Genomic DNA, 55,174 nt, shown 5'->3' on the forward strand with positions numbered 1-55,174 from the left:
CGGCAATCAATTACTACTACGCTATTACAAAAATATCACCTGTCATTGCCTTTGGTATACCTTCAACATTGCTTGTTATCGGAGCTGTCTCTCTGGAATTGAGTAGAAAAGTTAATGTTTCCAGTCCTCTCATATACATAGGTAATGCATCATATTCTATCTATTTAATGCACGGCTTTGTCATAAATAATATTACAAAATTTGTCTTTAAAATCTACCCAAATCTTACCGAAAATATTTTCATACTAAATATTTTCGGACTGATTGTTGCAGTTATAGCACTTATGTTTGGATGTGCTGTTTATTCTTTTATTGAAAAACCATTGGTTTTAGCTATGAAACCTAAGTTAGCAACAACTTAGCGACTTAATAAAATATATTAAGCTCTCTCCCGTTTTCAGCAGGCAGCCTATTTGCTTTACTTCCTTGTCAAAGCTATTAGCCATACAAGACAAAACAATGACCCAGCAACCCATTGACTCTACCAATGACACCCAACTAAACGCGCGAGGTAAACAACCCTATAGAGTTGTTCTGGTTCATCCCAGTGCTGGGGTCAATTGGAGTGGTGGCTCAGAAATTTTTGCTATAGAACTAGCCAAGCGACTAGGCGCTTATTTTGAAATCGAACTGTTAAGTGGGGCTTCTTGCGGCACCTTTTGCCATCCTGCTGGCGGTCTCCCTCGAATGAATGCCTATCGTATGGTACGTCATCCCCTGATTGCTCCCTTAGTGCATCGCTTTGCGACTCATCCTGAAATCGTTATAGAACATCTGACTAGTTTTATACCTTGTGCCCTTCGCTGCCTCACTTATCCAGCCGATCTGATCTTTCCTTGTAATGATTACGGTGGGTTAGCTATGGCTGCTTTTGTAAGGGCTTTGCTTGGTACTCCCATCCTTTTTACTGAGCACGTTGGGTTAATGGGGGGTGGACGTTCTTTAACACGCAACCTTCGTTTTCGACCTGATCGACTGGTGGTTTTCTCTGAAACAGTAGCCACTTTTGTTCGCGCTCAGCGACCGAACCAATCTGTGAGTGTTATTCCTAACGGTGTAGATCTTGACCAATTTACTCCTAATGGCAGTTGCATGGATCTTGATTTACCTAAACCAATAGTAATATGTGTTGCCTCTCTTAAATGTCATAGTCATAAGCGTGTTGAACTAGCTATGCAAGCAATGACGCGTCTACCTCAGGCAAGTCTTCTGTTGTGCGGAGATGGACCTGACCGTGCTTACTTTCAGGCTCTCGGTGAGCAGTTACTCGGTTCGGAACGCTTCGCTATTTGTACATTTCCCTATGACAAAATGCCTGAAATCTATCGAAGTGCGGATGTCTTTACGCTTCCTTCTATTGATGAGCCGTTTGGGCTTGCTTATGTAGAAGCGATGGCAAGTGGTTTACCTGTCGTTGCTACTGATGATGAGATGCGTCGTTACATCGTTGGTGATGGCGGCATATTGTGTGATGTTACCAATCCGGATATGTACGCTGCTTCAATTGCAGAAGCCCTGAATCATGGAGATTGGAAAATGCGATCGCGACGGAATGCCTCGCGCTTTAGCTGGGAGCAAGTAACGTTGCGTTATCGGGATATGATTTTAGAAACGATTGCACAGTCCAAAAAAGCTGTATCAAATCACCCTGACCAAGCTAGTCAATTTTAGGGTTCCAAATATGCCAAAAGTTTCTGTCATTATTCCCGCCTACAATGCTATGGCTTACCTGCCAGAAACTCTAGATAGTGTTTTGAGGCAGACTTTCACAGACTTGGAAGTGCTAATTATTAATGATGGGAGTTCGGATCATATTCTGGAATGGGCTGCCAATATAGTAGACCCACGAGTCAAACTGATTTCACAAGAAAACCAACGTTTAGCTGCAGCACGCAACACAGGTATTACCCACGCGAAAGGAGAGTACATAGCATTTCTGGATGCTGATGATCTTTGGGAACCAACGAAACTGGAAAAACAAGTCCGTTGTCTGGATGATAATCCCACAGTTGGCTTAGTACACACTTGGACGCTTTTAATTGATCGTGAAGGTAACAAGACAGGTAAAGTAGTGACTACTCAAGTCGAGGGTGATGCATGGCAGCAGATTGTTCAGAAAAATACAATAGTTGTTTCTTCTGTTATAGTTCGCGCCAGTTGTTTGCAAACTGTTGGGAGGTTTGATCGGGATTTACACTATTGTGAAGACTATGATATGTGGATTCGTTTTGCATCTCATTACCCGTTTGCAGTACTTAGAGAACCCTTAACAAATTATCGTCTGCATCCAGGCACTTTGTCCACTCATTGCGAAGAAGTTCTCAAACATTTTCGTATTCTTATCGAAAAAGCATTTCAGTCTGCTCCAACAGAATTACTGTATTTAAGAAATCGAGGCTATGGAAACCAAAATCTCTACTTAGCCTGGAGATCTGTAAACAACAGAGATTTTAAGGCGGCGATTCATTATCGTCAGCAAGCGATCGCTCATTATCCACAATTAGGTTGTTCCTGGGACTGTATTCGCTTGAGCTTTGCGATCGCCCTGGTGCAGTGGCTCAAACCTGATGGCTACAGCAAAGTGCGATCGCTCATCTACACCCTGCGTCGTCGAGTTTTGACATTTCGTCACTTGTCATAAATGAAAAATTTAAATTTATGCACATTATTGTTTTAGCTTGGGAGCCGACTTCTTTGCGCGGTGGGCAGGAGACAGTTCTGTTTGATGTTTGCCGTGGTCTAGCTCAACGGGGATACACGATTAGTCTTCTCTATACCAAAGAAGGTGATTTATTGCAGCGTTATCAAGAGTTTTGTAAACACACAATAAAGGTTCATAGATTTATCATTTCTCTCCCTGGACATATCTTTAATTTTTTAGCTGATATTCGTAATATTAGTGGTAAAATTTCAACATTTGAAAACAGTATTGTCCTTTGTAATCAAGTGACAGATACTCCTTTTGGTTATGCTTTAGCTTTATCCCAGAATATACCCTTGGTTTGTTATCTTCATTACCCTCCCATACGCCCAAGCTGGATAGCTGAAAGTAAGGGAATAAAACGGTTGAAATATTTTCTCTTGGAACCTATTCATAAATTCCAATGGACTACTGCCCTCAAGAAAGTCAAGCGTTTTATTGCAGTTTCCATTCAAATGAAGTTGGATTGGATTAACAGTGGATACAAAGAGGGTTTAGAAGAGATAATTGATGTAGTATACAATGGCATTGACCTGGAATTATACAAACCTGCAAATGATTTGTCAAGAATTAGAAAGGAATGGAATATTCCTACCAATATCAGCGTGATATCCTATGTAGGCAGGATAGATAAACAAAAGGGATTAGAAACACTGATTAAAGCCTTTGCTTTATTGCTAAAAACAGGTGTTCATACTAAGCTGTTGATTGCTGGTCAGCCAGTAGCCCAAGGCGAGGAATACAAAAAATATTTAGAACAGCTAGCAACTGACTTGGGCATAGAAAATCATGTAGACTTTCTTGGTCATATAACTAATACTACTAGTCTTTATCAAGTCAGCGATGTAACAGTCCTACCCAGTCTATGGTCTGAGCCTTTCGGGCGGGTCATTGTTGAATCGATGGCTTGTGGGACTCCTGTAGTAGCTAGCCGAATTGGAGGAATTCCTGAAAGTTTGACAGGAGAGTTCCAAAATGGGCTGTTTGAGCCAGGAAATGAGCGAGATTTATTAGAGAGTCTTCATCGAATAGTGTCTTGGAGAGCTAAAGATCCTTCAATGGGTGAAAGATGCCGTGAACACATCATATCGAAATTCAGTTTAGACAAAATGGTTGATGGTGTTGAAAAGGTATTAGAACATCATTTATCAAATTCTTCGCACAATCCTTTGTTGAAGAGATTAAGTACAGAATCTTACAAAATTAATTGATTTGGAGAAAAAAATGAGCTAATTCAACGAATGAGTAATGAATGATTTTTTTAAAGATTTCAAATTAGCTTATTTTTTCTCAATTGTATTGTGTCTAATTGATATAAAATATAGGTTAAGTAGATGCAAAGCAAAGAACTCATCATCAAGGCAGGTCAAACAGAAAGTCAGTACTGGAAAGACCTGTGGAGATACAGAGAATTATTTTATTTTCTGGCGTGGCGCGATATTTTGGTGCGCTACAAACAAACTGTTATTGGCATGGCTTGGGCATTGATTCGTCCCTTCTTGACGATGATAGTGTTCACCGTTGTGTTTGGCACTTTAGCAAAACTTCCCAGTGAAGGTGATGCACCTTACCCAATTCTCGTCTATGCCGGTATGTTGCCTTGGCAGTTTTTCTCTAGTGCACTAACAGAATGCAGCAATAGTTTAGTTAACAACGCCAACTTACTTGCCAAAGTCTACTTCCCACGTCTGATTGTGCCAACAAGCGCTGTCATTGTCAGCTTTGTAGATTTCATGATATCTGGCATGATTTTGCTAGCACTGATGGCATGGTACAACTTTGTACCCGATTGGCGCATATTGACACTACCGCTGTTTATTCTAATTGCCTTTGCAGCATCGATGGGCGCAGGAATATGGCTCGCAGCTTTGACTGTGGAGTATCGCGATTTTCGCTATATCGTGACTTTTCTAGTACAGTTTGGCTTGTACATTTCTCCTGTAGGTTTTAGTAGCAAAATTGTACCTGAGCAATGGCGGCTCCTATATTCACTCAACCCAATGGTCGGCGTTATCGACGGTTTTCGCTGGGCAATTTTGGGTGGTGATTCACAAATATATTTCCCAGGGTTTGCACTTTCTTTGGTTATTGTAGCTCTACTCTTGTGGAGCGGTATTTGGTACTTCCGCAAGATGGAACGTACTTTTGCTGACGTAATTTAGGTGTGTGGTTGAGGCTGGAGCTTTTGATGTATGAAAGTTTTATACGACATCTCATGGCTTGGAGTCGGACACTATTATCCTCCCTGTCGCACAGGAATTTTTAGAGTTGTTGAGAATCTGGTTTATGGTTTAAAAAATTCACAAGAGTGCGATTTAATTTTTTGCACGCAAGGCTCTTCTACTAGATTAAGCGATGTTCTCGACTACTTAGAATCGAATCCAGAACTAGCGGGAATATTTTTAAGTTACAAGAGCAAAGACGTAGAATTTAGGCGACGTTTGTGCAAAATTTATCGTCAGCTTAACCAAAAGCTCGACCAAATTCCAAATTCCCAAAAATTAGCACCTAAGATATTAATGCTTAAGGTCTTAAGAAAGGTTTTGACTTATGTAACCCAAAGTGCAGAATTGTTTTATAGACCACTTTCACATGATAGCCTTGCAGAAGCAGACATATACCACTCACCTTATGATCCCATTCCTGATGAAATTAGAAAAGCAACAACTCGTATAGAAAAGTTCCTTACAGTACACGATTTGATTCCTATTTTATATCCAGATTTTTTTCAATATAACAAAGATATAGTCGAAAAAGCTATATTGAGTTTAGATCCTGAATCTTGGGTTGTATGCGTTTCCCAATCAACTAAAAATGACTTATGTAATTACTCTAGTATTATTGATCCTTCCAAGGTTTTTATCACATATTTAGCGGCATCAAAGCTTTTCTATAACTGCTCAGATTCTCAACATATTGAATTGACTTGTAGTAAATATAACATACCTAATGCACCCTATATTCTCAGTTTAAGTACCTTAGAACCTCGAAAAAATATTGACCATACCATTCGATGTTTTCTTCAGCTCATTCAACAGGAAAAAATTCAGGATTTAAATCTGGTGTTGGTCGGTGCAAAAGGTTGGAAATACGACAAAGTTTTCGCTCAAATCTCTACTCATCCTATCTTAAAAGACCGTATCATTTTAACAGGCTATGTTGCAGATGAAGATTTAGCTGCCGTCTACAGTGGCGCTCTTGCATTCGTATATCCTTCCTTCTACGAAGGCTTTGGTCTACCACCATTAGAAGCCATGCAATGTGGTGTTCCTGTCATCACTTCCAATACCTCTTCCTTACCTGAAGTGGTTGGTGATGCTGGAATCATGCTTGACCCCAAAGACGCTGATGGGCTTTGTCATAACTTGCTTAAGCTTTACAACCACCCTAGTTTGCAGCAGTCTATGTCACAAAAATCTCTAGAGCAGGCGAAAAAGTTTAGTTGGGAAAAATGTACTCAACAGACGATTAATGCTTATAAAACTGCTTTATACACTTAATGGTTTAATTGTAAAGCTATAACTGAAAACATCTTGAGCGACTAGAATCAATACTGGATTTATTTATGAATAGCAAATCAAAATTTGATGTTCAAATATGTAGAACTAAAATTAACAGTAAGGTCAAATAGTTTATGACTAAGGTGAAAAATGTGTTATCAGACTTTATCCAGCGACCTATCAAAGTGCAAATTATTAGCAGAGAAATCCCTGTTGAGAATACAAGAGGCAATGCTACTTATATTCTAAACTTCTTGCAATACTTACAGCAGATGGGTTATAAAATTGAGTACATACTCCCAAATTCATTACTTAGCAGTAGAACCCCTTGGCACATCATTTCACCTACTTTAGCCAAACTTGCTAATGTGGTGGTTAAGGATAACTTAAAGATAGGTCGTCTTCTGCTTAGATTTAACTCATTATCAGATTGGCTTATTGAGTCATTGCGACTAATTTATGATAGGTTACCAGAAACTCTTAAAAATATTTACCGTTCTGCTAGAGATCAACGACAGTTAACGCCCATGTATGCAGTTCCCTCTTGTGTTTGGGATGCCCCACTCCTATTAGAGGAAACCGCTTTTATAAATTCACAATTCCTTCGATTCAAACCAGATATTGTCATTGCTAATTATGCCTTTTTAGCGAATGTTTTAGACTCTCCTGTTTTAGATAAGAACGTACTAAAAGTCATACTAACTCATGACGTACGTCATCAAAGAGTTGCTCAATTCAAAAAACTAGGGCTTGCTTCTTCTGAACCGTATTGGAGTAAGGAACAGGAAATTATAGAGTTGAGCAAAGCCCAAGTACTGTTAGCGATCCAGGAAGAAGATGCCAACGTCTTTAAGGAAATGGTACCTCAGTGTGAGGTAATTTGTATGCCTATGTCCGTGAACTGTCACTCTCATACTATCAAGCAAATTCCTGGTCGTTGTTTATTTGTTGGTAGTGGCATAAACCACAACTACTATGGTCTACAGTGGTTTCTTGAGAATGTATGGGCAAAGGTCATAGAGTTAAGCCCACATAGCAGCCTTCATGTCTGTGGAACTGTATGTGACTTGATTGAAGGAAGTTTTCCTAATGTTCGTCTTTTAGGTAGGGTGGACGATTTAAAACCTGAATACAGCGCTGCTGAAGTTTGTCTGGTTCCTTTGCTAGCTGGTAGTGGACTTAAAATCAAGCTAGTAGAGGCTATGTCCTATGGTCGCGCTTGTGTTTCAACCAGTGTGGGAGTGCAAGGATTGCGTGAGGTTGCAGGCAAAACAATACTTGTGGCGGACACTGTTGAGGATTTTGCACTGGGAGTGCATACGCTTTTAACCAATCCAGATAAACGCCAATGGATGGAGAAACAAGCTTATAAGTACGTGAGCGAGAAGTTTTCTCCTAAAGCAGCTTATCAACCTTTTGTAGATTATATTTACCAGCACTTACAGCAAGTCTCAAACCAACCTAAGATAGTTCCGTTTGAGGAAACTGTAAGTTTAGACAAGGTTATATCTTCAAAAAAGTAAAAACTATTTGTCTCTAAAAACCTTTACAACCAGATGTATTTGGCGTAAATAATCAACCTCATCCTCATGTTTCAGGCAATAAATAACAGAATAAAACCCTGCAGTCCATAAAAGGAAGAGAGATTATGAACATAGTAGGCAGATTAAAATTTCTGCAAACAGATGATACTGCTGAGTTGTATATTAAAAGTTGATAAATATACTTTTGCTGACATAATTGCTGACATAATTTAGGTGTGTGATTGAGGTAGGAGTTAGGTAGATGTCCGATACTGTCATTCAAGTTGAAAACTTAAGTAAGAAGTATGTCATTGCACATCAAGAACAGGGTAGCAATTACAAGACATTTCGTGAGGCAATGACTAATGCAGTGAAGTTCGTTGCTAGTTCGCTAAACCCTAGTAAGAAAAAGGAAGCAAATCTAAATCGGGAAGAGTTCTGGGCGCTGAAGGATGTGTCGTTTGAGATTAAGCAGGGGGATAGAATTGGTATTATTGGTCGTAATGGAGCAGGAAAGTCAACGTTATTAAAGATTCTTAGCAGGATCACGGAACCAACAGAAGGCTCTATTAGAATTAATGGACGAGTAGCCAGTTTATTGGAAGTTGGGACAGGCTTTCACCCAGAGTTAACAGGAAGGGAAAATATCTTTCTCAATGGTGCAATCCTGGGAATGAGCAAGGTAGAAATTCAACGCAAGTTTGATGAGATTGTGGCGTTTTCAGAGGTAGAAAAGTTTCTAGATACGCCAGTTAAGCGATACTCCTCAGGGATGTATGTACGCTTGGCATTTGCGGTAGCTGCTCATTTGGAGCCAGAGATTTTAATTGTCGATGAAGTTCTCGCGGTAGGAGATGTAGCCTTTCAAAAGAAGTGTTTAGGAAAAATGGAGAACGTAGGCAAAGAAGGAAGAACAATTATATTTGTGAGTCATAACATGGCAGCTATTAGAGCGCTATGTAGTCGGGCGTTAATGATGCAAAAAGGTCAATTATTGATGGACTCAGACATTGAAACTGCTATCACTACTTACTTAGCTGATGAGCGTTCATCAGATGCTCATATAATATGGGATAGAAAAAATGCTCCGCAGTCTTCGGAACTTCGTTTTCTTGAAGCTTACATTTTGAATGAGCAGGGAGATTATGCCTCGACAATTGATTGTCGTAAAGGGTTTTCAATAGCAGTGAAATACGAGGTGTTAAAGCCTATAAACGGTTTAAGAATTGGCTTTTTTATGCAAAATTCAGAAGGAATTCCTATCTGTGGTTCTAATGATCCGGTCGCTTGGCCAAAGTTAGTAAGAACTCCAGGTGAGTATACAAGCCAATGTTTTTTTCCTGGATATGTATTAAATGCAGGTAGATATTCAATCTGTTTTGGATCAGATATGCCTCCATATGATAAATCTCTTGCTACAACTCCATATTGTTTGGGTTTAAGCATTGAGGATGTCGAGGGACACGGTCCTATGAATGAAAGACTACCAGGAGTTGTAAGACCAAAACTAGATTGGAATATTAAGCAAATTGCATACAGATAAAAATTAAAATACTTTGATGGTTAGAAAACAGGAGGCTATTTAAAGATGTCATTAATTGAGGGAATCAAATTAATTAGGAATAAATTTTTATCTCCTATTACTTACAGACTCGGCTGTCTAGAAAAACGTCATAATGCTCTAGAAAAACGTCATAAAGAGATGGAGGATCGTATTGAGCTTATTCAGAGAGCTTTAGGAAGAATTGAAATGAGACAATTAAGACAAAATCCTAGTGATAATTTGTTTGATTATGAGTATCAAGTTTTCTCTCAATGGGGAGAGGATGGAATAATTCAGTTTCTAATAAATAATGTTGAAATTGATAACAAAGTATTTGTTGAATTTGGCGTAGAAGATTACCAGCAAGCAAATACGAGATTTCTCCTAGTAAACAATAACTGGGCTGGTTTAATAATTGATGGTAGTGATGCTAATATCTCTCGAATTAAGAGTGACCATGTTTATTGGAATTATAATTTAAAAGCTATCAAAGCTTTTGTAACAAAAGATAATATTAACAATTTGCTTTTAGAGCAAGGTTTGGCTGGAGAGATTGGCCTACTTTCAATAGACATAGATGGAAATGATTACTGGATTTGGGAAGCTATTAATGTCATTAACCCAGTTATTGTCATTGTTGAATATAACTACAGATTTGGTAGCCACGCTGCTGTAACAATACCATACAGTGAGAATTTTGAGCGAGCAGAAACTCATCATTCAATGATCTATTTTGGTACCTCACTAAAAGCTCTTTGCTTACTGGCAACACGTAAAGGTTATGTGTTTGTTGGATGTTGTAGTAATGGTGTAAATGCTTTTTTCATACGTGCAGATAAAAAACCTTTTACCATAAAAGAGGTAACTATTGAAGAAGGATATAAGTCAGGACAATTTTGTGAGACGCGTAATAGAGATGGGGAGCAGATAAAAACATCCCCGAAAGATGAAGTACTTTTGCTTGAAAGTTTAAATTTACCATTAGTGAATGTTGAAGAGTAAAACTTCAGTTGTATGTGTCTTATGTCTTAGATGAATTGTAGATCGAAAACTTTATTTTTTTGCTCGTTCTTATTAACGACAAGATATTTTAAGGAGAAAAAAATGATTATAACAATATTTATATAATTGACAATGTACAAAAGTTAAACTGATTTTCTATTATTAGCAGCTTAACTTAAGAGCGTATATCGCAATCGAAAAGTACCTACTACGCCAAAAAATGTTTTTTTTGTAAAATTACAGTTAAGTTTTAGAAGTCTAATTCTCTTAATATCTGGTTTCTATGATCAATTTTGATAGATTTGTAGATTTTTAAAATGGCTGTTGTTTAGATAAAGTAGATTGGAGACATGAAAGTCTTATATGATATCTCGCTTCTTGGTAGTGGATACTATGATCCTCTTGCTAGAACCGGAGTTTTCAGAGTGATTGAGAACATTGCTTATGGTTTAGCCAACTCAAAAGAATGTGATCTGTCTTTTTGTACAATTGCTACTCATAACAACATTTCAATTTCAGTTGCTTGTTTAGACTATTTGGAAGCAAACCTAAAGTTTGAAAAAGTACCTTTTGCTCATCCAAAAATCAAGAGACTTCTTCACAATCAGATAAAGCCTATCAACGAAAAAATAGATAACGCATATGGGCTGGAACGTTTGCTACTAAAAAGTATTAGAAAACCCTTGCTTTATAGCAAGGGGTTTGTTGAATACTACACAAACTTAATTGATTCTAAGAGCTTAGCTGCCGCTGATATATTTCACTCTCCTCTTCATCCCATACCTAAAAGGGTAAGACAGAATAGAAAAACTAAAAATTTCCTCACAGTTCATGATTTAATTCCGATACTGTATCCAAAGTTTTTTACAGGAGATGAACACAAATCTTCTCAAGAAATTACTTTAAAGAGTCTGGAGTCTGAAGATTTTGTTATTTGCGTATCACAGTCTACGAAAAATGACTTATGCAATTACTTAAAAATTTTTGATTCCTCAAGAGTATTTGTAACCCCTTTAGCTGCCGCACCAGATTTTTTCTATCCTTGCTTAAGTTTAGAGAAAGTTGCTGCAATACGTAAAAAATACAATATTCCCGATGCCCGTTATATTTTGAGTCTCTGTACATTAGAGCCACGCAAAAATATTGACCATACAATTCGCTGTTTTGCTAAAATGATTCAAGAGCAAAACATTCAAGACTTGTATCTTGTTTTAGTAGGCGCAAAAGGTTGGAGCTACGATAAGGTTTTTGAAGAAATTACTAACTTTGAACTGGCCAAAAATCGCATCATCCTGGTTGGATATGTAGCTGACCAAGATTTAGCTGCGCTCTATAGCGGTGCCCTTGCTTTTGCTTACCTTTCTTTTTATGAAGGATTTGGTCTTCCACCTTTGGAGGCAATGCAGTGCGGTATTCCAGTCATCACCTCAAATACTTCCTCCTTACCCGAAGTAGTGGGTGATGCTGCCATTAGGCTCGAACCCTTAGATGTGGATGGGCTTTGCCAGAGTATGCTTGAAATATATAGTGATTCATCACTCAGAAAGAGTATGTCTTTGAAATCAATAGAGCAGGCAAAAAAGTTTAGTTGGGAAAGATGTACACAAGAGACAATTGCTGCTTACAAAACTGCCTTGTCAGTTTAAGTTTTCAATTACAATGCATATTTGAAATATACAATAATGAAGATTCTCTACGATATTTCATTACTAGGAATAGGTCACTATGATTCTGTTAATCGAACTGGAACCTTTAGAGTAGTTGAAAACATGGCATATGGGCTAGCAGGTTTACAAGATATTGATTTAAAGTTTTGTGTTAGCCAAAATTTGCCAGTGCTAGTTCAATGCCTAGATTATTTGGCATCTAATGAAAAGCTGGAAAAAAAATCTCTTGCCTACTCAAAGCACGAAGCATTTATTGCTAGAAAACTTTACCAATATAATATTAGACTAAATAAAGGTTCCCAATATACGTTACCCCTTAGGGTCTTAAGGAAACTCTACAGAATAGCTAATAGACTTGCTGAAAGACATATGGCACCTTTAGATGCTAAAGTCTTACGGAATATAGATGTCTTTCATTCTCCTTGCTTTGCCTTTACACATATATTAAAAGAAGCAAAGAATATTAAAAAGTTTTTAACTATTCATGATTTAATTCCAGTTTTATATCCACACTTATTTGAACATAATAATGACGAGGGGTTAAAAAGAATTTTAAACAGTATAAGTCCTGAAGACTACGTAATATGTGTATCCAACTCAACTAAGAATGACCTTTGCAACTATTTAAAAAATATTGACCCTCGTAAAGTATTTGTTACCCATTTGGCTGCCGCACCTGATATTTTCTATCCCTGTTCCAATCCAGAAAAAATTGCCGATGTCCGTAAAAAATACTATATACCTAATGCCCCTTACATTCTCAGCCTCTGTACTTTAGAGCCTCGCAAAAATGTTGACCATATCATTCGTTGTTTTGCCAAGCTGATTCAAGAACAGAATATTAAAGATCTATATCTTGTCTTAGTAGGCACAAAAGGTTGGAGTTATAGCAAGATTTTTGAAGAACTTGCTAATTTCGGTTTGGCAAAGGAGCGCGTCATTCTTACCGGATATGTAGCTGACGAAGACTTAGCTGCACTCTACAGCACCGCACTTGCTTTCACTTACCTTTCTTTTTACGAAGGATTTGGTCTACCACCGCTTGAGGCTATGCAATGTGGTGTCCCAGTTATTAGCTCAAATACCTCCTCCCTACCTGAAGTTTTAGGGGACGCAGCAATTAAGCTTGATCCTTTGGATGTAGATGGCCTTTGTCAGAGCATACTAAAACTTTACAGCAATTCATCCTTAAGAGAAAGAATGTCTTTGCAATCAATTGAGCAGGCAAAATATTTTAGTTGGGAGAGGTGTGCTCAAGAAACTGTGAAAGCCTATAAAACAGCTATGTCTAGCTAGATAAGTCAGCCTATTTAGGCAAACAATACTCATTGGATTTGAAGGAGTAAAGATGAAAATTAGAGTAGCTTATGACATAACAAGCTTGCTGGTTGAAGCAAGAAACTCGGAGCGTAAAAGTGGAATTTACAGAGTTACCGAAGAGGTCATGTATGAGCTCAATAAAAGAGATGATATCGAACTGGAATTAGCAAAAATATGTGCTGGAAATTCTTTATTTGATGCGCTTAACTTTTCTTGTTATATAAAGAATGAGCCTTGTTTAGCAACATATAAAATTGTTGAACTTTTAAAGAGTCGGCTAAATGTACGAAGTCTATATGATGAGATTTATCCTATATTCTCGTCAGAAGATTTTCAGAAAATACCGAAATTATTACCAAAAGCAATCATAATAAGAGGGATATTTAAACTTTTAAGACTTTTTGATGCTTACCTTTATTTTGATAACAACAACTTTGACATTTTTCATTCCCCTTATCATAAGTTACCTTCTGAAGAATTTACTAAAGATGTACCTAGGCTCTTAACTGTCCATGACATTATTCCCGTAGCTACACCTGAATTGATAGTGCCAATACTAATTCCTTATTTTAAAGAAATACTTAATAGTATTAACCATCAAAAAGATTGGGTTGTATGTAATTCTGAATACACTAGGCAAGAGTTTTGTGAGTACACAGGAATGCCTCTTGAGCGTACATTCGTGACTCCTCTAGCAGCTGCTAATCACTTTCATTTAGTGACTGACTCTGCTCAGATTGCTACTGCTCGTCAACGATATGGTATTCCTGATGGTAATTACTTCTTAAGTGTTGGAACTCACCTTGAACCACGTAAGAATCTTGCTCATTTAATTCATTGCTTCTTAGAGCTGTTATCTGAGCAACCCAACCTTGACGTTAATCTAGTTTTAGTCGGCTCGAAGCGTCACACAACTGGTGAAACCATTAATCATCCTAACTTTTCTCGGTTCAGTTCTAGAGTGGTGTTCACTGGGTATGTTGATGATGAGGATTTGAGCGCCATCTACAGCGGAGCTACCGCTTTTATTTACCCCTCCATATACGAAGGTTTTGGCTTACCCACTCTAGAAGCTATGCGGTGCGGTACTCCCGTCATTACCTCCAACACCACTTCTTTGCCGGAAGTTGTAGGTGACGCAGGTATCCTAGTTGATCCAAAAGACAAGGATGCTCTTTGTCAGGCTATGCTTAATATCCTGACTGATAGTACCTTAGTTCAGGATTTGCGTCAAAAAGGTTTTGCGCGATCGCAAAGTTTTAGTTGGTCTAAGTGTGCTGCTGATACTGTAGAAGTCTATAAACTAATTGCCAATCATTAATAATTTAATGAGGCGTAATTTAATGAGGCGACTATCAATACTACTTAAGTTTTGCAGTTTGAACTCGGAATTTGACTTGGAGAAAAGGTGAGATCAGTGCTGCAGGATAGTTTTTCGTCGACCTAGGCGACTGGCGTGCCTCCGCCCCTGACGAGCTACGCTTTAGCGCAGCCATGCCCGCAGGGCTATAGGCGCAGCCGCTCCAAAGGAGATACTTGTCCGCCCTTGGCGTACCCTAGCTATAGGGTTAAAGGGAAACGCTTGATATTCTTTATTTTATAGTAGTTCTAAAACCAGTTCTAAAACAAAGATATTATGGAGACATTCTTAGTAACAGTTAATCCGGCCGCATATACTGCTGTGGATAAGGCAGAGTCAGAACCAGAATTGGCAATGGCTGTCAATGGAATTGCACCTGGTGTGATTGCAGAAGAAGCTAAACACTTAGGTGCAGGAATCGTTCATTATTCAACAGATTATGTGTTTAAATTCAGGGAGTTAAAACCTGAAGAAAGAAAACAATCTTCACTCCAGTGTGAAAGTTCCAAACCTCTATTTAGCCTTAAAAAGGGAGAAATCACATGAAATTTGACTGGCTAATTATAGGCGCTGGATACTCTGCGTGTGTCATAGCTGAACGAGTTGCAACTCAACTAGCACAACGAGTACTCATTGTAGAAAAACGGGATCACATCGGTGGTAATGCCTACGATTACTACAATGAGCATGGCATCCTAGTACATAAATACGGACCCCACATTTTTCACACCAAATCCAAAAAAGTTTGGGATTATCTGTCTCAATTTACTGAGTGGAGACATTACTTTCACCATGTCCTTGGAGTCATAGATGGTAAGAAAGTTCCCATACCTTTTAATCTCAATTCTCTCTATGCTCTTTTTCCGCCAAAATATGCAGAGAAGCTGGAGAGTTTACTTTTAGAGAACTTTGGTTTTGGGGTTAAAGTACCCATTTTGAAACTGCGCGAGAGTGCAAGTGGTGACCTCACTTTTCTCGCTGATTATATTTATGAAAAGGTTTTCCTCAACTACACAATTAAGCAGTGGGAACTGAAACCAGAGGAATTGGATCGGGGAGTCACAGGACGTGTACCAGTTTACATTAGTCGGGACAACCGTTACTTCCAAGACCCCTACCAAGCTATGCCCAAGCTTGGCTACACTGAGATGTTCCGCAAAATGCTGGCTCACCCCAATATTAAGGTGCTACTCAATACAGATTACCGCGAGATTATCAACGACGTTAAGTTTAACCGACTACTCTGCACAGGTCCAATTGATGCTTTCTTCGATTATATGTATGGCGAACTGCCTTATCGTAGCATCAACTTTCAGTTCGAGACTTTAGACCAAGAGCAGTATCAAGAAGTCGGTACAGTCAATTACCCCAACGAGTATGATATCACCCGCATCACCGAGCAGAAGTATTTGTCGGGGCAAACTTTACCAAAAACGACTTTGGTGATGGAATATCCTCAAGCTTATGTACCAGGGAAAAACGACCCCTACTATCCAATTCCTCGTGAAGAGAACCGTGAACGCCTAGAGCTTTACCTCAAAGAAGTCGAGAAACTCAACGGTTCAGTACTGTTTGCAGGACGACTTGGAGATTACAAGTACTATGACATGGATCAAGCAGTAGTTCGGGCGCTTGGTGTATTTGAGAAAGACATAGCAGGTAAGTAAATTGACCGCTGGCTTGATAACACTACATCTGAACGGATTGCAACGCAATAACACAAAACAACCAGAAAAGGGAGGAGACAGATGAAAGTATTAAGCCGAGTACAATTGCCGAAAACAGCAGAAACTTTTGAGTTATATATCAAATTAGATCAATCATTTTCTCTAGAGTCTCTAACTAAGAATAGACAGATTAGTTTGCACCAAGGTAGTACTCTATCTTTCAACACTTACTTCAACTCAATTTATGAACAATTCTATACAAAATACACAACTGTTAGCTCACTGTACTACTTACTAAAGCTTGAAGGCGATTTTGAAGTTTCTGCATACCGAGAGACCTATGAGGAGAGTGCTAAAAAACTTATTTATAAGGAAAAAATGTATCAATGTCAAACATCAGATTACATAAAAGTCTTATTGCCAGTTCTTAATCAAAACCAACAAGCTGGTCGTATTTATCTGGAAATAACTTGCCTGAGTGAACAAGGTTTGTTTACAGAAGGGTTAGTTGTCACTGCACAAGAAAAAGTTAGGGATGTTTCATTAGGTATTATCATTTGTACATACAAAAAAGAAGCTTATGTCAAACAAACAGTTACTACTATTTTAAAGGACAATTTGTTACAAGATAAGAAGTTTAAAATATTTGTAGTTGATAATGGCAACACTCTAAATAAAAGTGATTTTGAAGACTCTAGGGTTCAGCTCATCTCTAATCGAAATGTAGGTGGAAGTGGGGGTTTTACTAAAGGACTGATTGAGGCATTGCAGGAAGGCGTTCATACCCATTTCTTGTTTATGGATGACGATGTAGAGTTAGACAGTGAAACTATCTTCAGGCTTTTTCCTTTATATGAATATGCGAAGCAGGATTTTGCGGTAGCTGGCAGTATGCTGGATTTATACAAAAAACACATTTTGTATGAAGCCGGTTCATTATACAACAAATACTTTGATGATGAAGGAAACCTTCAACATCGTCCATTCACACTCACTGGTCTCAAGCAAAATCTTGATCTACGAAACCCTACCTCATTGAACTTACTGTTGTTAGAAGAAAGTATAGATTATGGAGGATTTTGGTTTTTCTCTTATTCTAAAGAAGTTGTGCAAAGTATTGGATTACCGCTACCTTTGTTTATTAAAACAGACGACCTAGAGTTTGGTTTAAGAATCAATCAAACTCTTGATAATGGGATAGTGGCTTTTCCATCTTTAGCTGTGTGGCATGAACCATTTTATGCTAAAAAGCCTGTTTGGGATCTTTACTACGAATATCGCAATCGGCTCATAGTTCATGCAATTCACAGTTCCCTGGGATATTTGGATACAATTAAACTCTTTACACGAACTTTAATTTATCACTTATTAATATTTGATTATAATTCTGCACAAATGATTGTCAAAGGTTTTGAAGATTATATGCAAGGTCCCAGTTTCATTAGAAGTCATGACCCTGAGATTTTGCATTCTTGGATTTTTGAATTTAGTAAAAGTCATAAAAGCCAGACTATACTGACTCATTCTAGCTTGAATAGTGAAGGTTCTCAAATTACTAAAGCAAAAAAATTACAAAGCCTGGTGAGTTTGTTGACACTTAATGGTCATTTCCTCCCGAAATTTTTTATTAAGGATGAGACAGCGGTCATTCGATTTAGCTCAAAAGAAAGAGACCCCTTGTCTAACCCCTTTTGTAAAGGTTTTGCTAAGAAAAGAATTATTTTTACTATGGAAAACAATCCTCAAATATATCAAAATGAGCTAGATAATCAAGCTGGTATTAATATTTTATTTGCCTGGGTTAAATCTGCAATCAGAAGTCGTTTGAGATGGTCAGACGTCCGTGCAGAGTGGAAAAAAGCTGCCAACGATTTGACTTCTATTCAATTTTGGCAGGATTACCTTCAACCTGATAGTGACACCAAGTCTCAACAGCCAAATTATGTCAAGCCAGGAGAAGCTGCATGAAAGTAGATTGGCTGATTGTAGGCGCTGGATATTCCGACTGTGTACTAGAACGCCTATCAAGTAATCATTGAGGGAGAGTGGTTGGTTGCTGTGAGTGGGTTGACGAGAGTAGCAGGATGTGAGCAACTATTGATGATAATTTGCAATAAGTTGAGGCAGAAGAGGACTCTTGTTTATGCGCCCTGTATTGCTTGCCCACTTACTTACAGCCAGGATAATCACCTTCGACACTGACCATTACCAGTGTTGCAGACTTGCGCCGTACAAATTGTTCTTCTGGTGCATGGCGATCGCCTCGTCTATCAAGGTGACAATCACAAATAAGCAGACTTGCGTCGTGCAAAAGCATTAATCACGGTTGTGTCCCTCATTTATTTATTAATAAAGATTATCAATAGGTATCCACTTCTAGTACTCTCGTCAACCCACTCACAGTAGCCAACCACCCTCCTGATCGTGATTAGTTGATAGGCGCTTTAGAACGCCTATCAACTAATCAGAGTGGTTGATGACCAGTATTGAGTAAGTTTTCTGCGGCTAAACGCTGCTCCTTCTAACTTCTGCCTTCCGGCAAAGTCAGTTAGTTTCCAATAGGTGGAGCAAGAGGCGCACGCGGTGTTCCACCACCACCGATGCTTTGTGGTCCATTGTTATCAACAATGTAAAGTGCTTGGAATAGCTTCTCAATGTCTTCATGAAACGTTCCACTTGTGCCCTGAAAATCGTAGCCAAAAGCGTTATAAAACTCCTCAAGAACTCCCTTTTCCACTGCAACGGTGTAAGAGTCCATACCTGTGCTATCTACAATATAACTACCATAATCTTGCAAGGCATGAAACAGTTTTTTAGCAACAGGTGTTTGTAAGTTGAGACTTGCTTCGGTTACGTTTGGAGGAATTGCTAGTAGTGAACCTTGTACAAGCTTAGGATTTGTACCATGATAGTGTTCTGCTGCACGATTATCAGCACGATCTGCAGGCCAGCGATACCCAGGAATATCCTTAGAGTAGTAAAGATATTTCTGCTCCCAAACCAGAACTTTTAATGCATGATGAATTGGTTCGTTGCTGGTAAGCTCGCCTTTACGAATAGAACCACCAATGGAAGACAGACCAGAACCAAAATGCGCTCCACCTATCCCATCTCCGTAAATATCAACATCTGGAAAATACCGCCAACCATAGATCGGACCCCCCTGTTGACAGCGAGCTAAAGGTTCAAGCTGCACTAAGGTTTTGCCATCTGGCATCAGAAATGCTGAAGCATTGTTGGGTGTGCTGTATGGAACAGTTGTAGCGTCTGGAACAATTAAGTCATCTGGAACGGGCAATGAAATATACATAGTTTGTGTACCCGTACAGCGCCCCTCACCCCAAGCACCAGGACCATACACCGGACGCAATGGATCGCCGTCTTTGATCTGGAAAAAGTACTCTTCATCTGACCCTGTATAGTACGCCTTTTCAAGGTTTGCCGGTACGTAAATCGCATCCGAACCGATGGGCATATTCCAAGGCGATGTCGATGCAAACGGCCAAGTCCACTTGTCACGTGTGACACGTTGGGTGACAGATTGCGCGACAGGCTGTTGACTCGGGGTTGCCTGACAGCCGAAAAATAGAGCGGCAATTACACTAGCTACAAATGCAACTACGTGAAACAGCCGCTTGCGGCTTGTCAAAGGTTGAAAAATGGCCATGAAAGCCACTCCAATGTAATCCATCAATCTTTTTGAGACTGTAATCGTACTAATCCCTCGCAGGTATATTGTTTATATACCATGCCAGTGGTCTGTAACGTCCTAAACAACATATTTCCAATATGAAAAATTTATAGTTTTCCAAAGAAAACTTTACAATACTATAAAAATGAGTAATGGTAAACCGTTTGCCACGGTGGCATATTACGAGGCAACATTCTCCACGCACAACCCGCACGTAGAAACTCGTGTTCACCAGTGCTTTCATATCCACCGTTCTTAGTCCTTTGCCCCCAGCAGGAGGAATTAAGGGTTGAAGAATATCCCACTGTGCATTTGTGCATTTGTCAGACTGCTGGGGAACTATAACCTTAGCTTGTTATGAATGGTGAAACATAGGGGTTTGATATGCCGAAAGTTTCTGTCGTTATCCCAGCCTACAATGCTGTAGCTTACCTCCTAGAAGCTGTAGAGAGTGTTCTGAAGCAGACATTTACAGATTTTGAAGTGCTGATTGTTGATGATGGGAGTTCTGATGGAACTGTGGAGTGGGTTTCTCAAATCAAAGACCCGCGAGTTCGACTGATTTCGCAGCAAAATCAAGGTTCATCTGGGGCACGTAATACAGGGATTACTGCGGCTCTTGGAGAGTATATCGCGCTTTTGGATGCTGATGATATTTGGGAGCCAACCAAACTCCAAAAGCAAGTCCGTTACCTAGAAGAAAACCCATTAGTAGGTTTGGTAGATACGTGGACAGTTTTAATTGACCAGCAAGGCAAGTCCACAGGGAAAGTTGTTGTTTCCTATGCAGAGGGAGACGACGTTTGGAAGCAACTTGTCCAGTTTAAAACAGTATGCTGTTGTGACAGTACACCCTTGATTCGTCGCAGTTGTTTTGAAACGGTAGGGTTATTTAACCGAGAATTACCATTTCTTGAAGATTTAGATATGTGGATTCGCCTTGCTTCTCACTATCGCTTTGCTGTCGTTAAAGAACCCTTAGTTCGTTATCGCCAGCATCCAGGTAGTAAGTCCACAAATTGTCAAGCAACTTTGGAAGCTTTCGTACAATCATCGAGAAAGCTTTTGAGTCTGTTCCTACAGAAGTACTGCCTTTAAGACAAAGAGGGTATGGTCGTATTCATCTCTACTTAGCTTGGAGAGCTATCAATAATCAAGATTACGACCGAGCGCTTCATTTTAATCATCAAGCCATTGCTTATCATCCGCAACTGATTTTTTCTTGGGATTTTATACGTCAAACCATAGCTTTGACACTATTGAAAAAATTCGGTCATCAAACATATGACAAAATAAAAATAATTATCCAAGCACTGCGGCGACGCAGGTCAACAACTAATGGACAATGGGGAATAGGGAATAGTTAGTAGTTAGTGGTTAGTCATAAAGACAAGCCAAAAATAGCAACTCTAATTGGCTCAGAAACTTATCTAATTTCTCTTTCTTTGCCTTTTGCGCGTTTCATTCCGAAAAAGTCAGTCTATTGAATTAAAGAGTTCATGACTATGCCCAAAGTGACTGTTATTATTCCGGCATATAATGCCATGAAATATCTCCCAAAAACAGTGGAAAGTGTTTTGAATCAGACCCTAACAGATTTTGAAGTATTAATTATTAATGATGGCAGTTCCGATGGAATTGTTGAATGGGCTTCTCAAATTACAGACTTGCGAGTCAGACTGATTTCACAAGAAAATCAAGGAACAGCAGCGGCACGAAACACGGGTATTGTTGAATCTCAAGGCGAATACATTGCCTTTTTAGATGCTGACGATATTTGGGAACCAACTAAGTTAGAAAAACAAGCCCAATGCTTAGATAATAATCCCTTGGTGGGTCTAGTAGATGCTTGGACAGCTTTTATAGATGAGAATGGCAAGCTCACAGGTTTAGTCATGAAGCACGAGACCGAGGGTGATGTCTATAAGGAAGTTGTGGAAACATGTGACAGTTCTGTATGCTGTGGAAGTTCACCCATGATTCGTCGTTCTTGCTTTGACACCTTGGGTTTGTTTGACCGGGAGAGCTACATTGAAGATGTGGATATGTGGATACGTATTGCCACTCGCTATCACTATGGCGTGGTTAAAGAACCTTTGGTGAAATATCGTATGCACCCAAATAACAAATCAAAAGATTGCGAATCAATGTTAAGAGGTTTTCGCCAGTTAATTGAGAAAATCTATAGTTCTTTGCCCACAGAAATTTTATATCTCAGAGCTCGAAGCTATGGTCGATTGTATATCTTTCTAGCCTGGAGATCTATAGACACACAAGATTATCAACAGGCTTTTCATTACAGTCGGCAAGCATTTGCAATGTACCCTCAACTCATTTTTCGCCCATGCTTTACTCGCCTAAATATAGCGATCGCCGTGCTTTGGTTGCTTGGACCTAATGGATACGACAGAATACGGTCTTTTAATCGTAACCTACGCCGACGCTTGTTCGCTCGTGCTACATAATTCATAAACAACTCAGAATTCAGGATTCCGAATCCAGAATTCTTCTGTAGGGAGATCCTGAATTCTGAATTTTGTGCAAATGTAAAACTTAATTCATTTTTGGAGTAGCCGTGGGATTGCGTAGTAAAGTCATCAAGGGCGGAGCCTTGATGGTCATACGTCAAGCTTTGGGTATATTATTGAGCTTAATTGGTGTATTATTCATCACTAGAGTCATTGGACCGACCGAGTACGGACTTTATGGAGTCGCTTATGGCATTGTAAGCTTCCTCGGCGGGTTGGGTATATGGGGCTTGGATGTCTATTTACTACGTAAAACATCCAATCCAGACCAACAGGATTATGACCAAGTCTTTACCCTGTTGCTATGTATTAGCGGTGTCTTTACACTCAGTCTTGTCTTGGGGCAACATATTATCGCCCAGATGCTTAAGCTTCCAGAAGTAGCACCGCTTATAGCAGTCATGGGTTTAACATTACCCCTTTCTCTGTTAAATCTGCCCCTGACAATTAAACTAGACCGTGACTTAAATTTTCAGCGTGTAGCCTTCATTGAGTTAATCAGCCAAATTAGTTATTATGTGGTAGCGCTACCCCTTGCAAATCGAGGAGCTGGTGCTTGGGCACCTGTTGGTGGTTTGTGGCTGCAGCAAATAACTATGGTTGTATTGACTGTCTATAGTACCAGTCTTCGCCCGCGCTTGTGCTGGAAGCCTAGTTTAATTCGGGAAATGGTGGCGTATGGTTTGAGCTTATCCTTTGCGGGTTGGCTTTGGCAGTTGCGATCGCTAGTCAATCCAGTGATTGTCGGACGTTTCGCTGGGGCTGAAGCTGTTGGATTTGTGGCTTTAGCCATTCGCCTTGTAGAAATGCTTGCCTTTGCTAAGGCTGTCACCTGGCGTTTGGCTATGGCGGCGCTAGCTAAGTTAGAGAATGACAAAACTCGCCTACGCAAGAGTATTGAGGAAGGAATGCGTCTACAAGCGCTAGCCGTTGGTTTACCGATGGCAGGGTTTGCAATAGCAGCTCCTGTGGTATTACCGCTCGTTTTTGGTAAAGATTGGACTCCAGCGCTGCAAATCTTTCCGTTGATTGCAATTGGCTATCTTGCCAATTCCATGTTCAATCTGCATTCGTCAGTCCTCTATCTGTGTGGTAAAAATCTTGAGGTGACTTGGTTTCATGCGGCACACATAGCGCTTTTTGGCGGAGGTGCCTTTTTGCTGGTACCGTACTTGGGGATGATGGGCTATGGCTGGGCTGAGATAGCTGCATTAGCTAGTTATATAGTTATCCATATATACACAGCTAAAGAGATAGGTAGTCCAAATTACACAGTAGCTCTTGGGTGGTTTACTATATCGGTTGCTGTTCTAATTTTAAGTACAGTCAACGAAGTCGTCCGTTACTCATCTTTTGTGTTGCTACTGCTTCCACTGCTTTCAACTAAAGAGAGAAACAGCCTCATTGGCTATTTTCAAATTTTGAGATCATAGAGGGTGTTTATAAAGTCAAAGTTAATGTTGAATGAATATCGGAGTCATTGAGCCTTTCAAAGACGGATTTTTAGAAGTCATCCCTGAAGGTGAGGGGAGCGACTACTGGCAAATTGCCGCAATCCACATTAGTGGAGAAGTCTTTTGTCCAAGCCCCCGTATTTATCCATCCCAACAAGTGGCGATCGCCAGGGCGCGGCGAATCTTTAATTGGATATGCAATCATGAAATGGAAACTCGTAGCTGGGGGTGTTATTGCGAGGAATTGAATATGAGCTTGTGGCGTCAGCCGAAATCATATCCTAGTAACCCATTACCGACAGCGTTTTGAAGATTATGGCTGATTTAGAAGAAACGCCGCCGTACACCTGGAATCCACTCAGTAGATTTTGCGATTTTGCATCAGACTATGCAAAATATCGACCAAGTTACCCAGCAGCAGCAATTGATTTCATCTTAGAGGGAATAGACACGCAGTTGCCCATAGTAGTAGCAGACGTGGGCGCTGGGACAGGAATTTCCTCGCGCCTTCTTGCTGAACGGGGAGTGCGTGTTTTAGCAATTGAACCCAACGCCGACATGAGACAAGCGGCTGCACCCCATCCAAGAGTGGAGTTTCGCGAAGCAACAGCCGAAGCTACAGGCTTAAGCGATGCTTCAGTTGACTTAATAACTTGCTTCCAGTCTTTCCACTGGTTCAACCCGGAACCAACTCTTCTCGAATTTCACCGCATTTTGAAACCGTCGGGAAGACTGGCTGCAGTTTGGAATGAGTGGGATAAAAATGACGAATTTACAGCTAATTATATTGACTTGGTACTGGAAGCGGCAAATTTGCCTTCCAATGAGAAGTATCGTACTACAGTGGAATATCTAGCCAGTTATCACTTAGTTGATATAAAACACTATGTGTTTCCCTATAAACAAGATGTAGATTTAACCGGGCTCATTGGTTTAACACAGAGTCACTCGATTGTACCGCGTTCTGGATCTGTACTCCAACAACTTATCTCTGACTTGCAACAACTGCACGTACAGTTTTGTGATCAGGGTGGCATGGTTAGCTTACTCTACAGCACCGATGTCTTCCTTGCGAAACCAAAACCTTAGCGTTGAGAATTTCCGTGGAAGAATAAACCTGCCATGGTGTTTGTTGCACTCGTCAATTGTATGAAAATGAAACCACAGATGCACACAGATGGACACCGATGAATAAGTAGCGTTTCTCTCGTGTGTGTCTGTGATTGCAAATACCCTGAAAGCAGATTCTTGTAAGAATTCTAATGCTCAATAACTGGCTGTGGCGTAAATGCTAGTATATATAATAACAAAAATTCTGACACGCTTTTTGTTATTATATTATACATTATTTGTATCGATTTACCGTAAAATTTGCAAATTCTTCAAACATTGAGTGAGAAGTTGACTTTAACATTAATGGAGGTATGGGGTGACTCAGGGGCACAAGCAAAAAATTTCGTCCAAGGCAAGTCAGTTTACAGAGTCGGTCATTCGTCAAATGACTAGAGTGGCATTGCAACACAATGCCGTAAATTTGGCGCAAGGGTTTCCCGATTTTCCCTGTCCCCCAGAGTTGAAACAGGCTGCTTATGAAGCGATCGCAGGTGATGTTAACCAGTATGGCATTACTTGGGGCGATCGCGCCTTCCGTCACGCCCTTGCTGAAAAAGTCCGTTGGTATCTGGGCTTAGAAATTGACCCCGAACGGCACATTACTGTAACTTGTGGTTCCACCGAAGCAATGGCAGCAACAATGCTTGCTACGGTAGATCCAGGTGATGAAGTCATTGTGTTTGAGCCGTATTACGAAAACTATGGTCCCGATGCGGTGATAGCGAGTGCAACTCCGCGTTATGTGTCGCTGCATCCTCCCGACTGGACTTTTGATGAAGCCGAACTACGGCAAGCATTCAACAACAACACCAAAGCCATCATTATTAATACTCCCCACAACCCAACTGGAAAGGTGTTCAGCCGTGAGGAACTCACCTTAATTGCCGAACTTTGCCAAAAGTGGGATGTGCTAGTTTTGACAGACGAAATCTACGAACATATTTTGTACGATGGAACTGAGCACATCGCAATGGCAACCCTCCCAGGTATGGAGGAACGCACTGTAACTATCAATAGTCTTTCCAAAACCTACAGTGTGACTGGATGGCGAGTTGGCTACATCTTGGCAAATCCAGAATTAACTGGCGCAATTCGTAGAGTTCATGATTTTCTTACCGTAGGCGCACCTGCACCTTTGCAACGAGCAGGAGTGGCGGCGATGCAACTACCACAAAGTTACTACAAGGAATTGGCAATACTGTATCAGGAGAAGCGAGACAGTCTGCTTCAGATTTTAGATGAAGTCGGGATTCCCTATTCTATTCCTAAGGGAGCTTACTATGTACTCGCTGACATCTCTCGCTTTGGCTACAAGACGGATACAGAGTTCGTCCTCTATCTCATTAAAGAGATTGGAGTTGCAGTGGTTCCTGGTTCCAGCTTTTTCTCTCAACCAGAGAAAGCTAGCAAATTCATTCGATTCTGTTTTAGTAAGAAGCCAGAAACTTTGGCGGCGGCGGGCGATCGCCTACTAAAATTGCAATCCATCCTACAAAGAGCTACCTGAAGTTATAGTTCAAGCACTCAGTAATCAGCGTTTTGTGAACTGCTGATCAGAACCGCCAGACCTTGCAAAGCGTTTGAAGGGCAAGCGCTTTTTGTCAACGAAGTGGGTCAGAAGCTCGTCGGTCTTGATGGCATTAACTCGGTCAGGCAAACAAAGGTATCCGAGTACTTCATGCCTGAAGACCGGGACTATTTCCAGCAGAACATCCTGCCGACAGTCTTCCAAAATGGTCGGTGGGAGGGGGATTTCCACTTCCGGCACTTCAAAAGCTTTGGAGCGATCGCCGTCCACTGCAATTTCTTTACCATTAAGAACAAGCAGACGCAGCCAATCGCCATAGCAACGGTAAGCCGCGACATCACCGAGCGCTTCTTGCGCTTAGAGAAAGAACGACGCTCACAGTTACTAGAGCGTGAGCAGGCAGCTCGTATTCAAGCTGAAACTGCCAACCGCCTTAAAGACGAATTCCTCGCCACCCTCTCTCACGAACTGCGCTCGCCCCTGACAGATTGCTTCAGCACTCGGCTATCAAAATGCGTGTCATTTCTCGCGCCAGTTTCGTCAACACCAGGGATTACCTCCTCAAACTTGGAGAAAAGGGTTGTGTTGCAAAAATTGTTAGTGTTTTAGCTTGACAAAATCCATTTACGCCTAAAGCTAGAGAAGTTACCATCTTGTGCCAAGTGCCACCCTGGAGAACTTAGAATTCCTTGTGAAAACGGTAGGATAACATGGGTAGTCAAGCCGTTCATGGAGTCATTCTAAGGTCATTGCCCTACTGCATGGCAGCGATTAGGTAGTCAAAGTAACCGCCAACAAGGCTTGCGTCTTCTGATGACAACATCGAGCTGGTGACATTCTTCATCGCACGGATGCTTTCAGCAACAGCCTCAATCGGAGTGCCAAGGGACCTATACATTTCCCTCACACCAATGATCCCAATCTCTTGAATCGGTGTCTCCTCACCAGCCACGACGCTGTAGGTGATCAAGCGCAGGTAGTAATCTATGTCCCGCAGGCAAGTCGCACTCATTTCTTCACCGTACGCGTTCCCACCAGGAGAGACAATGTCTGGGCGCTTTTGAAACAGCTGGTTTCCAGATTGCTTAACAATGCGCTCCCGGTTTTCTGTTAAAACCTGAACAAGACGCAGACGGCGCTCACTATTTGTGACAAAGCTCTTAATCTGATCCAGCTCCCCAGGGCTGAGATAGCGAGCCTCAGTGTCCGCGTTCACAATCGACTTTATGATAAGACTCATTAATAGACTCCTTCAAAAAAATGAAATCAAGTTGATCTAAAAGTGTCCCGACTGACTAAAGATGGTGGCATCATTGTTTAGACAAATGATGTGTGGATACCTTGACAACAGATGTTGGCGAAGTATTCACTGTTAACGCAACAAAAAGTGTTCACAACCTTAAAACCTTATGTCATAAAGTTGTGGTCAAGATAATGCTCTTGTCCAAGAATTTGTCACTCAGTACCTAGCTCCAGCAGAAGGGTAATTATTCCTCTCAAATCTGCCTTCCTAAAATTTCTTTCCCCGGCTGCATATCGCCTCAAAACTTTATTGGCAATCCATATTCGCTGCCTCGCAACGAGTAGCGTTGTCGCTGTTTATATATTTTAATTATACTTCACAATTCTTCTGTTTTACCAAATGACAAATAAGAAATCACAAATAGGTAAAGTACAATTTGACTGCCCCAAGATGCGCTTGTATAACCTGGGAATAAGGTTTTTGTCTGAAAACTTTACTGGATAGGAGGATATTCCATAATTTCGTCATATTTTCATTCAAGGTATTGGTTACACTCACATTATCAAAGAAATAAGTAGAAGGCTGCTATGCAGCTATGCTGAACGGAACCGAGTTTTTTAAAAGAATTTTTCTTCACTTACTGACGTTTATTTTTGTCCATTTACTTACAAGCTATATAATTAGATTTCTATGTTTTAACAAGAAAGAACTCAGCAATCTACGTTAGAGATCAGAACCATGGTTCTGTACGACTGGGTGGCAGTCTTGGGGGAAAACACCACACCAAATCAAATATTTGGTGGTCAACACTCTTCTCCTGCAGGTCTGAATCCAGCGGCGTAAGTGCATTCTGAGTTCTGAGTTCTGCATTCTGTATTCTTCTTGAAATTTTCTTCTAAAAATCTTACTCATCAAGGGCTATATAACTGAAATTGCAGATGCTTACTCGACAGGTTTTTTTAATTAAGTTATAATTAAAATATCGCAAATGATTTTCGGCTATGTAACTGAAGTTTAGAAATAAACACCTCTGCGAATCTAGTTTTGTTTACCTGTTTTTTTCGGAGATTTTTTATGTCAATTTATGTTAGTAATTTATCTGATGAGGTTGAAGAAGATGACCTCAAAAAGATATTTTCCGAGCATGGATATGTTAACAACATTCAACTATCTATGAACCAGAAAACTGGCGAGAAGAAAGGATTTGCCATTATAGAAATGGAAACTGATACCGAAGAAGCAGCGGCAATTCGGGCGCTGCGAGGCATTGAGTGGATGGGTCGTAGCCTCAAAGTTAATAGAGCTAGGACTAAGTATAGTATTTCAGAAATTTGTGTGGATTCAACGACAAATTAGCGCCACCGTCTCTAGTGAAATATGAGTCGGACATCAATAAAAATCAGATCCAAAAATGCAAGCTTTATTAAAGATATCGAGTCAATTACTGACTCATCCTACAACTGATAACAGCCAAGGAAATACAACTACATATACTTGGCAATCCATCTGGAGTAAGCATAGTTGCCCTTGCTGCTCATACACTTTACTCCGTCATATGCGTTTCGGAGGTCTTTACTGGCGTTGTAGCCATTGTTACCAAGAAATGCCAGTTTATAGCCCATTGCAGGAAATGATATCTGCACTCATAAATCAGCGAAAAAATTTCATCACAGCCATTTGACCCACATTCCGTAGGTGCCATTGCTGGTTGTAGCGCAGTGCCCAAAGAGCAATCGCAAAACAATACACTTCTCCAGAAATTAGTGAGCAGATCAGGCAGTACAAGGGTTTCAGGTTGATTTTCCCAGATGTCTAATAGGTTTGCAGATGTTGCCTTATCGCTGCTTTCTCAGAAAATCACTGATCTGAGTTCCTGTATAGTGAGGCATCCACCCGTCCACTGTTGTAAAATAGCGTACTGCTTTGCAATGCAATGATGCAGCAGGTCTTATCCAATGCTCTACTTTGGCTGGGATGTGGATATAATCTTGTGCTTGAATTAAAAGCTGTACTTGGCTGCGATCGGGTCGCACAAAGCCAAAAATCATTTCTCCTGCCAACATATAAAGGGCTTCTGGGGCAGTGTGAAAATGGTAATGGTTGTAGGTTGCTATGAGTGTATCGAGATCGGGCAACCCAGGATGCACACTTAGCAAATCACTCCCAAGATAACCTCCTTCGTTTTTAAGAAATTCAAAAAGGCTGTCATGAATTTCCAGAATATAGTTCTTTTCCTTGTCTGTGAGAATTTCCTGTGAAAGTAGGTCGCTCAAAAAGACTGGCATGCTTGGTTCATAGTGTTTGAGGTTGATTCCAAGCGGTGATAGTTCATGAGCGATATCGACCAAATCGCTGTTTATTGTGCCGTCTTCAAGCAATAGGATAGCCATTATTCCATAAATTATTCAATAACAATAAAAATTATACTTAACTCTGAGCTTTGAATTTACTAATACTTGATAGAAAAACCGAAGTTTTTAATTCTTTCTTTTGCTTTAAGTTTGCTCTAGGTTTTTGAACAAGGGCGTACTCAAATATCGCTCACCGTAACTGGGCTGCACCATCACGATTAAACGTCCTGCATTCTCCGGACGCTTAGCAACTTGAACCGCTGCCCACAAAGCAGCACCAGTCGATATACCTGACAGAATTCCCTCTTCTCGTGCTAGCCTGCGGCTATATTCAATCGCCTGTTCATCAGTCACCTGAAGAACTTCATCAACGAGTTCTATACGCAACACGGGAGGAACAAACCCAGCTCCAATGCCTTGAATTTTGTGTTCTCCGGGTTTACCACCTGTGAGTACGGCACTGTTAGCTGGCTCAACTGCGATCGCCTGAAATTCGCTTTTGCGAGACTTAATTGCTTCAGCGACTCCAGTAATTGTGCCTCCTGTACCAACGCCAGCAACTAGGATATCAACTTGCCCATCGGTGTCTTCCCAAATTTCAGCCGCTGTTGTTTCTCGATGACTCTTGGGATTGGCACAGTTATGAAACTGCTGAAGCATATAGGCATCTGGTGTGGTAGCAACAATTTCTTTAGCACGAGCAATAGACCCAGACATACCTTCAATTCCTGGTGTCAACTCCACTTCTGCCCCATAGCCCATCAGCATTAACTGCCGTTCAGTACTCATTGTATCTGGCATTGTTAAAATTAAACGGTACCCTTTGGCTGCCGCAACCATCGCTAGAGCAATGCCCGTGTTGCCAGAAGTGGGTTCTACTAAAACTGACTTTCTTGGGCGAATTAATCCTGCTTGCTCAGCAGCTTCAATCATGCTGATACCAATTCGGTCTTTGACTGAAGCTGATGGATTTAGCCCCTCTAGTTTGACCAAAATCTGGGCAACACAGCCGTCAGATTGAGGAATACGATTAAGCTGAACTAGAGGCGTCCGACCAATCAAATCGGTGATATCACGAGCTATTCGCATCTTTGTTCTCTCCTGGGGTTGGCTGTGCAATACTGCTTTAATATACGCTATACCTATCGAATAAGCGTACATTAACATACATTAAATTGACTCTCAATCAACTAAGTCTATATACTTTCTTGCGAAAAAATTGACCAAAAAAGTACTCAGAACTCAGAACTCAGGACTCAGAATGAAGAAGCCAGGTTTAAGAAAAAGTACTCAGAACTCAGAACTCAGAATAGGGCTATTCTTTCTCTGACACTGCCTTTGAAAATGAAAAATTTCTTCTGACTACTGCGTTCTGCGTTCTGGGTTCTTCTTCAAAATTGCAGAATAACGTGCCTGAAAAAGACGCCGAAAGAAAGACCTACACAAAACTTAAAAGGTGATAAATTTTGCTTCTGTTTTGACTTTTGACTTTTGTTAACTTTAAGCTAGTACAAGAGAACTATCCAAAGGATGGAATGTCTGATTTAATTTTGTTTTGGCATCGCCGCGATTTACGTATTTCTGATAACACAGGACTCGCTGCTGCTAGAAAGCAGAGTCAAAAAGTCGTGGGCGTGTTTTGCCTTGATCCGAATATTCTAGAACGGGATGATGTTGCTGCGGTCAGAGTGACTTACATGATTGGTAGTTTACAGTCACTCCAACAGCGATATGCTCAAGCAGGTAGCCAGTTGTTAATTCTCCATGCCAATCCTACTACAGCCATTCCAGAACTGGCAGCGAGTCTGGGCGCAAGAGCTGTATTTTGGAATTGGGATGTGGAACCGTATTCTCAAGAACGCGATCGCGCTGTCACAGACGCACTAAAAGAAAAAGGTATTCAGTTTCTTGAGAAAAACTGGGATCAGCTCTTACACTCACCAGAGGATATTCGTACTGGTTCCAATCAGCCCTACACCGTCTACACTCCGTTTTGGAAAAATTGGATTGGTAAATCGAAGGCTAACCCAGTAGAAACTCTGGAAAATGCCGAAGGATTGACACAAGCCGAAAAAGAAATTGCAAAAGCTTCTGGGGCAATAAAATTACCCTCAGCCAAAGATTTAGGTTTCCATTGGGATGGAGAATTAGTCATTGCGCCAGGAGAGGCGGCGGCGCAAGAACGGTTAGAGGAATTTTGCGCCAGTGCAATTAATGAATACAAAGAACAGCGCAATTTCCCAGCAATTGACGGTACATCAAGATTGAGTGCGGCATTAAAATTTGGCGTGATTGGTGTTCGCACCGTTTGGCAAGCAACTTTGGAGGCGCTAGAAATGAGCCGTAGTGAGGAAACAGAAACCAGCATTCGTGCATGGCAACAGGAATTGGCGTGGCGAGAATTTTATCAACACGCGATGTATCACTTCCCAGAACTAGCAGAAGGTGCTTTCCGCGACCATTTCAAAAACTTTCCTTATGACAATAACGAAGAACATTTCCAAGCTTGGTGCGAGGGGAAAACTGGCTACCCAATTGTTGATGCAGCAATGCGCCAGATGAATGAACTTGGCTGGATGCACAACCGCTGTCGAATGATTGTCGCTAATTTCCTAACTAAAGACTTGCTGGTTGATCCCAGAATGGGAGAAAAATACTTCATGCAAAGATTAATTGACGCTGATTTATCTGCGAACAATGGCGGCTGGCAATGGAGTGCTTCTAGCGGTATGGACCCGAAACCCGTGCGAATTTTCAACCCTGCTAGTCAATCGCAAAAGTTTGACTTTGAGGGCGAGTACATTAGGCAATGGGTTCCGGAATTGCGGTCTATGGATACGGAATATTTGGTGACGGGGAAAATTTCACCCTTAGAACGTCATGCTGTTGGCTATCCTGACCCCATTGTGGATCACAGTATACAGCAACGACAGTTTAAAGAGCGCTATCAACGGCAAAAAGATGGATTAGGGGCGCTGCGGTGAAAATTAAACGTTGGCGATTGATGAGGTTGAAGTATCTGAATAAATATCACTTCCTTGCCAGCGTAAATTCTCGAAATTGAGAAGGCTGAGTTAAGCAACAAAACTCAGAATGGCGTTGGGTTGAACTTTTGTGAAACCCAACCTACAGTATTGCGTTTCAGATTCCCATAAAACCGCTTGCAGAACCCATCTGTTTGGCAGGACTGATTTGAGCAGAGATTTGCATTGCTCTACCAGAGCGGAGATTTCCAATTAAACTTAGGACAATACCAATCAAAATAATACTGCCGCCCATATATTGAGTAGCTGTGGGTACTTCCCGTAGAATTAGATAGGCCATCACAATTGCAGCAATGGGGTTAAACGAGTTAGCTAGACTGATTTGAGCGGAAGTTGAGCCGCGCAAACCTGCAAACCAGCACAATTGCCCTGCAACTACAATCACAGCTCCGTAAAGGAGCATCCACTGCCAAAGATACGGCGAGAACGCATCTTGAAAGTGTTGTGTTCCATAAAGCAACTGAGCGAGGAAGAAGAAAACAACCGTTCCCAAAGCCGTGCGAAAGATATTAAAAAAGCCTAGGGGGATATGCTGCAATCGTAACTTACTAATGACCGTAGCAACAGCCAAAACCACAGCGCCAGCGGCTGCCATCAACTCCCCGTTGCCAATATGCAATGAACCCCCCATCAGCGCTACAGTTTGACCAGAGCTAGGCAGAAATGAGGTGATAGCAACACCGACAAAGGACACGATCGCACCCGCGATCGTCCAAGTATTGACCCTAACTCCCAGAAGCCAGATGCTCAAAGCTAAGGTGAGCGGTGGTTCCAGCCGACCAATCAGCACTACATTGGTCACGGTGGTGTTGTCTAGGGCACCAAAAATTAGCCCAGGACCAAGGGCACCGGAAAGGATAGCTATGACTCCCAAGCTGATCCAATCTCCACGGGTTAACTGTCTTAAGGTGCGTTGGTTCAATTCTCTGCCAAAAATTAACAACATCATCGCTAAAGCACAGAGGTTGCCGACAAATAAAACATTGCACAGTGAAATGGGATTTCTGCCATCCACCAGGTGCTGTGCTCCAATTTCTGTAATTTTGCGGGTTACGGCATTGGCAGCTGCAAAGATGAGGATGGCTGTCCACAGGTAGAAGGAACTGGAAACCCAGCTAAAAATATTTCTTTTTCTTGTTTTCATAAAATTTTCATAAAATATAAATGCATGATCCGTGTTGGCTTTTTGCTGTCACACAATTGTCCTATATTTTTACACCAGAATTTCCTAGCCACTAGGGACTTGAGGGGGTGCTAGGCTGAAGTTATCCGGTGCAAATGTAAAGATGAAGGTGGGATAATTGCTCGGATTCATAGCTACAAAGACTCATACAGAACACTATTATTGTGACGTGGCTCTAGGCAGCACAAATGAGCAACAGCTATAACTTATCAGATAATTTCTAGAGTTGTTTCTAAGTTTTTTTCAGCGAGTTCTCAGATAAAATTCATATTTTGACTGGAACTCAATTTGAGCCGTTTCTAGGTAAAATCTTAGCCTTACTTCAGTTTTATTCACTCATTTCTCAGGAAAAAATCATTTTCTCCCAGGCTAATTGAACCAAGATGAAATTGAGCCGACAAATTGAATGGAGTGAACAACAATGAAACTGAATCAATTGGTATTACTAGGCGCGAGTTCCTTAATCATTAGCACTGTACCTATGTTAGGACAAGCAGCTCAAATAACAGCGTCCCAGAACCTTAGCCACACCTCAAGTGCTAGCAACCATAATATCCTTGTGGCGCAAGGTAAGTCTATGGCTGTAGCATCTGGCAAATTTCTGGCTGGAGAAAAGCCAACTACAGGTTCAGCTCGCATCGTCACCGAAAACGGACATCGCTACTTGGAACTCGATAGTGCCTTCAGTACCAGCGACCAAGGACCGGATCTGCACGTTCTTCTAGATACCACTGGCAAACCACCACAAACATATAAAAACCAGGGTAGTTTCGTAAACGTGGGGCGCTTACAAAAGTACAACGGTACTCAACGCTACCCCATTCCCGATGTTGTTAATGTAGCTAACTTCAAATCTGTCGTCATCTGGTGTCGCATGGCAAACGCCACCTTTGGCTACGCACCACTGCAAGCTAGCAGTGGCGTTAGCGCTCGTTAGATCTGATTTATTTTTCATCATGGACAAAGTATTTGAACAAACATCTTCCGTGATGCTGCGTGCGGGACGGCCCGACGACGCACTAAAGTGTGGCACCATTCTATATCAAGCAATCCGTGTGATCGCGGAACAGCACGGCTTCGTACCCGACTTTCCTTCTGCGGAGTTTGGGGCGGATATGTTGACCGAACTTTTAGCGGATCCGGTGGTTTATTCGGTCGTGGCTGCGGCTGAGGACGGGCGCGTCATTGGCAGCAACTTTTTGTGGGAAGGCGACACTATCGCCGGTATCGGTCCGACTACGGTAGACCCCGCCGCGCAAAACGGGTCGGTTGGTCGCCGCCTGATGGAACACGTTTTACAGCGGGCGCGCGAAAAACGGTTCGCCGGTGTGCGACTCGTTCAAGCCGCATATAACAGCCGCTCGCTTTCCCTGTATACCAAACTCGGCTTCGATGTGCGCGAGCCACTGGCGAACCTTCAAGGACAGCCGCTCGGTTTGACGATACCCGGTCGCACCGTTCGTCCGGCGACTGAGTCCGACCTTGCTGCGTGTAATCAACTCTGCTATCACATTCATGGTCATGACCGGGCGGGCGAACTAAAGGGAGCTGTCGGGCGGGGCACGGCAACGCTTGTCGAGTGTGATGGACGCGTATCGGGCTACGCCAGCGAAATTGGCTTCTTCGGTCACGCTGTTGGTGAGAACAATGAGGATTTAAAGGCGCTTATCGGGGCGGCAAGGGCGTTCGGCGGGGGGGCTTCTATGTTCCGATGCGCAACGGCGACCTGTTCCGCTGGTGTTTGAACCATGGTCTGCGTGTCATCCAGCCCGAAACGTTGATGAGTCTCGGTCTGTATAACGAACCGGCAGGAGCCTTTTTACCATCCGCCCTGTATTAATAGCAGCATTAACCGCGCCTCAAAACGTAAAATAGCGTTACCGCTCGTTAGGTGCTAGTAGAGGAACAGATCGGGAGTAATGGTTAACGCTCTTTCATCTCCCCAACCTTTGGTTCAACAAACGCGAGTGCAAATGACAAACGTTTTTTCTCATGACTGCTATTAGCATCTTTTTACACAAGATAATCAAAATTAAGTCGGAGTGGCTTGTTCCGTCCTCTTTAGTACTCCGTTTAACTTTGGGGATGATGGGTGTTTTTGCCCTGGGAATATGGGTCGTTGTCATTTGCACAAGCTGGACAATGGAGCGCATGGTCATTGAAAATCATCAACAAACGCTCTCATTGGTAGCAACTCAAGTGACCAATATGATGGCACCCAAGAGTAAGAGTATCCCTTGGCAACATGAGCTACAAGCAACTCTAGATAATTGGTCATCGTTACCCATGTGGCTGTGGGTGAAGCAGACAAACAGTGAAGTACTGGTATCCCCAAATTTGAGTTCAATGCCTGCTAGTGAAAAGGCAGTGCTGATGTCCCTGCAAGCTTCATCTATTCAAAAGAGGCGCTATAAAGTTGCTGGACAACAACTGATAGTTAAGGCTACAGCACTGCCGATGGTGAACCAACCAACAGCTATGCTATATGTCGCTGCTGACATAACCGAGATGCTATCTCGCTCCCAAGCCGCAACCAGGAATTTAGCGATCGCCCTCATCCTGTTTTTTCCCCTGCTTACGTTTACGATTGCAGTTATTGTAAGGCGATCGCTTCTACCACTGTTGCAAATTAACAAGTGGGTAACCCTCAACGATACCACTCAACCAGTCCCAGTAAATCTGCAACGACTCCCCCGCGAAGTTCAACAACTGGTCATATCCTGCCATCAACTATCTACTAGCCTGTTTGCAACAAAACTTCGACAACGGCAGTTTACAAACCAAATTTCCCACGAGCTACGCACTCCTCTAAGCATAGTCTACGGTTATCTCCAAAGCCTGTTACGCCGAGGGACTAACCTGACAATTCCCCAGCGCGAAGCCTTGGAAACGGCGACTGCAGAAACGGAACGCATCATTGAAATTTTACAAGACCTGCTTAACCAGGTACGCGCAGATGATACGGTTCTATTAGTCCCTCCAAAGTCAACTAATACCAAGTTGCAGTTAAAGCACAAAAAAGACGTATAGGAGGAAAAGACACGCAACATTTGGTTTAAACTAAAGGCAAACAGAAGTTTGTTGAAAAATTCTCGTCGCCCTTTATTTTCAGTTCATGGGGGTATGTCAGTTCAGCGTGTTAGTTTGTCTGAACGAATGCAACTTTGTATCAGGTTGTTTGTCCTATCTTTTCCCCTTGTTCCTCCCTAAGTTTTCTAGAGGAATTTCGGTTTAAAAATAGTCAGGTCATTATGATAACCGCACATATTCTTTTAATTGAAGATGAAATCAAACTAGCTCGGTTCATTGAGCTGGAACTGAATAGTGAGGGATATCGTATCACCGTAGCTCATGATGGCATGGTAGGATTAACCTTGGCGCGGGAGTCTTCACCAGATTTGGTCATTTTAGACTGGATGTTACCTGGACTGACTGGCGTAGAAGTTTGTCGCCGCCTGCGAACAACCGGAAACAAAGTACCTGTGATTATGTTAACAGCGCGGGATGAGGTGCAAGATCGCGTTGCGGGGTTGAACGCTGGGGCAGATGACTACGTCGTCAAACCTTTCAGCATTGAGGAACTGCTTGCCAGAGTTCGCGCCCACCTGCGCCGCCAACAGGAAGATGACCAAGATGTGTTGCAGTTTGCAGACTTGAGCTTGAATCGCCGTACTCGTGAAGTCTTCCGTGGGGAACGGGCGATCGAGTTAACCGTTAAGGAGTTTGACCTCCTGGAGTACCTACTGAGCCATCCCCGCCAAGTCTACGCCCGCGACCAAATTTTAGAACACGTTTGGGGCTATGACTTCATGGGAGATTCTAACATTATCGAGGTTTATATCCGCTACCTGCGCTTGAAGCTGGAAGAAAACAACGAAAAGCGGTTGATTCAAACCGTACGAGGCGTTGGTTATGTGTTGCGCGAGTAAAGGGGATTGGGGATTGGGGATTAGGAATTGGTGAGAGGGAAAAATTTTTAATTCCCAGTCCCCAGCCACCAGTCCCCTTGTTGACACTCCTCGACTATCGCGGTGCGAGGATTCTTGCTTCATCCGTCCTCCCTAGGCATTCAAATGCAAGCATTCAAAATACCCCCGTTTGGATACGTCCACAAGCGTACACGGACTGCCCGACCGCGTTTGAAACGATTTATCAATTGCTTTTCTCTCTTTCCTACAGTATGTCGCACTCAGCTGAGCATTGTAGATGGGGAGTACCCAACTTTGCCTCACGAGAGTCTTTTAGACTATGGGCGATAGTATCATCCCATACTTTGGATACGCTGTCAACCTCTGGAAAAGCCGCCCTATAAGGGCGGGGCTTTAAACCCAGCTTTTCGGTAAAAATTAAGTTTTCATTACTTACGCAGCAAACAGAATATATTACCGTTAATATTTGTACAATCTTGGAGTAAAAGCTATTGCTCCGCGATGGCACGGAGTGCCCGCATAATAGCGATCGCGTCAAGTGAGCCAAAAGTGAGCCAAGTCCATCAAGATAACCAATTAGAGGCACCTCTGCCGGAAGGAACGGCAGAACGTATCTTGGAGACACTTTCTTTCTTGAGCTACCGTTCCGGTGAAATCAAAAGCTACCTATACGAAATAACTTGTGGACTCAGTCGTTTGCTACGTTTGGACTGGTCAGCAGTCACTCTCTGTCAAAATGGGTTTGAGCGAGTGATGGCGAGTAGCTTGGAATTTGATGGCATGGATCAGGTTTATTCGCTACATGGTACTCTTACAAATACGGTGGTGGAAACTGGGCGTACTTTGGCTGTCACAGATGCAAGCATCACTACTCAGTATGGTACTCCGCCAGATGGCTACCTGTCTTACTTGGGTGTGCCACTGCGAACGTTTCAGGGACAGGTGATTGGTACCATTTGCTCGTTCAATGTCCAGCCCTGCCAGTTTACTACTGAGGAAATTCGCATAGCCGAAATTTTTGCAGAACGTGCTGCCACAGCGCTGTTTCATTACCAGCTCTACCAACAGCAGCAGCAATTTAATGAAACTTTGGAGGCTGAGGTAGCCAAGCGTACAGAAGCACTACGGACAGCCCAAGCGAAATTAGTTGAAAGTGAGTGTCTGGCAGCAACGGGCGAATTTGCTGCAATGATTGTGCATGAGTTACGTAACCCCCTGACAACGGTCAAAATAGGGCTGAACTATTTTAAAAAAGCTGATCTGCCCCAACAAGCTAGGATGCAATTATTGCAAGCCTTACGTGCAACCAGTCATTTGGAATACCTGCTGGAGCAAATTTTAGTTTACGCCAAGCCGCTGGCGTTGCAACTGGCAGAACTTGAGATAAATTCGTTTCTTACAGGAATGTTGCCATCTTTGCAAGAGTTGCCTGCGGCGAGAGAGCGTCAAATTGAGTTGAAAATTGCCCCAGTTGCACATCTGTTCTTAGGCGACAAACTGAAGTTACACCAAGCGTTGCTACATATGGTGGAGAATGCTTGTGAAGCTAGTCCTCCAAGCAGTGCGGTGCTCCTAAGCGTAGCAGAAAGTACAACAAGTCAGATAAGTATTCAGGTTCACAATAGTGGTGAACTAATTCCACCAGAACTGCTGCCAAAGTTGACAGAACCGTTCTACTCCACGAAACCCAATCGATATGGACTGGGGCTAGCAATAGTCAAACGGATTGTGGTTGCCCATAGTGGACAGTTGGTCATCAAGTCTGATCCGACGACAGGTACGGTAATGAGTATTTCGCTACCTGTTCTGGAGCCTCCTGAAGATTCAACGAGCGCCCGTAAGGGTGCTGCACTCGGTGGAATCACCATTTTATCAGATTCTCATGCCACACAAGGCACCAAATTCCTGATGAAGTCGCCAAGTACCCACCAATTACACGGTCAGCAGCATCATCAAAGGAGCATTGATATCTTATCCGCTCTCATCGGGCGTTCCCATCTTCCTCTTGATCGCTATCTACAAGACATCGCCGCCAGTGTTAGCGAGTTGGTGTCATCAGACTGGACAATTGTCACCCTACGTGAGGGAGACTCGGGGCGAATCGCTGCCAGTAGTTTGGAGGTGAAGGAGAGTGACCGAGTTTACTCGTTGCATGGCACTCTGTCAGACGTTGTTGCTCAGCACAGACGAACATTCCTGATAGCAGATGCTCGCCAACAACGACATGGCACCCTACCAGAAGGCTACCTTTGCTACCTAGCTGTGCCTTTGCAGGCTCCTCAAGGCGAGATTATCGGCACTATTTGTTCCTTCAACAAGCAACCGCGTCAGTTTACCACTGAGGAAGTGCGACTTGTAGAGTTATTTGCAGAACGGGCAGCGATCGCGATCGACAACCACTGCCTCTATCACCAGCAATGGCAATTCCAAGAAATCTTGGAAGCAGAGGTAATAAAACGCACCCAGGAACTACGAGCCGCCCAAGCTCGCCTGATTGAGAAGGAACGACTCGCAGCCGTTGGTGAGTTTGCTACGCGCATGGTGAACGAAATTCGCCAACCAGTGACTACAATAACTGATTGCTTACATTACCTCCAGCAAATTAGCTTATCCCAACCAGCCCAAGAGCGGCTATTCTTGGCAGTGGACGAGGCACAGCGTCTAGCAAACCTGTTGAACGAAATCTCGCTCTACGCCAAGCCGCAGGTTTCCCAGAGAGTTGCTGTAGAAATCAACGCTTTAGTGGCTGCAACTCTGGATACCTTGCGGGCTACAAAAGAAGCCTTGGGGCGAGAAATTATCTTGATCCCGGCATCTGTGGGAGTTATTGTTTTGGGCGATCGCGACAAGCTCAAACAAGTGCTGATCAACTTGGTGCGGAATGCTTGCGAGGCGATCGCCGTACCCGGCGGGGCTTCGCCCATCGCTCCTGGCGAAACTGTAACTTGTACTGTTGAGTTGCACACCCATACCAGTCAGGTGTGCATCCATGTTCATAATGGTGGTGCGGCAATTCCACCCCATGTGTTGGCAAAGTTGACACAGCCTTTCTATTCTACCAAACTAAGTGGAACTGGGCTAGGATTGGCAATTGTCAAACGAATTGTAGAGGAACACACAGGCACGTTGTCTATCCAGTCTGACCCTTTAGCAGGTACAACCGTAAGTATCTCTTTGCCGTTAGCAGATCCTTTAGGTAATTAGCCAAAATTCCGATATTTCTTACAGTGATAGAAGCAGAAAGCCCATGAGGATGTGACCTACTAAGGTTTGAATTTGAATTGCAACTTTCGTTGGAGCCAACGTTCGATTTTGAGATGGACTGATTGATCAATCACTCTATTGTGCAAAAGTTTCAACTTTTAGTGGACGACAAGTTAGAGCCAATTGCATATATTGAATTCATGCAAACATTGATAGGACTGGATTAGCTCTGTGTTACTTTTTGCAATGATTTTCGCTCTTTTAAACTTTGAATTTGAGATATAGAACTCCAATTTAGTTTTTGACAACATACTGAGATTGAAAAGCCTGTTTTATCAGGGTTTGATCTAAAGCTTTGTTCAATAAAAGTTATTGTCATGCGAGAGCCTGTACCAGATGTATAGCAGGGGACGCTTGGACTCTTTACTGGGGACTGGGTGAAAAGTCTTTTTGTGTCTAGGTTTTATCATCTGTTGATGTCCTAACCACCTTGGCTGTTGCTATAATCGCGCAAGAATTTTTAAAGTCTTTTCTAGCAGAGTTTTCCCGTGGACAGTCCTCATATACTGCAATGCGTTCTGCACGAAAAAGACTGCAACAACTTGAGGGAGAATACCCTTGTGCCACTTGGTTACCAGTTATTTGCACTAATCCTGCTGAACCGCCGATGGTTTGGCAAGTAAAACACACTGGTTAAAGCGGGAAATGCTCCCGACTTGGGGAGTGGCAATATTTCCCCGGACATAATTTTGAGGCTCCCTTACAATTACCCCAATCCCTAATCCCCAATTCCCAGTCCCCTTTACGCAAAAAGTGAATTGGTATAACGGTCAGCCGAGCAAGTGTCACAAATGATGCAAAACTAATTTCTATCAAGAGGATTATTTAACTATCGCGCTCTGTGCGTGGGGCTTATGTCATTGAACTTTGATCCTCGATTCAAAATTGAAGTCAGGCTTCCATCTACCCATCCTGAGTTATTGCATGGGCTTGATATATGGTTGCGCTTAGGTTTAATATCAGATGCCCAAGTGAGGCATATCTGTCAAGAGTTTCTGGTTTGTCGTCTGGAGTTGCAACCACAGGTTATACCTGAACCACAACAGGCGTTCGCCAATGTAGAACCAAGGGATGCAACGTCTCTACATCAAGGTAATGCAACGCCAGCAGCCAAGAAACCCAATGTCCTAGCTAGGATGTTGCAGTCGCTGGGGGAAGAATTAAGCGTCCGGTGGCTGCTGTTTTTAGGAATGTTCTTAGTGGTAGTGTCCTCTGGGGTACTTGCTGCTAGTCAGTGGGAAAAGTTTCCGCCTTCTGGACAATATGGGGTTTTGCTTGCCTATACCCTAAGTTTCTGGGGAATAAGTTTTTGGGCTGGCAGACAGTCTAATCTAAGCTTAACAACTCGGGCATTGCTCATTGTGACACTGTTGTTAGTGCCAGTAAACTTTTGGGCAATGGACAGCTTCAGTCTCTGGCAAAATCCTTTGGGCTGGATAGTGGTTGCAATAGCCTCTGTTGTCCTCACAGCTATTACTGTTTTACTGTGCGACAATCGGCTGTTTGCTATCAATAAGCAAGCTAGGAGATTGCCTCTACTTAATATTTTAGGACTGTCGTACTTACACTGGGGCTGGCAATTCCCAGGATTTCCCTTAATTGCTGTTTATCTGGCAACGGTAGGAACAACCATTGCTACTATTTATCACACTCGTACCCAGCAAACGCAAATTGCAACAGCACAGGAGAGGCAAACTGAGTCGGGTATCAGTCTGCCTTCGGTTGTGATTATTTATGCTTTATTGGTGCTGCTGGTACGAGCAATGTTTATTGTTCGGGTAGATGTCCAAGAATTAGGCTTGGCTATTGGCATTTGCGGTTGGCTGGTGGCTTGGTTGGCGCAGAACCTCACCCCCAGCCCCTCTCCGCAAGCAGAGAGGGGAGCCGTTAGCGCCGGGGTGAGGTCAAATGATATACATGAAACCAAATCTACCTCCGCGTCTCCCTCATCTTCCCCACTCCCCCGACTCTTCCTTGGCAACTCTTTGGCGGTATCTTGTTGTTCCTTGGTTGGCTGGTGTCGGTTGGCGCACCGTTTCCTTGGCAAGCAACAGCTGTCAGTGCGTTGGGTTTGTGGTTTTTGGGGCGTCGTTTGCAGTTGCGTGGTACGCCAATGGATGTAGCGGCAATTTTTGTCTTAGGGTTGGAGACAATTTGGTTGGGATGGCTGTTAGTGCCTTCTCAATTGCAGCAATGGGCGATCGCCACTGGAACTCAACTGACTTATTCTCAAAATACACCGTGGGCGTTACTGAGTGTGGCGTTATTTCCCTACGTCGTTTTCATGCTGGTGTTGAGAGATAAGCTGTACCGCGCTGACAAGGTGCAATTGGCTAGTTTCGGGGAAACATTAACGCTGGTGTTTGGAATTTCGCTCACTGCGCTGAGTTTGATAAACCCCACGTTACGTTCCTTAAATTTACTCTTGTCCACAATTACTTTAGGTCGTGTTAGCCAGCAACGGCTTCCCACCAGAATAAGTCTGGTGTACATGACTCAGATAGCTGGAGTGCTGACGCTTTGCTCAATCATTGACCGCTTACTTCCCAATCTTAATACACAAGTCTGGGCAAGCATTGTGTTAGCTGTGGCGGTTGCAGAGTGGTTGTTTAGTTGTGTAGGCAACGGAGTTTGGCATCGCAGTGCATGGCACATGGGTTTGGGGCTGGCGGTACTTAGCTACGCTCTATTATGGAAGAATGCTGAATCAGCCTGGTTTGGTTCTGGTAATGGTAGTGAGCATTGGGGTTTAATTTGGTTAATAGCCCCGATGACTCTCACGGGTATTGCCATTTTGGGATGGAAAAATCGCGAACGCGCAGTAGCACGTCCCACTCTCAACACTTGGTTGAGTGTCGGTGCCTTGGCACTTGCTCAGTCACTGACTTTACCTCTATCTGGAGGTAGATTAATAAGTTTGGCTGTCGCTAGCGCTTTGATGTTTATCAATACGCAGTATCTGCGACACAAATTATCTGCATTAATTACTGTAGGTTTTGGACTGGGTTTCATCGCTGCCCTGTTATGGGAAGGTGTGCCTGGTTTAGCGCGATTGTCAGTACAGAGCTGGTTTTTAGCGGGAGCAGTCTGCACTGTCGGCTTATGGCTAGTTCGTACTTTGTTAAGCAGGAGAGAGAACGAATTAGTAGCGATTTATGCAGAAGCAACCGATAAGTGGGCGATCGCCCTATGCAGTGTTGAGTTGTTGCTGCTGAGTGTTCACTCTCTGTTTGTTTACCAAGGGCTTGCTCAATCTGGATTTTTGTACTTAACTTCCTCAGCAATAATTTTAGGGGCAATTGTTTATCGTAGTTGGCAGCAACCTACCAACTGGGGCTTTTATGGTATTGGATGGTGTTTGGAATTATTGATTGCCGAAGTCCTGGGTTTTGGCGATCGTTCTATCATCAAAATTACAATTGCAAACATCGCCTTAGGTTTGATAACTCAGCTTTTAGGGGAGTGGTGGCAAAGAAAACACCGACTCGAACAACTTCCCAACCGCTGGCACATTCTGCCCCTAGTGTATGGTGTCTTTGGTGTCGCGTTGCGCTCTTCAAGCTTTGCCAATTGGACAGGCTTATCAACCCTTGCCGTAGCTTTCATTGCTATTGGAGTCGGGCGACGTCGTCAACAATTCAAACCCCTAGTTTATCTGGGACTTGTCGGGGTATCAATTTCGGTATATGAGCTTTTATTATATCAACTCTTACAAGGATCGGGAGGAGCATTCGGCGATGGCTTAATTACTCTGTCTGTTCTTGGCACTGGCATTATGTATGCATATCGCATTCTCTCGCCTTGGTTAGTAGACTACTTACGCTTAACAAGTGAAGAACTGAAAGTTGTTGCTCATGTTCACTGGGCTGTAAGTAGCTGTCTATTACTTTCTGCCACTTTCACTCCCATTGCAATCAACCGCCTTCTAGGTTTGGGAACAGGGGTGTTTTTGATTCGCTATGCTATTTTTCAAGGACGATCCCCCCTTAGTCCCCCCTTAATAAGGGGAGGACACTTGCATGCGGGGGTTCCCGAGGACAGTTCTGAGGAGGGTTTCCCTCCGGGAGAAACTGTCCGTCCCGTTGAGCAAAGTGTCCGTAGGGTTGGGGGGATCACAAAAGCAGAAACCTGGGTTTACCTTGGTTTGTTAGAAATAGCTGGGATGAGAATTTACTGGATTCATACAGCAGTAGGACGCTTGTTTGCTGGACCATTACTTCCTTGGAGAGCGCCTATTGCTTCTGTAGTTGCCTACTTTCTCTATATTCTACCTTGGGAACGTTGGGGCTGGTCTAAAAGACCTTGGCAAAATGCTGCATATGTTTTGCCCTTGATATATTTGTGGGAAAGTCGAGCAGAAATTTATCCAGTCGGCTTACTTATTACAGCTGGATTCTATGCCTTTGTTGCCAAGTTTTCAGAGAAATTCCGTTTTACCTATGTCAGCGTGGTGCTGATTGATTGGGCGCTGTTTCGTTGGTTTTCCGGCTTACATCTGACTGATCCTTTGTGGTATGTCACAGTAATTGGTTTATCACTGCTGTATGTTGCCCAATGTGACCCTGGGTTGAGACTACCAGAAATGAAAGCAAGTCGCCACTGGTTGCGGTTCCTAGGCAGCGGTTTGATTTGTGGCTGGGCTATTGTGTTTCATCAAGATACAGCATTTGTACCGGGAATTTTCAGCCTTATCGCGATTTTTGCAGGATTAGCTTTGCGAGTGAGGGCTTTTCTGTATGTTGGTACAGGTACTTTTTTTATCACGAGTTTTTATCAACTGGTGATTTTCAGCTTGCGTTACCCATTTTTCAAATGGGTTGTTGGCTTGCTTGTTGGTATTGTATTGATTTCCATTGCTGCGAACTTTGAAACCCGTCGCGAACAGCTAAATTCCTTACTTCGCAATACCACGGAAGAATTGCAAGAATGGCAGTAAAACCAAAGGAAGACAAGGGGACTTGCACAATCATCAGAATTGGTGAAAAATTGTACGGCGAGTAGCCATTGGGCATTCTCGCTTGCAAGAAACCCAAGAGGATATCAGTCAGCAACCCCCGACTTGAAGTCGGGGGCTTCAGGCGACTATCGCCCGAGCCCTAGCTGACCAGACTATTCGTTTAGGGCAAGAGTTAACAGACCCACTTCAGAATGCTTGCTAGTTTTGAACCCTGGAACTGAACGATTAAAGAGGCTTATGGGTTAAACCAGTGTCGTTTGGATAGTACCGACCCTAAACATTGTCGAAGCAAACTTTACCCGCAAGGAGTATGCAGCAATGCAAAATTATGTTTTCGTTATCGACCAAAACAAACAACCTCTCAATCCAATAGCTGCTGCACGAGCAAGAGAATTACTGACAAAGCAGAAAGCTGCTGTGTATCGAGCTTACCCGTTTGCAATCATTTTGAAACACGTGGTTGATAATCCCAATCCTAAGCCATTAACTATCAAGCTCGACCCCGGTAGTCGATTTACGGGTATTGCAATTATTGACCACGACAAGGTTATTTGGGCGGCGGAATTGGAACACAGGGGATGGCAAATTAAGAATTCTTTGGAATCAAGACGCTCGCTACGTCGTAGTCGTCGTAATCGCAAAACTCGTTATCGTCAACCACGTTTTGATAATCGTAAACGCAAAGAAGGTAGGCTCCACGCTCCATCATTGATGCATCGCGTTTTAACGATTGAGACTTGGGTAAAACGGCTTTGTTTGTATTCTCCTATCACCCAGATAGCAATGGAGTTAGTCAAGTTTGATACTCAAAAAATGCAAAACCCAGAGATTGGCGGTGTTGAATACCAACAAGGCGAGCTTGCTGGGTATGAAGTCCGTGAATATCTCTTAGAAAAATGGGGTCGTAAATGTGCCTACTGTGATAAAGAAGGTGTACCCCTCCAGGTTGAGCATATTCACCCTAGAGCGAAAGGCGGTAGCAACAGAGTAAGCAATCTAACTTTGTCTTGTGAGCGATGTAATACCAAGAAAGGAACCAAATCTATAGACGAGTTTCTTTTCAAAGATGGTTCTAGATTGGAAAAAATAAAGCGTCAGGCTAAACAACCATTAAAAGATGCAGCCGCAGTCAATGCAACTCGTTGGGCATTGTTCCGTACCTTAAAAAACATCCTACCCACCACAACGGGGACGGGTGGTCAAACTAAGTACAACCGGACAAGGTTTGAGTTGCCTAAAAAGCACGCTTGTTGACGCAGCTTGTGTTGGCAACGTTGACAACATCAAGTTGTTGACTCAGCAACCCTTACGCATCAAAGCAACTGGTTGGGGAACTCGCCAAATGTGCGGCACTGATAAATACGGTTTTGCAACTCGGCATCGTGAACGCAAACAAGTTCATTTTGGTTTCAAAACTGGCGACATCATTAAAGCTGTTGTCACATCAGGGAAGAAAATTGGCGAATACGTTGGTCGGGTATTATGCCGCAAAACTGGCAGTTTTGATATTGTCACCTCTACGGGTCGGGTTGCTGGTATTTCGCACAAGCACTGTACACCAATTCACAAAAAGGATGGTTACTCGTATGGATAGTTTGGAGAATTGGACGGTTGATAAATTAACCGTGTCGTGTTTCCTCCGCGACCTAAAGGTACGCGGCTTCCACACTCCCGGAGGTTTTTAGGTGAAAGTTTTAGTTGTCGGTAATGGAGGGCGAGAACACGCCCTAGCCTGGAAATTGTTGCAATCAAAGCAAATTGAGCAAGTTGTCTGTGCGCCGGGGAATGGGGGGACGGCAGGTCTAAAAGGCTGCCAAAACCTGCCTTTAGCAGTAGATGATTTTGAAGGTATCAGCCAATTTGCTCTGCATGAGGGCATTTCTCTTGTACTGGTGGGACCAGAAGTACCTTTAGCAAAAGGTATAACAGACTACCTCAACTCAAAAGGTTTGAAGGTTTTTGGTCCAACGAGAGCAGGCGCACAGATTGAGGCTAGTAAGGCTTGGGCAAAAGCCTTGATGCAGGAAGCAGGAATTCCGACGGCACGGGCAGCGGTATTTACGGAGGCAACAGCAGCAAAATTCTACGTGAAAGCACAAGGGGCACCGATTGTTGTCAAAGCTGATGGTTTGGCGGCGGGTAAAGGTGTTATAGTCGCTGAAACCGTGGAACAGGCACAGGCGGCGATTGATGCCATGTTCGGCGGGGAATTTGGCAGTGCTGGAAAATTTGTTGTTATTGAAGAATATTTGACTGGGGAAGAAGTTTCGGTTTTAGCGCTGACAGATGGGTTAACAATTCGCCCGTTGCAGCCCGCTCAAGACCACAAACGGATTGGTGAGGGTGATACGGGGGAAAATACTGGTGGAATGGGAGCTTATGCCCCAGCGCCTATTGCTACAAAAGAGGTGATGGCAAGAATTCAAAAGGAAGTCTTGGAAAAAGCGATCGCCGCACTCAAAGCAAAAGGCATTGACTACCGAGGTGTGCTTTACGCTGGGTTGATGATGACTCCCAAAGGTGATTTTAAGGTTTTGGAATTTAACTGTCGTTTTGGCGATCCAGAAACACAAGTCGTGCTACCACTGTTGGAAACACCCCTAGAAGACTTAATTCTCGCTTGTGTTGAGCAGCGTTTGGCCCAAATGCCACCCATCGCTTGGAAGCAGGGGGCCGCTGTCACGGTGGTTGCTGCTTCTGGTGGTTATCCGGGAGCATACGAAAAAGGAAAAGTTATTACTGGCATTGAGCAAGCAGAGGCACTAGGAACGACTGTATTTCACGCTGGGACATTGAACCAAGAACAACTGCTCACAGATGGCGGTCGCGTGTTAAATGTTACCGCTGTGGGAGAAAATTTCGACCAAGCGCTTGCCCAAGCGTACGCTGGTATACAGTGTATTCACTTTGAGGGGATGTATTATCGCCGAGATATCGGTCATCGAGTCAGGTGAAAAGAGGAGGGAGGGAGGGAGTCAGGGCAATACGGTTCGGATAAGATCCCCCCGCCTAACAGCGACAGAGTTAAAAAGGGGGTAAACAAGGAAAATAGCCCCCCTTTTGAAGGGGGGTTGGGGGGATCCCAGCACGATAAACAAGCTAACCGAACCGTATTGGGAGTGAGGGAGGGAGGGAAGTTTTCCTCGCTGTGTCCCTCTTTGGGTCTCTCGCTCCTGTTTCTCCTTACTTGTTTGTCAAATAAGCTGTTAATTTTTAGTTGTTGGGGTATGTCTTTCACTGCTTGATAGGGAGCAATGCACAACTATCTTCGCCCTAACAAGTCAAACCCTGAGCAAACCCTAATAGGTATTAGGTAAAGTATATATTTTCCTACTATCTTGATTGTCAGCACCATAATAACTTTTAACCTTTTAAGATGATAGCTCTTTTAAAAACAATCAGAGAAGCAATTGTCAATTGGTGGTCGGAGTTCACTCTCCAGACCAAACTTTTAGCCGCCGCCACTTTGGTGGTGTCTCTGGTGATGAGTGGTTTGACGTTCTGGGCTGTGAATACAATTCAGCAGGATGCACGCCTGAATGATACTCGCTTTGGTCGTGACCTTGGGCTGCTGCTTGCGGCTAACGTTGCTCCACTCATTGCTGACCATAATCTTACCGAAGTAGCACAATTTTCCCAACGCTTCTACAGCAGTACGTCGAGCGTCCGTTATATGCTTTATGCTGATGAAACGGGAAAAATCTATTTCGGTCTTCCCTTTTGGGAACCGGAGGTAGAAACCTCGCTTGCGATTGAACGGCGGATAGAATTGCCAGAGGATTATGCTGCTGATGCAGAAAAGCCGATGGTGCGACAACATCGATCGCCTGATGGGGAAGTCACTGATGTGTTTGTGCCAATCACTGCAGATGGCAAATACTTGGGTGTGTTGGCAATTGGGATTAACCCTAACCCCGCTGCTGTGATCTCGACAAATTTCACCCGCGATGTCACCATTGCCGTTTTTATCTCAATTTGGGTGATGGTGATTTTGGGAGGGGTGATTAACGCTTTGACAATTACCAAGCCAATTAAAGAATTGCTCGTCGGGGTAAAACAAATTGCTGCGGGGTATTTCAAGCAGCGAATTGACTTACCACTCGGAGGCGAACTTGGGGAGTTAATTCTCAATTTTAATGAGATGGCAGAGCGCTTGGAGCGCTATGAGGAACAAAATATTGAGGAACTGACGGCGGAAAAAGCCAAGCTAGAAACTCTAGTTTCCACAATAGCCGACGGAGCCGTCCTTATTGATAACAGTATGCAGGTGATTTTAGTTAACCCCACAGCACGGAGGATTTTCGGCTGGGAAGTAGCTGAAGTTGTAGGCGAAAACGTTTTGCATCATTTGCCTCCAACGGTGGAAATGGAAATCACCCGTCCTTTGTATGAAATGGCAGCAGGAGAATGCGAAAGCGCTGAATTCCGCATTCTCCTTAACCAACCTATTAAAAGAACTATCCGCATTCTTTTGACTACCGTTGTCAACCAAGTCAACCAACAACGCGAGAGTATCAAAGGTATTGCGATCACTGTACAAGATATCACGCGCGAGGTAGAGCTAAACGAGGCAAAAAACCAATTTATCAGCAACGTTTCCCACGAACTGCGAACCCCCTTATCTGCTATCAAATATGTGATTGAGACTTTGCACGATTACGGGGAAGAGTTAAGTACTGAAGAAAGGAAGGAGTTTTTGGGAACTGTCAATCATGAAACAGATAGATTGACACGCTTAGTGAATGATGTGTTGGATTTGTCAAAGTTGGAATCTGGTCGCAGCTATAACTTCGATGGAGTGGATCTGGCACAAGCGATCGAGCAGACTGTGCGTACTTACCAACTAAATGCTAGGGACAAAGCCATTAAACTCATTCAGGAAGTTGCCCCTAACTTACCACTGGTTGTGGGTAATTACGATTTGTTGTTGCAAGTGTTGGCTAATTTGGTTGGTAATGCCCTTAAGTTCACTAAAGCGGGTGGAAAAGTTGCCCTCCGCGCCTACCAAATCGTACCAAAGTCCAATTCTTGCGACCATCATATACCTCAGGTGCGAGTGGAAATCTCTGATACAGGAATTGGAATTGCCCCAGAAGACCAAGAAGCCATTTTTGACCGCTTCTTCCGAGTAGAAAACAGAGTTCATACCCTAGAAGGCACTGGTTTAGGGCTATCTATTGTGAGGAATATAATGGAAAAGCATCACAGTAAAATGCATCTAGTCAGTGAAGTTGGCATTGGCACGACTTTTTGGTTCGACTTAGTGGTATTTGATGAACAAGCATCTCATGTTAAAAAGTAACCACTTTTTGAACGTAATATAGCAAGAACAACAAGATTCCCGACTTCTTAAAGAAGTCGGGAATCTGAGCCTAAGGGATTTCCAAGAAATAATATGATGTCCGGCAAATTACCCATAATTACAGAACCCCACCCCTAACCCCGCAAGCGGGGAGGGGAACTTTGGCGTAGCCACTCATCGGGGTGGGGTTTTCCAGGATTTGTCGGTAATTGAGCGGACATGATATAAATTACCCATGTTATGGGGTGGGCGTCCCCGCCCGCCCAGTTAATAGGAGAGACCAGAGAGCCGTTTCCACAAGAAAAAGTTGGATATTTTTTAAGAAAGGAAGTCCCTAATGATAGGTATTCGGTTAAGTTGTAGACAAAGCAATCATTAAACATACAAAGAATAGAACCAGCAGCAAAACCAAAGCCTGATTGCGTCTCATCCAACTTCTCACAGTTGCACCAAAGCTGCTGGCGTAACGCTGCTGCTGCAACTCTTGCTTACTCTCTTCGATATTTTGGTAGAGAATGCATTCTTTAGCAAAAGGACGTTGGGGAAAATTGCAAGTATCGTCAGCGTGGTAAGTGCAGGTGTCACAGAGATATTCCTTCCCAGTGGCGCGGTGTAAGGGAATCCCAGGATGTCCATAAGCTTTCAACTGGTTACCACAATGAGGACAGGTGACAGCTTGGGAATTCACGGGTTGATGACAACGAGGGCAAGTTGCAGTGTCCACAGCTTGAGCGTTCATGAGCAAACATCTTGATTTTAGCCATTGACTCACAACATTGGGTACAAAATACTCATCCACGAGTTTTCAATATTCATTAACAAAGCTAAAAGGACTTCCAAATAAAAAAGTATCCAAAAATCTCTTGTGGAACGGGCGTCTCGCCCGTTCAGATTGAGGGCGGGCAGGGATGCCCACCCCACAAGATGGATAATTTATTTCTTGGAAATCCCAAAACACTCATTCACAAGTTCCAAACACTCATTCACAAGTTCCAAACACTCATTCACAAGTTCCAAACACTCATTCACGAGTCATAAACACTCGTCCACGAGTCCTAAACACTCATTCACGAGTCATAAACACTCGTCCACGAGTCCTAAACACTCATTCACGAGTCATAAACACTCGTCCACGAGTTCCAAACACTCATGGACGAAAAAAGACACCTCGTTTAGGAAATCTTAAGACTCAGAAGCAGGTTTAACAGGTTTGTTTCTGATGGCTTTAAAGCGATCGCCTAACTGTTCAGCAAGCCTTTTTAAACCAGGAGTCTTTTTAGCGGCTGTTTTCACGTAGCCATAAACCGTCAAACTACTGCTCATCGCTTCACTCCCCACTGCCAATAAGGTATCATCTACCTGTTCGCTCAGTTGCCGCAGTGCAATCAAAAGTTCGGTGAGTGTAGCGGCTAATTGATAATCCCGTACAAATTCCTCAAGGTCAAAACTTGCTGGTAAAATATCGGGGTTAGATTGAGCAGCCGTGAGGCTATTGTTGACAAAGGCTAAACTTTTGTCGCCCATTTTAAATAACCTGCGCCGTTCCTCGGTACTTAAGGTAATCAGGAAAGGTAGCTTCTTTTGAATTGTTTGCAACGCTGCTTTGATTTGTTGCATATCTTCGGGGGAAAGGGAAGCGGTGATATTTTGATAAGCCATTGTATAATTACCGTGGAAATTCTAGTGGTTGAGTAGCAATGTCTGCTACTTTTAGGATTCCCACTGGTTAATCAAATTACACAACTTGATAATTCAATTTTTACTTTGTGATGCGTCGTAACGCCGATGCAGATGAATACTTGCCAGCGTCCATCAAAGTTTACCGCTCTGGAAAAGGACGAATCATTTTGAATACTTACTCAGCTTTGATATACTTATAAGCCCGCCCTTTTGCAAGAATCATTATATGCTCTAGCGTCAGACAATGGTTTAGTTCCCGCTTTTCCTCTGGCGTTAGTTCCCCCATTTTGTGTTTATACACTAGGTCTTCCAAACGGTCTTTTCCTGAATCTGAAAGTTGAAAATTGACAACGCTTTCGGGAGTGGTTCCAGCAGCAATGAAGTCAATAATTTCGTCGTAAACTTTTGTGGTTTGGGTAGGTGTATTCATTAGCGTGTCCCTCTTTATTGCTCATTGTACTTCTTACAAAAGTCAAAAAATCGTGAATGTCATTCTGAGCGAAACGCAGTGTAGCGAAGAATCTCCAGAGATGTTTCGCTCCGCTCAACATGACAATTCAAGCATTTTTACAAGAGGTCTATTGTACTTCTATGCTACTTTCCAGGATTTTGCTAGCGTTTGAGGTTCGGGCAGAGGTTCGCCATTTTCTAAAGATGTCTCAATTAACATCTCTATCACTTCTTGAGCATTTTTGAGCGCTTCTTCATAAGTTTCTCCGTGGGTGCAAGGCTGCATGACATCAGTAAACTCAGGCAAGAAAACTACATAACATTGGTCTTCCTCTGACCATTGAATGATAATTGTATATTTCATATTTATTCATACGCCTCTCGTCGATGAGCAATAGTATTGACAATAACTTGATCTGTGTCATCATCAATCTGGTAAATCACTCGGTAGTCACCGATGCGATAGCGGTAGTAGCCAGCCAAGTCCCCTTTGAGGGGTTTAATGTTAGGATGAAACCGAGGATTTTGTTCTAGTTGTTCAAAGCATCTGGCAATCTTTTTGGCTAAGGCTTGGTCTGCTGAAGCATAAATCTCCTCTGCCTCAGCAGATAAAATAACGCTATACATCTGAGCGAATTGTTCTCCAATTTTTTACACGATTTTCAGCAATATCTTTTTTACCCCTCTCAAAAGATTCTATAAAACCTGGAATATCGAGTAATTCTTGGGTTGCGTCTTCAGTCTCTTTGTCTGCTAGGTAAGCTAGAAAATCAGCAACCAGTTCTAAGCGTTCTGAAGATAATCCATCAAGATATTGGTTGATTTTCTCACGAATTGTAGTGTTGTTCATATTTTTATAGCTCTTCTACTTCTCTAATTCTGCCAACTTCTTCTGAGCATACTCCCGCACTTGCTCATCGGGATCATTCTCTGCTCTGTCGCGCAACAGTGGTAAAGTTTGGGGATGGTGAGGATGTTGTTTGACAATTATCTCAAGTGCAACTCGCCGAGGATTGGTTTCCCTTCTTTCCTTGCGTTCAAAGGGGTCATTGATAGCGCAGTTGTAGTAAATATCAAACAACTCAGGCTGATAAGTGAAATTTTTGCCTAAAGCTTGGACTGCTGCACGTCGCACATCCCAATTATCATCAGCAGTGGCGCGTTGTTTGAGGAT

The 55,174-nt window shown here is 42.8% G+C and carries 42 protein-coding genes and 5 pseudogenes (1 of these 47 only partly in view); 34 read left to right on the forward strand and 13 right to left on the reverse strand.

The window, feature by feature from the left end; all coding sequences use genetic code 11:
- From V5G28_RS24195 to V5G28_RS24265, 15 genes and pseudogenes are all read left to right on the forward strand, one after another.
- Positions 1 to 362: the end of an acyltransferase family protein gene (locus V5G28_RS24195; RefSeq protein WP_336231315.1), read on the forward strand. Its footprint begins 715 nt before the window's first position; the window shows 362 of its 1,077 coding nt (coding positions 716-1,077); its start codon lies off the left edge, out of view; its stop codon occupies positions 360 to 362.
- Positions 363 to 459: 97 nt separating this feature from the next.
- Entirely contained in the window at positions 460 to 1,671 is a 1,212-nt protein-coding gene (locus V5G28_RS24200; RefSeq protein WP_332989787.1) for a glycosyltransferase, read from the forward strand.
- 10 nt (positions 1,672 to 1,681) lie between these two features.
- Positions 1,682 to 2,641: a glycosyltransferase family 2 protein gene (locus tag V5G28_RS24205; RefSeq protein ID WP_332989790.1), complete on the forward strand. Its 960-nt coding sequence runs from the start codon at positions 1,682 to 1,684 to the stop codon at positions 2,639 to 2,641.
- 17 nt (positions 2,642 to 2,658) lie between these two features.
- Positions 2,659 to 3,912 carry a glycosyltransferase family 4 protein gene (locus tag V5G28_RS24210; RefSeq protein WP_332989793.1) on the forward strand — a complete coding sequence of 418 codons (1,254 nt, stop codon included), beginning with the start codon at positions 2,659 to 2,661 and terminating at the stop codon, positions 3,910 to 3,912.
- A gap of 123 nt (positions 3,913 to 4,035) precedes the next feature.
- Positions 4,036 to 4,863, forward strand: a complete 828-nt coding sequence (locus V5G28_RS24215) for an ABC transporter permease (protein WP_332989795.1) — start codon at positions 4,036 to 4,038, stop codon at positions 4,861 to 4,863.
- Between the two features lie 30 nt (positions 4,864 to 4,893).
- The gene (locus tag V5G28_RS24220; RefSeq protein WP_332989797.1) at positions 4,894 to 6,201 is read left to right on the forward strand and encodes a glycosyltransferase family 4 protein; all 1,308 of its coding nucleotides are present in this window, start codon (positions 4,894 to 4,896) and stop codon (positions 6,199 to 6,201) included.
- Positions 6,202 to 6,335: 134 nt separating this feature from the next.
- On the forward strand, positions 6,336 to 7,724 hold the full coding sequence (locus V5G28_RS24225; RefSeq protein WP_332989799.1) for a glycosyltransferase family 4 protein: 1,389 nt from the start codon (positions 6,336 to 6,338) through the stop codon (positions 7,722 to 7,724).
- A gap of 262 nt (positions 7,725 to 7,986) precedes the next feature.
- Positions 7,987 to 9,267 carry an ABC transporter ATP-binding protein gene (locus tag V5G28_RS24230; protein WP_332989801.1) on the forward strand — a complete coding sequence of 427 codons (1,281 nt, stop codon included), beginning with the start codon at positions 7,987 to 7,989 and terminating at the stop codon, positions 9,265 to 9,267.
- A 45-nt stretch (positions 9,268 to 9,312) separates the two neighbouring features.
- A complete protein-coding gene (locus tag V5G28_RS24235) occupies positions 9,313 to 10,269 on the forward strand; it encodes a hypothetical protein (protein WP_332989803.1) in 957 nt (318 codons plus the stop codon).
- A 350-nt stretch (positions 10,270 to 10,619) separates the two neighbouring features.
- Positions 10,620 to 11,915, forward strand: coding sequence for a glycosyltransferase family 4 protein (locus V5G28_RS24240; protein ID WP_332989805.1), 1,296 nt, complete (start codon positions 10,620 to 10,622; stop codon positions 11,913 to 11,915).
- Between the two features lie 36 nt (positions 11,916 to 11,951).
- Positions 11,952 to 13,232: a glycosyltransferase family 4 protein gene (locus tag V5G28_RS24245; RefSeq protein ID WP_332989807.1), complete on the forward strand. Its 1,281-nt coding sequence runs from the start codon at positions 11,952 to 11,954 to the stop codon at positions 13,230 to 13,232.
- A 52-nt stretch (positions 13,233 to 13,284) separates the two neighbouring features.
- A complete protein-coding gene (locus tag V5G28_RS24250) occupies positions 13,285 to 14,577 on the forward strand; it encodes a glycosyltransferase family 4 protein (RefSeq protein WP_332989809.1) in 1,293 nt (430 codons plus the stop codon).
- A 336-nt stretch (positions 14,578 to 14,913) separates the two neighbouring features.
- A pseudogene (locus V5G28_RS24255) lies at positions 14,914 to 15,063 on the forward strand (sugar nucleotide-binding protein); the annotation flags it as partial.
- A 95-nt stretch (positions 15,064 to 15,158) separates the two neighbouring features.
- Positions 15,159 to 16,283, forward strand: a complete 1,125-nt coding sequence (glf, locus tag V5G28_RS24260) for a UDP-galactopyranose mutase (protein WP_332989811.1) — start codon at positions 15,159 to 15,161, stop codon at positions 16,281 to 16,283.
- An 81-nt stretch (positions 16,284 to 16,364) separates the two neighbouring features.
- Positions 16,365 to 18,251 (forward strand): glycosyltransferase, encoded by a 1,887-nt coding sequence (locus V5G28_RS24265; RefSeq protein WP_332989813.1) that lies wholly within the window; start codon positions 16,365 to 16,367, stop codon positions 18,249 to 18,251.
- A gap of 199 nt (positions 18,252 to 18,450) precedes the next feature.
- Here V5G28_RS24265 and V5G28_RS24270 read toward each other — a convergent pair whose 3' ends face one another.
- Positions 18,451 to 18,600 (reverse strand): hypothetical protein, encoded by a 150-nt coding sequence (locus tag V5G28_RS24270; protein ID WP_332989815.1) that lies wholly within the window; start codon positions 18,598 to 18,600, stop codon positions 18,451 to 18,453.
- A 231-nt stretch (positions 18,601 to 18,831) separates the two neighbouring features.
- Entirely contained in the window at positions 18,832 to 19,950 is a 1,119-nt protein-coding gene (locus V5G28_RS24275; RefSeq protein ID WP_332989818.1) for a hypothetical protein, read from the reverse strand.
- Between the two features lie 408 nt (positions 19,951 to 20,358).
- Between V5G28_RS24275 and V5G28_RS24280 the strand changes: the two genes are divergently transcribed.
- The 7 genes and pseudogenes from V5G28_RS24280 to V5G28_RS24310 all read left to right on the forward strand — a co-directional run.
- Complete coding sequence (locus tag V5G28_RS24280) at positions 20,359 to 21,072, forward strand: glycosyltransferase family 2 protein (protein WP_336231316.1); 714 nt, start codon at positions 20,359 to 20,361, stop codon at positions 21,070 to 21,072.
- Between the two features lie 407 nt (positions 21,073 to 21,479).
- A complete protein-coding gene (locus tag V5G28_RS24285) occupies positions 21,480 to 22,439 on the forward strand; it encodes a glycosyltransferase family 2 protein (RefSeq protein ID WP_096563456.1) in 960 nt (319 codons plus the stop codon).
- A 110-nt stretch (positions 22,440 to 22,549) separates the two neighbouring features.
- Positions 22,550 to 23,935: an oligosaccharide flippase family protein gene (locus V5G28_RS24290; protein WP_332989822.1), complete on the forward strand. Its 1,386-nt coding sequence runs from the start codon at positions 22,550 to 22,552 to the stop codon at positions 23,933 to 23,935.
- 31 nt (positions 23,936 to 23,966) lie between these two features.
- Positions 23,967 to 24,266, forward strand: a complete 300-nt coding sequence (locus tag V5G28_RS24295) for a hypothetical protein (RefSeq protein ID WP_332989824.1) — start codon at positions 23,967 to 23,969, stop codon at positions 24,264 to 24,266.
- Between the two features lie 5 nt (positions 24,267 to 24,271).
- Positions 24,272 to 25,045 carry a class I SAM-dependent methyltransferase gene (locus V5G28_RS24300; RefSeq protein WP_332989826.1) on the forward strand — a complete coding sequence of 258 codons (774 nt, stop codon included), beginning with the start codon at positions 24,272 to 24,274 and terminating at the stop codon, positions 25,043 to 25,045.
- A gap of 340 nt (positions 25,046 to 25,385) precedes the next feature.
- Positions 25,386 to 26,576, forward strand: a complete 1,191-nt coding sequence (locus V5G28_RS24305; RefSeq protein ID WP_332989828.1) for a pyridoxal phosphate-dependent aminotransferase — start codon at positions 25,386 to 25,388, stop codon at positions 26,574 to 26,576.
- Between the two features lie 505 nt (positions 26,577 to 27,081).
- Positions 27,082 to 27,198, forward strand: a pseudogene (locus V5G28_RS24310) (helix-turn-helix domain-containing protein); the annotation flags it as partial.
- 153 nt (positions 27,199 to 27,351) lie between these two features.
- Here the strand turns inward: V5G28_RS24310 and V5G28_RS24315 are convergent.
- A complete protein-coding gene (locus tag V5G28_RS24315) occupies positions 27,352 to 27,837 on the reverse strand; it encodes an allophycocyanin (RefSeq protein WP_096563448.1) in 486 nt (161 codons plus the stop codon).
- 1,077 nt (positions 27,838 to 28,914) lie between these two features.
- Between V5G28_RS24315 and V5G28_RS24320 the strand changes: the two genes are divergently transcribed.
- The gene (locus V5G28_RS24320) at positions 28,915 to 29,196 is read left to right on the forward strand and encodes an RNA recognition motif domain-containing protein (protein ID WP_332989833.1); all 282 of its coding nucleotides are present in this window, start codon (positions 28,915 to 28,917) and stop codon (positions 29,194 to 29,196) included.
- A gap of 479 nt (positions 29,197 to 29,675) precedes the next feature.
- Here the strand turns inward: V5G28_RS24320 and V5G28_RS24325 are convergent, their stop codons facing one another.
- Both V5G28_RS24325 and cysK read right to left on the reverse strand, forming a co-directional pair.
- A complete protein-coding gene (locus V5G28_RS24325) occupies positions 29,676 to 30,230 on the reverse strand; it encodes an acireductone dioxygenase (protein WP_332989835.1) in 555 nt (184 codons plus the stop codon).
- A gap of 105 nt (positions 30,231 to 30,335) precedes the next feature.
- Complete coding sequence (cysK, locus tag V5G28_RS24330) at positions 30,336 to 31,280, reverse strand: cysteine synthase A (RefSeq protein ID WP_332989837.1); 945 nt, start codon at positions 31,278 to 31,280, stop codon at positions 30,336 to 30,338.
- Between the two features lie 446 nt (positions 31,281 to 31,726).
- Here cysK and V5G28_RS24335 point away from each other — a divergent pair, with 446 nt between their 5' ends.
- Entirely contained in the window at positions 31,727 to 33,175 is a 1,449-nt protein-coding gene (locus V5G28_RS24335; RefSeq protein WP_332989839.1) for a cryptochrome/photolyase family protein, read from the forward strand.
- A 157-nt stretch (positions 33,176 to 33,332) separates the two neighbouring features.
- Here V5G28_RS24335 and V5G28_RS24340 read toward each other — a convergent pair whose 3' ends face one another.
- A complete protein-coding gene (locus V5G28_RS24340) occupies positions 33,333 to 34,379 on the reverse strand; it encodes a DMT family transporter (RefSeq protein WP_332989841.1) in 1,047 nt (348 codons plus the stop codon).
- Between the two features lie 460 nt (positions 34,380 to 34,839).
- On the opposite strand from V5G28_RS24340, the gene V5G28_RS24345 reads away from it, so the two are divergent.
- From V5G28_RS24345 to nblS, 10 genes and pseudogenes are all read left to right on the forward strand, one after another.
- Positions 34,840 to 35,355, forward strand: a complete 516-nt coding sequence (locus V5G28_RS24345; protein ID WP_332989843.1) for a DM13 domain-containing protein — start codon at positions 34,840 to 34,842, stop codon at positions 35,353 to 35,355.
- Positions 35,336 to 36,163: a GNAT family N-acetyltransferase gene (locus V5G28_RS24350; protein WP_336231317.1), complete on the forward strand. Its 828-nt coding sequence runs from the start codon at positions 35,336 to 35,338 to the stop codon at positions 36,161 to 36,163. Before V5G28_RS24345 ends, V5G28_RS24350 begins: the two co-directional genes overlap by 20 nt.
- Before the next feature lie 247 nt (positions 36,164 to 36,410).
- A complete protein-coding gene (locus V5G28_RS24355) occupies positions 36,411 to 37,448 on the forward strand; it encodes a histidine kinase dimerization/phospho-acceptor domain-containing protein (RefSeq protein WP_332989846.1) in 1,038 nt (345 codons plus the stop codon).
- 224 nt (positions 37,449 to 37,672) lie between these two features.
- Positions 37,673 to 38,347 (forward strand): response regulator transcription factor, encoded by a 675-nt coding sequence (locus tag V5G28_RS24360; protein WP_332989894.1) that lies wholly within the window; start codon positions 37,673 to 37,675, stop codon positions 38,345 to 38,347.
- Positions 38,348 to 38,848: 501 nt separating this feature from the next.
- Positions 38,849 to 41,551: an ATP-binding protein gene (locus V5G28_RS24365; protein ID WP_332989848.1), complete on the forward strand. Its 2,703-nt coding sequence runs from the start codon at positions 38,849 to 38,851 to the stop codon at positions 41,549 to 41,551.
- A gap of 505 nt (positions 41,552 to 42,056) precedes the next feature.
- Positions 42,057 to 42,248 (forward strand): annotated as a pseudogene (locus V5G28_RS24370) (hypothetical protein); the annotation flags it as partial.
- A gap of 217 nt (positions 42,249 to 42,465) precedes the next feature.
- Positions 42,466 to 46,547: pseudogene (locus V5G28_RS24375) on the forward strand (DUF2157 domain-containing protein).
- A gap of 339 nt (positions 46,548 to 46,886) precedes the next feature.
- Positions 46,887 to 48,162: pseudogene (gene iscB / locus V5G28_RS24380) on the forward strand (RNA-guided endonuclease IscB).
- Between the two features lie 91 nt (positions 48,163 to 48,253).
- Complete coding sequence (gene purD / locus V5G28_RS24390; RefSeq protein WP_332989854.1) at positions 48,254 to 49,522, forward strand: phosphoribosylamine--glycine ligase; 1,269 nt, start codon at positions 48,254 to 48,256, stop codon at positions 49,520 to 49,522.
- A 422-nt stretch (positions 49,523 to 49,944) separates the two neighbouring features.
- Positions 49,945 to 51,870, forward strand: a complete 1,926-nt coding sequence (nblS, locus tag V5G28_RS24395; protein WP_332989856.1) for a two-component system sensor histidine kinase NblS — start codon at positions 49,945 to 49,947, stop codon at positions 51,868 to 51,870.
- Positions 51,871 to 52,222: 352 nt separating this feature from the next.
- Here nblS and V5G28_RS24400 read toward each other — a convergent pair whose 3' ends face one another.
- From V5G28_RS24400 to V5G28_RS24430, 7 genes are all read right to left on the reverse strand, one after another.
- Positions 52,223 to 52,609 carry a zinc ribbon domain-containing protein gene (locus V5G28_RS24400; RefSeq protein ID WP_332989858.1) on the reverse strand — a complete coding sequence of 129 codons (387 nt, stop codon included), beginning with the start codon at positions 52,607 to 52,609 and terminating at the stop codon, positions 52,223 to 52,225.
- 443 nt (positions 52,610 to 53,052) lie between these two features.
- Entirely contained in the window at positions 53,053 to 53,529 is a 477-nt protein-coding gene (locus tag V5G28_RS24405) for a hypothetical protein (RefSeq protein ID WP_073630516.1), read from the reverse strand.
- Positions 53,530 to 53,725: 196 nt separating this feature from the next.
- Entirely contained in the window at positions 53,726 to 53,980 is a 255-nt protein-coding gene (locus V5G28_RS24410; RefSeq protein ID WP_332989860.1) for a hypothetical protein, read from the reverse strand.
- 159 nt (positions 53,981 to 54,139) lie between these two features.
- On the reverse strand, positions 54,140 to 54,364 hold the full coding sequence (locus V5G28_RS24415) for a type II toxin-antitoxin system HicB family antitoxin (RefSeq protein WP_332989862.1): 225 nt from the start codon (positions 54,362 to 54,364) through the stop codon (positions 54,140 to 54,142).
- A 2-nt stretch (positions 54,365 to 54,366) separates the two neighbouring features.
- Positions 54,367 to 54,627 carry a type II toxin-antitoxin system RelE family toxin gene (locus V5G28_RS24420; RefSeq protein ID WP_332989865.1) on the reverse strand — a complete coding sequence of 87 codons (261 nt, stop codon included), beginning with the start codon at positions 54,625 to 54,627 and terminating at the stop codon, positions 54,367 to 54,369.
- A complete protein-coding gene (locus V5G28_RS24425) occupies positions 54,620 to 54,850 on the reverse strand; it encodes a hypothetical protein (protein ID WP_332989867.1) in 231 nt (76 codons plus the stop codon). The genes V5G28_RS24420 and V5G28_RS24425 overlap by 8 nt, the downstream gene beginning before the upstream one ends.
- Before the next feature lie 15 nt (positions 54,851 to 54,865).
- A partial coding sequence (locus V5G28_RS24430) for a HEAT repeat domain-containing protein (protein ID WP_332989869.1) occupies positions 54,866 to 55,174 on the reverse strand: 309 nt, incomplete at its 5' end.

The organism is Scytonema sp. PRP1 (assembly GCF_036697665.2).
In the GTDB taxonomy this organism is placed as follows: domain Bacteria; phylum Cyanobacteriota; class Cyanobacteriia; order Cyanobacteriales; family Nostocaceae; genus Kalymmatonema; species Kalymmatonema gypsitolerans.

What these genes read in the sequence shown, in the direction of transcription:
- glf (WP_332989811.1), top strand. Translation starts at nt 15,159, where the DNA reads ATGAAATTTGACTGGCTAATTATAGGCGCTGGATACTCTGCGTGTGTC.
- V5G28_RS24425 (WP_332989867.1), bottom strand. Translation starts at nt 54,850, where the DNA reads ATGAACAACACTACAATTCGTGAGAAAATCAACCAATATCTTGATGGA.
- V5G28_RS24400 (WP_332989858.1), bottom strand. Translation starts at nt 52,609, where the DNA reads ATGAACGCTCAAGCTGTGGACACTGCAACTTGCCCTCGTTGTCATCAA.
- V5G28_RS24225 (WP_332989799.1), top strand. Translation starts at nt 6,336, where the DNA reads ATGACTAAGGTGAAAAATGTGTTATCAGACTTTATCCAGCGACCTATC.
- V5G28_RS24405 (WP_073630516.1), bottom strand. Translation starts at nt 53,529, where the DNA reads ATGGCTTATCAAAATATCACCGCTTCCCTTTCCCCCGAAGATATGCAA.
- V5G28_RS24365 (WP_332989848.1), top strand. Translation starts at nt 38,849, where the DNA reads ATGGCACGGAGTGCCCGCATAATAGCGATCGCGTCAAGTGAGCCAAAA.
- V5G28_RS24205 (WP_332989790.1), top strand. Translation starts at nt 1,682, where the DNA reads ATGCCAAAAGTTTCTGTCATTATTCCCGCCTACAATGCTATGGCTTAC.
- V5G28_RS24215 (WP_332989795.1), top strand. Translation starts at nt 4,036, where the DNA reads ATGCAAAGCAAAGAACTCATCATCAAGGCAGGTCAAACAGAAAGTCAG.
- V5G28_RS24210 (WP_332989793.1), top strand. Translation starts at nt 2,659, where the DNA reads ATGCACATTATTGTTTTAGCTTGGGAGCCGACTTCTTTGCGCGGTGGG.
- nblS (WP_332989856.1), top strand. Translation starts at nt 49,945, where the DNA reads ATGATAGCTCTTTTAAAAACAATCAGAGAAGCAATTGTCAATTGGTGG.
- V5G28_RS24345 (WP_332989843.1), top strand. Translation starts at nt 34,840, where the DNA reads ATGAAACTGAATCAATTGGTATTACTAGGCGCGAGTTCCTTAATCATT.
- V5G28_RS24335 (WP_332989839.1), top strand. Translation starts at nt 31,727, where the DNA reads ATGTCTGATTTAATTTTGTTTTGGCATCGCCGCGATTTACGTATTTCT.
- V5G28_RS24245 (WP_332989807.1), top strand. Translation starts at nt 11,952, where the DNA reads ATGAAGATTCTCTACGATATTTCATTACTAGGAATAGGTCACTATGAT.
- V5G28_RS24220 (WP_332989797.1), top strand. Translation starts at nt 4,894, where the DNA reads ATGAAAGTTTTATACGACATCTCATGGCTTGGAGTCGGACACTATTAT.
- V5G28_RS24240 (WP_332989805.1), top strand. Translation starts at nt 10,620, where the DNA reads ATGAAAGTCTTATATGATATCTCGCTTCTTGGTAGTGGATACTATGAT.
- V5G28_RS24270 (WP_332989815.1), bottom strand. Translation starts at nt 18,600, where the DNA reads ATGCTTTTGCACGACGCAAGTCTGCTTATTTGTGATTGTCACCTTGAT.
- V5G28_RS24200 (WP_332989787.1), top strand. Translation starts at nt 460, where the DNA reads ATGACCCAGCAACCCATTGACTCTACCAATGACACCCAACTAAACGCG.
- V5G28_RS24300 (WP_332989826.1), top strand. Translation starts at nt 24,272, where the DNA reads ATGGCTGATTTAGAAGAAACGCCGCCGTACACCTGGAATCCACTCAGT.
- V5G28_RS24415 (WP_332989862.1), bottom strand. Translation starts at nt 54,364, where the DNA reads ATGAAATATACAATTATCATTCAATGGTCAGAGGAAGACCAATGTTAT.
- V5G28_RS24235 (WP_332989803.1), top strand. Translation starts at nt 9,313, where the DNA reads ATGTCATTAATTGAGGGAATCAAATTAATTAGGAATAAATTTTTATCT.
- V5G28_RS24420 (WP_332989865.1), bottom strand. Translation starts at nt 54,627, where the DNA reads ATGTATAGCGTTATTTTATCTGCTGAGGCAGAGGAGATTTATGCTTCA.
- V5G28_RS24410 (WP_332989860.1), bottom strand. Translation starts at nt 53,980, where the DNA reads ATGAATACACCTACCCAAACCACAAAAGTTTACGACGAAATTATTGAC.
- V5G28_RS24230 (WP_332989801.1), top strand. Translation starts at nt 7,987, where the DNA reads ATGTCCGATACTGTCATTCAAGTTGAAAACTTAAGTAAGAAGTATGTC.
- V5G28_RS24295 (WP_332989824.1), top strand. Translation starts at nt 23,967, where the DNA reads ATGAATATCGGAGTCATTGAGCCTTTCAAAGACGGATTTTTAGAAGTC.
- V5G28_RS24320 (WP_332989833.1), top strand. Translation starts at nt 28,915, where the DNA reads ATGTCAATTTATGTTAGTAATTTATCTGATGAGGTTGAAGAAGATGAC.
- V5G28_RS24340 (WP_332989841.1), bottom strand. Translation starts at nt 34,379, where the DNA reads ATGAAAACAAGAAAAAGAAATATTTTTAGCTGGGTTTCCAGTTCCTTC.
- V5G28_RS24325 (WP_332989835.1), bottom strand. Translation starts at nt 30,230, where the DNA reads ATGGCTATCCTATTGCTTGAAGACGGCACAATAAACAGCGATTTGGTC.
- V5G28_RS24275 (WP_332989818.1), bottom strand. Translation starts at nt 19,950, where the DNA reads ATGGCCATTTTTCAACCTTTGACAAGCCGCAAGCGGCTGTTTCACGTA.
- V5G28_RS24280 (WP_336231316.1), top strand. Translation starts at nt 20,359, where the DNA reads ATGCCGAAAGTTTCTGTCGTTATCCCAGCCTACAATGCTGTAGCTTAC.
- V5G28_RS24355 (WP_332989846.1), top strand. Translation starts at nt 36,411, where the DNA reads ATGACTGCTATTAGCATCTTTTTACACAAGATAATCAAAATTAAGTCG.
- V5G28_RS24315 (WP_096563448.1), bottom strand. Translation starts at nt 27,837, where the DNA reads ATGAGTCTTATCATAAAGTCGATTGTGAACGCGGACACTGAGGCTCGC.
- V5G28_RS24285 (WP_096563456.1), top strand. Translation starts at nt 21,480, where the DNA reads ATGCCCAAAGTGACTGTTATTATTCCGGCATATAATGCCATGAAATAT.
- cysK (WP_332989837.1), bottom strand. Translation starts at nt 31,280, where the DNA reads ATGCGAATAGCTCGTGATATCACCGATTTGATTGGTCGGACGCCTCTA.
- V5G28_RS24265 (WP_332989813.1), top strand. Translation starts at nt 16,365, where the DNA reads ATGAAAGTATTAAGCCGAGTACAATTGCCGAAAACAGCAGAAACTTTT.
- V5G28_RS24250 (WP_332989809.1), top strand. Translation starts at nt 13,285, where the DNA reads ATGAAAATTAGAGTAGCTTATGACATAACAAGCTTGCTGGTTGAAGCA.